The sequence below is a fragment of the Rhodococcus sp. P4_F3_2 genome (genome assembly GCF_056401335.1).
Window position 1 is genome coordinate 171837 of record NZ_JBFUJN010000004.1, and the last position, 55999, is coordinate 227835.

Genomic DNA, 55999 nt, shown 5'->3' on the forward strand with positions numbered 1-55999 from the left:
ACTGCACAAGAAGACCTCGCTCTGGCAACAGAGCCTCGGCGACGGCATTGCAGACCTTGCCGCCGACATCGATCACGACCTCCGGGACCGGTTGCGCCGGGTCACCCGCCAGGCCGAGGAGACGGTCGACGAAGGCGATCCAGGTAAGGACTGGGACGTAGTGGGGGAGTGGCTCGAACAGGAGATCGCCACCGCTATCGGTGACAACTTCGTGTGGGCTCACGATCGAGCTCAATGGTTGGCAGAAGTTGTGGCGCAGCACTTCGCGGAGACCGGCGACGTCGCGCTCCCGCATCTCGACGTCGCCGACACCGACGGTTTCCTGGAACCGGTTGGCGCGTTGTCGGACCTCGAATCCGGCCGTATCGGCATCACTCAGAAGGTCCTGGTCGGCATGCGCGGCTCGTACGGCGGCGTCTTGATGTTCGGCTTGATCACCACGATGATGGGCATGGCGCTGGTCAACCCGATCTCCATCGGAGCCGGGGTTCTGCTGGGCACCAAGGCTTATCGCGAAGACAAACAAGCACAGGTGCTCAAGCGTCGGGCCGAGGCGAAAGCGGCTATCCGACGGTTTGCCGACGACGTCAGCTTCCAGGTGGGCAAGGAGTCGAAGGACCGCCTCCGCCTGGTACAGCGGCTTCTGCGGGATCATTTCACCGACATCGCCGAGCAGGCGCTGCGCTCGATCAACGAATCCCTCCGCGCCACGCAGGAAGCTGCGCAGTTGGAGTCGAGCGAACATGCCGCTCGTATCAAGCGTCTGGAGACCGACATGCGCGTCGTCGCAGAGCTTGACGCCGTTGCCGGAACGCTGATCGGCGAAACTCCCGCTCCTGCTCCGGCAAAGGTGACCAACGCATGAGTGCCACGACCGCCGTGACCGCTGTGGAGTCGGCACATGCTCTGATCGACCAGGCCAGACGGGTCTACGCGGACCAGCCGCAGACGCGAGCCCAGTTGGACGAATGCGCTGCCCGACTCGGCGAGCCACTCCGGGTGGCGCTCGCCGGCTCCCTCAAGGCGGGGAAGTCGACGCTGCTCAATTCGCTTGTCGGACAGGACATAGCGCCTACCGACGCGACGGAGTGCACGCGCGTCGTCACCTGGTATCGGAACGGGACAACGCCCCAGGTGACTGCGACGGCCGAGAACGGTGCCGAGTTCAACGTGCCGGTGACGCGCCGCGACGGCAGGCTCACGTTCGATCTGGGGGAGTACACCGCAGACTCGGTGGACCGCATCGACGTCGACTGGCCGTCTTCGGCATTGGCTCGTACAACGATCATCGACACCCCAGGTACGTCGTCGCTCTCGACCGAGGTTTCGGCCCGAACCTGGGACATGCTGGTTCCCGATGGTGGTGCGCCCGGCGCGGACGCGGTGGTCTACCTGCTGCGCGCCCTGAACGCCAGTGACATGCAGTTCCTCGGGAAGATCGCTGATCATGTCGGCGGAGAATCCGGCCCGCTCGGAGTGATCGGTGTTCTCTCGCGTGCCGACGAGGTCGGCGCAGGCAGGCTCGACGCGTTGTCCTCGGCGAAGGACGTCGCGGCACGATTTGCCGAGGAGTTGGAGCGAACCGGGCTGTGCCAGTCGGTGGTTCCCGTGGCAGGTCTGCTGGCACTCGCCGCACGGACGATGAGGCAGAGTGAGTTCGCTGCCTTCTCGGCGCTCGCGCAGGTTGCATCCGAGGATCTGAGCCTGGCACTGCTCTCCGCGGATCGTTTTGCCAGGCAGGACAGTCCACTCCCGGTCGATGCGGCGATGCGGGCGCAATTGGCCGATCGGTTCGGGCTCTTCGGAATTCGCCTCGCCGTGACGTCGATAAAGCTGGGTGCCACTGATTCGCCGAGTCTGGCAGCCGAATTGCTGGAGCGAAGCGGACTGGACGAACTTCGTCAGGTGATCGACGTTCAGTTCGGGCAGCGCGCGGATCAACTGAAATCGCACACCGCGCTGGTGACGTTGGGCCGAATCCTCGAAGCCGATCCGAGTGAGGAAGGCGATCTGATCGCGGCGGAGGCACAACGGTTGCTTGCCGATGTTCACGGTTTCCACGAACTTCGCCTGCTCGGGCGACTTCGTTCGGTACACACAGATCTGCCACCCGACGACCTGGCACAACTGCAAAGGCTGATCGGTGGCTACGGAATCCGGGCCAGTGACCGGTTGGGCTGCGAACCGGAAGAATCGCCGGAGGTGCAGCGTGCGCGGGCTACCGCGGCTGTCCGGCGATGGCGCGAGTTGTCCAGGCATCCGCTCTTCGACAGGTTCACCTCCCGCGCCTGCCTGGTTGCTGCCCGCAGCGCCGAGGGCGTCTTGGCTGAAATTGTGCCCGAATAGGGACCCGTTCACTGTGCGAGCGCTTGGAGAGGGTTCTATCTTGAGTTCGGGATGACCCGGACATAACTCCCAGGTTCGGGTCCCACCTCGATGGGAGCACGCGCATGGCGAGTGACATCAAGTCCGCTTCACCGGATCGAGCCACCCTCGTCCTGGGGACGCTCATCCTGGTCGCTGCGGTCGCGAATCTCAATCTCTCGGTCGCGAATGTCGCGCTGCCGGACATCGGGCGGGCCTTCGACGCCAGCCAGACACAACTGAACCTGATCGCGGTCGGGTACTCGTTGGGCCTGGCCGGAACGGTGCTCTACCTTGGGGCGTTGGGAGACCGATACGGCCGCAAGATGCTGCTGGTCACCGGCATGGCGCTGTCCATTCCGGCGTCGATCGTGGCTGGATTCGCCGGGAACTTCGAAGTGCTGTTCCTCGCTCGGATAGTCGGAGGCGTCTCGGCAGGTCTTGCATTCCCGACCACGCTGGCGATCATCACGGCGCTGTGGGCCGGACCGGCACGGACCAAGGCGATTGCCATGTGGTCCGCAATCGGTGGCGCGATTTCAGCACTCGGTCCGATCGTCTCGGGGGCGCTGCTCGAGCAGTTTCACTGGGGTTCGGTCTTCTTCGTCACCCTTCCGTTGGCTCTCGTGGCACTGATCTGTTCGCTGGTGTTGGTGCCCGCGCACGTCAACGAGACGACCGAGCGAGTTGATCACCTCGGCGGCATAGTGTCGATCGTCTTCATCGGGGCGCTGGTGCTGTCCATCAACTTTGCGCCGGTGAAGGGTTCGGGCACGTTGGCTCTGGTGCTCGGGGCGATAGCGGTCGTCGCGGGTATCGGGTTCTTCCTGCAACAGCGACGCGCGGTCAATCCGCTGTTCGATCTTCACGTAGCTGCGCGCCCGACCTTCTGGGTCGCGGCGGTGGGCGGGTTGGTCGTGTTCGGTTCGCTCATGGGCGCGATGTTCATCGGCCAGCAGTTCCTGCAGAACGTCCTCGGCTACTCGACGCTGGCAGCCGGTGCGGCGATCATTCCGGCTGCGCTGGCGATGGTGATCGTTGCGCCGCGTTCGGCGACCATGATCGAAAGGTACGGCGCCCGCGTCACGCTGCTCTCCGGCTACCTGTTCGTGGTTCTCGGGTTGTTTGTCGCGCTTTTCCTGTGGAACGAAAGCACACAGTATTGGCAGGTCGCGCTGGCCTATGCGCTTGTCGGGATCGGCGTCGGCCTGGCAGGCACACCGGCATCGCGTTCGCTGACCGGATCCGTTCCCGTGCACCGCGCTGGTATGGCGTCGGGAACCTCGGACCTGCAACGCGACCTGGGCGGCGCCATCATGCAGTCGATTCTCGGCGGAATACTCACGGCCGGGTACGCAAAATCGTTGGGGAATGCGATCTCGTCCTCGCCGAACGCATCCGAGGTGACTCCCGAAACTCAGGCCGCGCTCACCAAATCTTTCTCCAGCGCCGAAGTTCTCGCGGAACGCTACCCGCAATACGCGGACCAAATCATGACCGCCGCCAAAAACGCCTTCCTGGACGGGGATACAAACGCCTACATCGCGGCGATCATCATCGTGTGTGCCGGTGCCGCGGTGGTGACGTTCTTCTATCCGCGCCGCGAGCGCGAACGTGTCCTGCTGGCGCAGTACGCGGCAGAATCCGATCTCGCCGCGGAGAAGAGTTGAGCGCGCTCTGGTACTGATGAAGGATGCCACAGCTACTTCACATCGATTCGTCTGCCGAACTCCACAACTCGACCTCTCGTGATCTCACCGCCCTGTTCGCTCAGCAGTGGTCGAACAACAGTCCGGATCACACGACGGTGACGGTGGATCTGCACCGGGATCCCTTGCCGCACCTCGCGGACGCGGCTCTGCACTATGCACCACGTTTGCGGGTCGAGGGAGAGATTCCGGATCCCGCCGCGGAAGCACTACAGGCTCGGGTCATCGAGCAACTTACCGCTGCAGACGTAGTCGTGATCGGCGCGCCGATGTACAACTGGTCGATCCCGTCGACGTTGAAGGCGTGGATAGATTACGTGCACGTCCTGGGGACTACGGTGCCTTTCGACACGCGCACTCAGCCGCTCGCAGGTAAGCCCGTGGTGATCGTGTCCAGCCGTGGGAACACCTATGCGCCGGGCTCGGGGAACGAGGCCAACGATCACACCGTCCCGCCACTCGTTCAGGTGCTCGGGGTGTCGATGGGAATGGATGTCTCCGTCATCACCGCGGAACTGACTTTGGCGCAGCGTATTCCGGCGATGGCACCGCTGATCGAGCAGGGTGACGCGAGCCTGCGTGCTGCCCGGGAGTCGTTGACCGAGCTGGCCCGTACCTTGGGGGCCTGAGTTCTCGGTCGACCGGATACTCTGTCGCGATGCCTGTAAAATTCGGATTGTGGCGTGTTGACGGAACCGATGTCCTGCGCGTGCCACCCCGAGTAATCGAGTCCGAGGCTCGGCTCGAAAAGATCATCGAAAGTCGCATCGAGATACTCGGCCTCGGTGATCTGCTGGTCATCGGCCCACAAGTGATGACGGATTTTGCCAAACGGATCGATCTCCTCGCCATCGACGCGGAAGGAGACCTATACGTAATCGAACTGAAGAAGGACCGAACTCCACGCGACGTCGTCGCTCAGGCACTGGAATACGGTTTCTGGGTGCGTGACCTGTCCTTCGAAGCCGTGAGTGACTTATTTGAGAAGAATCACCCTGGTGAAGATTTTGCTTCGGCATTCATTGATCGGTTCGAATCCGAAGTGCCTGAAGTAGTGAACAACGATCATCATCTCGTGATCGTGGCTACTGGTCTTGATTCGAGTACCGAGCAGATCGTCGAGTATGTCCGGGGCTATGGCGTCCCGATCAACGTCCTGTTTTTTGAGTACTTGTTCGACGAGGATCGCGAATACCTCGCCCGGTCTTGGATGTCTGACCCGGCTCTCGATCTCCCACAGGCAGGCGCGGGAAACAAGAAGCAGCCAACGTGGAACGGTGTGGACTTCTTCGTGGCGATTGGGGAGGGTCGGCACCGCAACTGGGACGACATGCGGGAGTACGGGTATGTGTCAGCGGGTCAGGGGGACAAATATCGAAAAGCTATGTTCAAGCTTTTTGAAGGCGCGCGCGTGTGGGCAGAGATACCCTCGACGGGATACGTCGGTGTCGGTGTTGTCGAAGAACCAGCCGTCAGAGTGGCTGATTTCAATGTGGATATAGAAGGAAAGTCGATTCCTCTACTCGAGTGTCCCGTGCGCGCGAATAGCTTGGGCGAGAACGCAGACGACGAGGAACTGAGCGAATACCTGGTTCGTGTGCGTTGGCTGGATGCTCGGCCCCGTGAGCAAGCGGTCTGGGAGAAGGGAATGTTCGCGAATCAGAAGGTGGTCGCCAAACTACGGCAACCGTTTACTCTTCAGCGGCTGTCGGAATCATTCGATTTCGAGTAATTCGCCTGTAGGCCTGCTTATCTGAGTTCGCAGTTACATCAGGTCCGAGATCATCGACGCCACGTCTGACGGTTCTACGTCGTAACCCGGGAAGTAGCAGCACACTTCGTCGGCATGCTCGCCGAACCGCCGCCGAATCTCGGCGGCACACTCTTCGGGGGTGCCGACGACGGCGAGTGTGGTCAGCATCGGATCGGTGATCAGTGATGCCATGTCGGCGTAACCACCTCGCTTCGACAGGGCATTGAGTTCCGGTTGGACCTCGCCCCACCCTTCGACGTCGAGCACCGGACGGTATGCGGGCGTCGAACCGTAGAACGAGAGCAGGGCTCGGACGCCTCGGGCGGCCGCGGCAAGTTGATCGTCGCCGCGGCCGACGCCGACGATGACCTGCGGGATGATCGTGAATTCGTCTCGGGTGCGGCCGGATTCACGGAGGCCGGCATCGACGGCCGGAAGTGTTCGTTCGAGGAAATGGCGTTGCGTGTGGAACGGCATGACCAGGAGTCCGTCGGCCACCTCCGCCGCCGTCCGGGTCATCACCGGTCCGAGCGCACCCATCAGGATGGGCGGCGGTCCATAGGGATTGGGGCCTGGATCGAACGTCGGGGGCATCAGAGTGTGGGTGAAGAACTCGCCGCGGAAGTTCAGCGTCGAGGTGTTCTCCCACGCCGTGAAGATCGCCTTGACCGCTGCGACCGTCTCCTTCATGCGGGCCGCTGGACGCGACCACGTTGCGCTGTAGCGTTTTTCGATGTGCGGTTTGATCTGCGATCCGAGACCGAGGCGAAAGTGGCCGCGACTGAGCAACTGTAGGTCGTTGGCCGAATGCGCCAGATGCATGGGACTGCGGGGGAATGCGATGGCGACGTTGGTCATCAGGTCGAGGTCGACGGCCGATGCCGCTTCGACGAGCGGGAAGAACACGTCGTGTGGTCCCTCGAAGGTGAACAGGCCACCGGCGCCGGTGTCCGCGAGTTCACGGCTGCGAGCAGCGCCCGCGCCCGGCGCGGAGTCGAGTTGTACGTGAACCTTCATCGGCGTACTCGCAGCCAGGTGCTGACACCGGGAGCAAACGGAGCGATCGCCGCCACTGCTACAAGGACGCAGTAGAGAATCGGACCCCATCTCAGAACTCCGGCGCCGATATCCGCGGCGCCGTCGACCAGAGACATGAAGCCGAGTCCGGCCGCGATGCTGAGGGCTCCGACGATCGCCGTCATCACCCGCCCGGCGTTCTTGCGGGCACGGAGGAGTTGAAGGCTCATGAGTGCGAGCAGGATCAGGACGAGAGCGCCGCCGCCACTGCCGGCCAGGACGACCGTCACGGCATCGGAGATGTCGGTGGACGAGTATCCGGGATTGTCGCGCGCAGTCGATTCTTCGAGGGCTGACCGGACGTCGTCGAGGCTGGTGACTACCACTCCGGCGATACCGGCCAGGACGACGAACGAGCCGATCCAGGCAGAGGTGGACAAGGTCACGGCCTTGGGTATCTCGTCGTTCGCTGCAGGTCGGAGCGGCCGAACCGAGACGTCGGGTCGCTCGGGTGCCGGGCGCGCCGGCGCCGGTCGAGCAGGTCGAACGGGAGAATTGTCGGGATCGGTCACCGGCCGATCGTAGCCATTCGGAGAGATTCGGACGTGATGTGGCGCACTTTTTCGGCTTTTCGGGGAAGGCGGGAACAAATCTACGTGGGCTGTAGTTGACCATTTCGACAAGCTTGAGCGCCCTCGGCTCAACTTCGAGTTGACTCCCGGCCACGGTCGGAGGCAAACTTGAGCGGAGGACGCTCACCAAGCGAAAAACTCGCGGTCATGTTCGAGATCAACCACTCGGGCAGAGAACCGCAGAACGAAAGGTAGGAACACTATGGCTCGTGCAGTCGGTATCGATCTCGGTACGACCAACTCGGTAGTTGCAGTGCTGGAGGGCGGCGAGCCCGTAGTGGTCGCCAACGCCGAAGGCTCACGTACCACCCCCTCGGTGGTCGCATTTGCCAAGAACGGCGAGGTTCTCGTCGGTCAGCCCGCGAAGAACCAGGCAGTCACGAACGTCGACCGCACCCTCCGCTCCGTCAAGCGCCACATCGGCACTGACTGGAACGTGGAAATCGACGGCAAGAAGTACACGCCGCAGGAAATCAGCGCCCGCACGCTCATGAAGCTCAAGCGTGACGCGGAGGCTTACCTCGGCGAAGACATCACCGACGCCGTCATCACCGTCCCCGCATACTTCGAGGACGCACAGCGTCAGGCAACCAAGGAAGCCGGCCAGATCGCCGGCCTCAACGTCCTTCGTATCGTCAACGAGCCCACCGCGGCTGCACTGGCATACGGACTGGACAAGGGTGACACCGAGCAGACCATTCTGGTCTTCGACCTCGGTGGCGGCACCTTCGACGTCTCCCTGCTCGAAATCGGCGACGGCGTCGTCGAGGTTCGCGCAACCTCCGGTGACAACCACCTCGGTGGCGACGACTGGGACGAGCGCGTCGTCGCTTGGCTGGTCGACAAGTTCAAGGCTCAGAACGGCATCGATCTGACCAAGGACAAGATGGCCCTGCAGCGTCTGCGTGAGGCTGCGGAGAAGGCGAAGATCGAGCTCTCCAGCTCGCAGAGCACCTCCATCAACCTCCCGTACATCACGGTCGACGCGGACAAGAACCCGCTCTTCCTGGACGAGCAGCTCTCCCGCAGCGAGTTCCAGAAGATCACCTCGGACCTGCTCGATCGCACCCGTGCGCCGTTCCAGGCAGTGATCAAGGACAGCGGAATCGCTGTCAAGGACATCGACCATGTCGTGCTCGTCGGTGGTTCCACCCGTATGCCGGCAGTCTCCGATCTGGTTCGTGAACTGACCGGTGGCCGTGAGCCCAACAAGGGTGTCAACCCGGACGAGGTCGTCGCAGTCGGCGCCGCACTCCAGGCCGGCGTGCTCAAGGGCGAGGTCAAGGACGTTCTGCTCCTCGACGTCACGCCGCTTTCCCTCGGTATCGAAACCAAGGGTGGCGTGATGACCAAGCTCATCGAGCGCAACACCACCATCCCCACGAAGCGTTCCGAGACCTTCACCACCGCTGACGACAATCAGCCTTCGGTGCAGATCCAGGTCTTCCAGGGTGAGCGCGAAATCGCTTCGCACAACAAGCTGCTCGGCTCCTTCGAGCTCACCGATCTGCCGCCCGCCCCGCGTGGCGTTCCGCAGATCGAGGTCACCTTCGACATCGACGCCAACGGCATCGTGCACGTGACGGCGAAGGACAAGGGCACCGGCAAGGAAAACACGATCAAGATCCAGGACGGCTCCGGTCTGTCCAAGGAAGAGATCGAGCGCATGGTCAAGGACGCCGAGGCTCACGCCGAGGAAGACAAGGCCCGTCGCGAAGAGGCAGAGGTCCGCAACCAGGCCGAGTCGCTGGTCCACCAGACGGAGAAGTTCGTCAAGGAGCAGCGTGAAGGTGAGAACGCGGGCAAGGTCTCCGAGGAGATCCTGACCAAGGTCGAGGCAGCGGTCAAGGACGTCAACGACGCCCTGGCAGGCACCGACATCGCTGCAGTGAAGACCGCAGTGGAGAAGCTGGGCACCGAGTCGCAGGCTCTGGGCCAGGCCATCTACGAGGCTTCCGCTGCAAACGAGGCCGGAAACACCGACGGCGCAGGCAATGACGACGACGTCGTCGACGCCGAGGTTGTCGACGAGCCCACCGACTCGGACAAGAAGTGACCTCGGACAACTCCGAGAACAACCCGGTCGACCCCGAGACCGGTGCACAGGGAGAGGCGGCGGGGGAATCCCTGCCGCCGCTCGACTCGGAAGACACAGGGGTAGTTCAGGAAGCAGAGTCGATCGTGGAGGAAGCATCCGCCACCGATCAGCTCGCCGAACGAACTGCGGATCTGCAGCGACTTCAGGCGGAGTTCACCAACTACCGTCGTCGCGTCGAGCGTGACAAGCAGGTCATCAAGGAAACCGCGCGAGCTTCGGTCATCACCGAACTCATCGGAATCCTCGACGACCTGGATCGCGCTCGGGCACACGGTGACCTCGAATCAGGTCCACTGCGTGCACTCGCGGACAAGCTCAACACGACCCTGACGGGTCTGGGTTTGACCGACTTCGGTAACGAGGGCGACGATTTCGATCCCGCACTCCACGAAGCGGTGCAGCATGAAGGCGAAGGCCACGACCCCGTACTCGGGACGGTCATGCGCAAGGGTTACAAGCTCGGCGACCGGGTCCTTCGGACCGCAATGGTGGCCGTGACGGACCGGGTAGGCGACAAGCCTGCAGACGGTTCAGAACAAGAAGCGAAGTAAGAGTGAGAGGAGGAGACGCCCAGTGAGTCAACGGGAGTGGATCGAGAAGGACTTCTACAAGGAGCTGGGCGTCTCGTCCACCGCGACGGCCGACGAAATCAAGAAGGCGTATCGCAAGCTGGCCCGGGATCTTCATCCCGACGCCAACCCTGACGATGCGAAGGCCGAAGAGCGTTTCAAGTCCGTCAGTGAAGCTCATGCCGTTCTGTCTGATCCGGACAAGCGCAAGGAGTACGACGAGGCCAGGCGTCTCTTTGCCAGCGGAGGCTTCGGTCCCCGTGCGCAAGGTGGCGGTGGATTCAACCCCGGCGCTGGTGGTTTCGACATCAACGACCTGTTCGGCGGCGGTGCCGGCGGGCAGGACTCGGGTCTCGGAGACATCTTCGGCGGATTGTTCAATCGCGGGGGAGCGGGCCAGCGCACCGCTGCGCCCAACCGCCCGCGTCGAGGCAAGGACCTCGAGACCGAGACGACGCTCGCCTTCCGCGAAGCGGCGCTCGGTGTCACCGTCCCACTTCGTCTGACCAGCCCGACGTCGTGCACCACGTGTCACGGCAGCGGCGCAAAGCCGGGCACCAGCCCGCGAGTGTGCCCGCATTGCAACGGAACCGGCGTGGTCAGCCGCAACCAGGGCGCATTCGGATTCAGTGAGCCGTGTGACGACTGCCGGGGAACCGGCTCGATCATCGACTCGCCTTGCGAGGACTGCCACGGTAGCGGCGTCACCAACCGGACACGGACCATCACGGTTCGCGTGCCGGCAGGCGTGAGCGACGGTCAGAAAATCAGACTCAAGGGCAAGGGCGAAGCGGGTCTCCGCGGAGCTCCGGCGGGTGACCTGTTCGTCAACATCCGCGTCAAGCCGGACAATGTCTTCGGCCGTAACGGCGACGATCTGACGCTGACGGTTCCGGTGAGCTACGGCGAACTGGTGCTCGGGACGACACTGTCCGTGCCGACCCTGGACGGCCGTGTCGGAGTGAAGGTTCCGGCCGGAACGGTGGACGGACGCATTCTGCGAGTTCGCGGACGCGGCATCCCCAAGCGTCCCGAGGGGGCAGGCGACCTTCTGGTCACCGTCAAGGTATCCGTCCCGCAGAAGTTGGACGACCCGGCGATCGAAGCGCTGAAGACCTATCTCGAAGCCGAGAAGGCGAGCGGGTTCGATCCACGGGCCGGGTGGGCCGGTGCATGATGACCGAACGACCGCAGAATCAATGGGATGCGACGGTCGATCCTGACGCCCAGATCTTCGTGATCTCGGTGGCAGCCGAGTTGGCCGGAATGCATGCGCAGACCTTGCGTAACTACGATCGACTCGGTTTGGTCACCCCTCACCGAACCACTGGTGGCGGACGACGCTACTCCCCGCGTGATGTTGCGCTTCTGCGTGAAGTGCAACGGCTTTCGCAGGACGAGGGGGTCAACCTCGCCGGAATCAAACGGATCATCGAACTGACCAACCAGGTCGAGGCTCTGCAGCATCGCGTCCGCGAACTGGCCGAGGAAATCGCGAAAGTCCATGCGGGCTATCGCCGGGACCTCGTTCCGATTCCACGCAACAACGCGTTGGTGGTTTGGAAGCCACGAAACCAGCGATAGTTCAGACCTTTACGCAAACGGCTCTACGCCCTGCTCGGATTCACCTCATCGAATCCCGCAGGGCGTGGGGCCGTTTTGGCGTTTCCACCCAGCGGGAATCGGTCTGTCGAGGCCGCCCGAATATGCATAGCGTCCGCTTCCATGACTCCTCTTTTGTGCGTTTGACGTTATCCAGATCACATTCTATGCTCCAACCCAAGCAACTGCTTGCTAGATCATCAAGCGGGTGCTTGGTTGGCTGGTGCTCGAAATCAGGCGTTCCCACCGGCCGATCCTTCTTTCGTCAGGTATTCGCCTGACGTTCGGTGCATACATGTGTTCTAGGAGTGCAGACATGAATCGTCGGCCCATTCTTGTTGCGGCAGTTGCCGTGACGGCTCTGGCTCTCGCGGGGTGTAGTGGTTCTTCGGAGTCCGAAGGTGGCGCGGATTCGCCGTACCGCGTCCTGCTGACCGGCGGGATCAGTGCGCAGGGTGTTCTCGCGGCGAACTCGCAGACTTCCCTGCTGGCCACGAAGGCCGGCGTTCAGGTCCAGAACGAGGCCGGGGGCATCGGCGGCCGTCAGATCGAGCTCACCACTGTCGATGACGCGGGTGATGCAACCATCGCTGTCACCAAGCTGCGCGAAGCCATCAACTCGGGGAACAAGCCTGACCTCTACCTCAACTCGGGTCCTTCGTCGATCGCGGCTGCGGTTCTCCCGATCCTCAAGCAGAACAACATCCTCTCGCTGAGCATGGCGCCTTCTCCCGATTCCACGGACCCCTCGAAGTTCCCGCTGAACTTCGACCTGGCTCCGGGCGCGACCGACACCGCTCGCGGCATCTCCGAGTATGCAAAGACCAAGGGCTACAGCAGCGTCGGAGTCCTGCACGGTAGTACCGCTTACGGTGAACTCTTCGGCGAGGAGATGACCGGTGCGCTCGAGAAGGTCGGTCTGAAGGCTGCCGGCAACGAAGAATACGACGCCGCTGCTCTGGACATGACGGCGCAGTTGCAGTCCCTCAAGAATGCCGGTGCAACGGCAATCGCGTTGGACGCGTACGGCGCCCCGCTCGGATACGTGTTGCAGAGCCTGGAGCGACTCGGCTGGGACGTGCCGTTGATCGGCAACACGTCGGTCTCTGCCACCAACCTCATCGCCAATGATCCGCCCGCCGGTGTGCTCGGCACCCCGCAGGTGAAGAACCTGGTGACGCAGGTGTTCACCAGCACGGTGTTCGATCCGAACAACGCGCTCGTCAACACGATGGTGGACACGATGGCGTCGCTGGGCTCGATCCCGTCGACGCTGATCCTCGCGGACAACTACGACGCATTCCCCCTCGTCGCGGCAGCAGCGGAGAAGGTCGGCAGTTCGACCGATCCGAAGAAGCTCGCCGAAGCACTGGAAACCGCAGAGGTTCAGGAGAATGCCAAGACCGCATTCCTCTCGCGCTACAACTTCAGCTCTGACAACCACGGCCCGAACCCGGATACCAGTGAGCTGAAGTTCATCAGCCCGACGAAGATCCTCAACGGTCAGTTCGGAAACCCGGCTGCGTCATGACCATTCTGTGGTCCGGATTGGCGCTCGGCGCGGTCTACGTGCTGGTTGCCATCGGGTACAACATCGTTTTCGTTTCCTCCAACACGTTCAACTTCGCTCAAGCTCAGCTGATGATGGTGGGCACTTTCGTCGCCTACACGGGTCTCGTGACCCTGAAACTTCCCGTTCTCGTGGTGGCCGTCATGGCAACCGTGACCGTGATGCTCCTCGCCTCGGTCGAGGAGATCGTCGCGATCAGACCGGTGGCCGATCACCAGAACCAGCTGGTCACCACGCTTGGCGTTGCCACGCTGCTCAATGGTGCAACTCAATTGATTTGGGGTAGTGAACCTCTCACGGTTCCGTTCTTCGGATCGAACGAACCGATCACCCTACTCGGCGGCCGTACCTACCCGGTGGAGATCGCTCTGCTTGTTGCGGCGATCGCACTGGTCATCGGGTTGAGTTACGTCTCGAAGAAGACCATGACGGGTCTGGCTCTGATCGGCATCTCCGAGGATCGTGAAGCGGCGATGCTGCGAGGAGTCAATGTACGACGGTTGGCGCTGGGTGCGTTTGCCTTCTCGGGTGCATTGTCCGGTGTCCTCGGACTCCTTGTCGGCCCCAAGACGTTTGCAGTTGCGACGTTGGGTGCCGCGCTGGCCCTCAAGGGATTCGTGGCGTTGGCGATCGGCGGGTTCGGCTCTCTGCCAGGCGCTTTGATCGGCGGCCTGACCGTCGGCCTGGTGGAATCGTTCACCGCCCTGTGGGCGGGAAGTCAGTACAGCAATATCGCCGTCTTCACGGTGCTGATCGTCATCTTGATGGTCAAACCTGCCGGCTTGTTCGGCAACGTCCGAGAACGGGTGGTGTGAAATGGTAAGCGCGTGGCGGACTTTCCGTTCCCTTCCGAGTTGGATCATCCCGCTGGTCCTGGCGGTAGTGATCTTGCTGCTGCCCGTGATGGGGCTCGACCTGTCGACATCACGGCAGATTCAATTGGCCTGCATCCTGGCACTTGTGGTCAGTGGCCTGAACCTGAGCCTCGGCTTTGCCGGTGAACTGGCGCTCGGCCAGGCCGCGATGTACGCGGCGGGTGCATACACCGCGGGTCTGATGTCCCAGGCCGGTCACACTGACATCCTGGTCCAGCTCGCTGCGGCCGGTGCCGTGGCATTGGGCGTCGGCATCTTGACCGGCGTTCCCGGTCTGCGACTGGGCAACTGGTCCCTGGCGATGACGTCGTTCTTCCTGGTCCTGCTGGTACCGGACGTACTGGCGATCTTCGGCGGCAAGACCGGCGGCCGAAACGGCCTCACCGGTATGGAGCCGCCGACGCTCTTCGGCTCCGAACTCGACACCCAGCAGTACTACATGGTGGTTGTCGTGGTGACCGTCCTCTGGTTCGCGGTGATGCGCAACCTGGTGGTCTCGCGCCACGGCATCGCGTTCCGCACGCTCAAGCAGTCGCCGGTGCTGGCGTCGTCGCAGGGTGTGTCGGTGTTCCGGATGAAACTGCTCGGCTATGCGATCGGTGCGTTCCCGGCCGGCCTGGCGGGCGCGTTGTTCGCCAATACCGACCTGTTCATCTCGCCGGAAGCCTTCGGGTTCACCTTTGCCACAGCAGTTCTGGCGGCGTCGATCCTGGGCGGGGCGGCAAGTGTGTACGGCGCCGTTGTCGGTGCCGCGATCATGCAGCTCGGTCCCAACCAGTCGACGGCATTTCAGGAATACTCGCTGATCTTCTACGGAGGCTTCCTGATCATCGGCGGTGTGCTGCTCTCCGGTGGGCTGACCAAGGTCGGGCGAGCGATCGTCTCGAAACTCGATCGCAGGGCCGGCCTGGGCGTAGTCGTCGCAAAGGAAAACAGCGGCGGAACACCGGAACTGGCGCCGATCAACGGCGCACGGTTGGTGGTCGACGGAGTGTCCAAGGCATTCGGTGGCAACCAGGCTCTCAATGCGGCAACCCTGACCGCAGAGGCAGGTAAGGTCACCGCGTTGATTGGGCCCAACGGTTCGGGTAAGACGACCATGCTCAACATGATCTGCGGCTTCTACACCGCGGACGCCGGTGTGATCACAATCGGTGACACGGTGGTCTCGCAGTCGTCGCCGCACAAGGTGGCGCGCGTGGGTGTGGCGCGGACGTTCCAAACTCCGACGATTCCGGAGAACATCACGGTTCTGGAAGCTGTTGCATCCGGACGTTATTCGGTGCACCGCGCGTCGATGGCGTCGGCTGTGCTTCGCCTGCCCAGCTTCCGCAGGATCGCGAAGGCCGACATCGTCGAGGCCGAGCGTGTTCTCGAGCTCGTGGGGATGTCGCACCTGCGCAACGAGATCGCGACGTCGCTGCCCCTGGGGATGCGTCGCATGCTCGAAGTTGCTCGCGCCGTCATCGCCGAGCCGAGGGTCGTCCTCTTCGACGAGGTTGCGTCCGGACTCGACGAGGACGAACTCGAACGCCTGGCAGACCTGATCCGGGTACTGCGAGATGCTGGGGCCACAGTGGTGTTGGTGGAGCACAACTTCCGCCTCGTGCTCTCGCTGGCCGACGAGATCGTGGTACTGGCGCAGGGGCAGGTGATCGCCACCGGCGATGCGGCGACGATCGAACATCACCCGCGCGTGTTGAGCGAATACCTCGGAGTCAAGTCCGGTGATGAGGATGCGCTGCTCGAAGAAATCGGCGCGGTAGACCATCAGACCAGCGAGGTGAAGTGATGGAACCGATTCTGAAGGTCCGTAACCTGCAGACCGGGTACGGCGATCTGCGCGTCGTCTGGGATGTCTCGTTCGACGTCTATCCCGGTCAGGTGACAGCCCTGCTCGGACGCAACGGTGCAGGCAAGACGAGCACGCTCCGTGCTCTGTCCGGCCTCAACAAGGTGGCCTCTGGAACCGTCGAAATGGACGGTGCCGACATCACCGGAGTTCCCGCGCACAAGCGGGTGCGGCAGGGTATGGCGTACGTGCAGGAGGGTAAGCGGGTCTTTCACAAGCAGACCGTCGAGCAGAACCTTCTGCTGGGCGGGTACACCCGCAAGGCAAAGCGCGGCGAGCTGATGGAATCCGTCGAGTCCATGTACGAGATGTTCCCGATCCTGGGGGAGAAGCGTGCGCTTCCCGCCGGTTCCATGTCGGGCGGTCAGCAGCAGATGCTCGCGATCGGCGCAGCGCTGATGGCGCAGCCGCGGTTGCTCCTTCTCGACGAACCGTCGGGCGGGCTGGCTCCGGTGATCGTCGGTGAGGTGATGGACCGCGTCCAGCAGCTCAAGGAAACCGGCCTGGCTGTTCTGCTGGTGGAGCAGGCAGTGGAGGCCGCGATGAGCGTCGCCGATCACGTGACGGTCCTCGACATCGGCAAGGTGGTCCTCGACGCCGACGCCAAGGACATCGACGACCTGGCAGTGCTCAAGGACGCGTACTTCGGACGCATCTGATCTGCAGCGATGTCACTTCAGCCCGGCCACCTCGGCCGGGCTGAAGTTGTTTTCCCGCTCCGTGGCACGGGGGCTGGCCAGCTCTGGACCATCGATCTACCGTCCAGCAAACAACCCCTGCGAGAGGCAAACTTGATGACTGCTCCCGACGTGCTCGCCCCGGCAAAGCTGGGCCCGGTGACCTTGCGAAATCGAATCATCAAGTCCGCGACATTCGAAGGCAAAACTCCCGACGCCCTGGTCACCGACGAGCTGATCGAGTTCCATCGCCGCCCGGCAGCCGGCGGAGTCGGGATGTCCACCGTCGCGTATTGCGCCGTCGCACCGGAAGGGCGCACCGAATACGGCCAGCTGTGGATGCGGCCCGATGCCCTCCCTGGACTGCGACGACTCACCGATGCCATTCACGCCGAAGGGGCAGCAGCATCGGCGCAGCTCGGGCACGCCGGCCCCGTCGCGAATCAGAAGTCGACCGGACTGCCCGCGCTGGCACCGTCGAGTTCGTTCAATCCGTTGAGCATGAGGATGATTCGCACTGCCACCACAGCGGACATCACCAGAATTGCGGCGGCGCACGGGAGCGCTGCGCGACTTGCCGTCGAAGCAGGATTCGACGCCGTCGAGATCCACTTCGGCCACAACTATTTCGCGAGCTCGTTCCTGAGCCCGAAACTGAACCGTCGTAAGGATTCTTACGGCGGATCGCTCGAGAATCGGGCTCGCGTCGTACTCGAAACTGCGCGCAGTGTGCGCGACGCCGTCGGTGACAAGATCGCGATCTTGGCCAAGCTGAACATGGACGACGGTGTGCCAGGCGGATTCTGGGTGGACGAAGCAATCCAGGTGGCGCAGTGGCTCGAGGCATCCGGAAGTGTCGATGCGCTCGAGTTGACGATGGGTAGCTCACTGCTCAACCCGATGTACCTGTTCAAGGGTGATGCGCCGATCCGCGAGTTTGCCGCCGCGATGCCGCAGCCTGTTCGGCTCGGTGTGCAGTTGGTGGGCAAGAGCATGTTGCATGCCTATCCGTACAAGCCGCTGTTCATGCTGGAAGAGGCTCGGCAGATCCGTGCTGCGGTGAAGCTGCCGCTCGTGCTGCTCGGCGGTGTCACGGACAAGGCGGGCATGGATACCGCAATGGCGGAAGGGTTCGAGTTCGTCGCCATGGCACGGGCACTGCTCAGAGAACCGGATCTGATCAATCGGATCGCAGTCGAATCCGATACCCAATCACTGTGCATCCACTGCAACAAGTGCATGCCTACGATCTTCAGTGGTGCCCGCTGCGTGTTGGTCGAACGCGTCTGAGCTGGTCAGCGCACACCACGTCCCGACATCCATGCGGATACCGGGTCGTGGGCCGTAGCGGATCAAGTTCGTGGTTGCTTCAACGCTCGTTTCAGTTCTGCGTGAAGACGTCGTAGGAGGCGTTCATCGTGGGGTAGCCGGTGGCCATGTAGTCGGTGAGGATGACGTGCGTCGGGTCACCGATGATGCGGGTCCCGTCGAGGGTGGGGTTGCCGGCGTAGTTGTTGGCCGCCATGACGGTCTGGACTCCGTCGGCCACGTTGTAGGTGACGTCGACACCGATGCCGCGCGGATCGCTGCTGTAGGCGGTGACGATTTCGGTCGTGTGCGGAGCCAGGTAGGAGCGGGGGCCGTTGATCCACTGTCCGTAGGGGTTGGACGCGCTGTCCAGCAGCATCGGGTTGTCGGTGTTGTTGGTGATGGTCATGGCAACCGTCGGGCCGTCCGTCGGCATGGTGCCGGCGTTGGCGACCGCCGCGGTTCCCAGTGCGGTTCCGCCGAGAGCGAGGGCGATCGCGGTGACTGCTACGAAGCGAGTGGTGTTGGTACGCATGATGTCTGCTCCTGGGCTGGTGTGTGGTTGCCGTTCTCGGCGATGAATCAATCTTGTCGCGAATCAGGGCTGCTGTATGTCCGCCGACGGGGCCGTGGCGGGGTTGAATCGCGTGTCCCCCGATCGGGGGAGGCGCAAGTGCTCGCATTGCTGGTACGGGCGTGAGAAAGTGAGCAATGCGAGAAGGCACGAAGCCGGTGGTCGGCAAGGTTTCCGTGGTGGTCGGCGACGATCACCCGTTGTTTCGTGAGGGCGTGGTTCGGGCCCTGACCGGCAGTGACCGCATCGACGTTCTGGGCGAGGCCGACGACGGCGCAGCTGCGCTCGCAATGATTCGGGAATTACGCCCGAAGGTGGCGCTGATCGATTTCCGGATGCCGCACCTGGACGGGACCCAGGTGGCAGCAGCAGTGGTTCGAGACGAGTTGCCGACCAGGGTGCTCCTGCTCAGTGCTCACGACGAATCGTCCGTCGTGTATCAGGCTCTGCAGGCGGGTGCTGCCGGATTCCTGCCGAAGGAATCCACCCGGGCCGAGATCGTGAGCGCCGTGCTCGACTGCGCCGCGGGCCGAGATGTGTTGCCGCCCAGCATCGCTGCCGGACTGGTGGGGGAGGTGCGTCGCCGTAGCGAGCCGTCCGGCCCGACTCTCAGCGCCCGTGAGCGTGAAGTTCTCGGATTGATCGCACAGGGCGCCAGTATCCCCACCATCGCCTCCCAGCTCTTTCTTGCGCCTTCGACCGTCAAAACCCACGTGCAGCGCCTCTACGAGAAACTCGGAGTCAACGATCGAGGCGCCGCCGTCGCCGCCGCGATGCGGCAGGGTCTGTTGGAGTGAACGGGAGTCACCGCAGTACGTACGTGACGTTCATGGCCGGGTAACCCGAGGTCATCGTCACCGTGACGTCGTGGCCGTCGGGGGCGTACGTTCCGCCGGCATCTGCCCTGGTCTTCGAGTTGGTGGCGCTGAAGACAAACACTCCACCGTCGTCGGAGCGGTACGTCAGCACGACGGGAAAGTCGTTCTGATTCTTGCTCGTGGCGACCACGTTGACGTTCATGTTCGGCAGGATGTAGTCGGCCGGCGGGACGATCCAGTCACCGTTCGGATTGGATGCGTCGACCAGATACAGGGCCCCGAAGCCCGAATTGCTGATCATCGCCGTCGTGACGGAAGTGTCGGTTATCGACTTCACCGCGTTCGCCCCGGCGGCGCGGGCGACCAGAGCTGCCATGCTGAGGCCGGAGAAGGAAATTGCTTCGGGTCGAATTGTGTTGGTAGCCATGATGTTTCTCCTCGATTTGTCGGTCTCGGTGACCGTGTGTTTCGGTGATGAGACAACTATGGCCCCGAAATCCCTTCGGGTCTGTCCACCTACGGGTCCGAGTGCTGGATGACATCGGTGTCCCCCGATCGGTGGACACCAACGCTCTCCACTGCCGTAGCCCACCCAGTGTCATGGGGTGGAGGCTCCGCCCACCCAGCGGGAGAACCCGTTCCTCTACCAACCAGTCCACTCGTAGCGTGACCACCATGACCGATCCTGACTTCTCCACCGCACCACTCGACGTCGTAGTCATCGGCGCCGGCGTCGCTGGCATGTACGCCATGCACCGACTTCGCGAGCAGGGGCTGCGTGTCCACGGCTTCGAGGCGGGCTCCGGAGTGGGCGGCACGTGGTATTTCAACCGCTACCCCGGCGCACGCTGTGACGTCGAGAGTTTCGACTACTCCTACTCGTTCTCCGAAGAGCTGCAACAGGATTGGGACTGGAGCGAGAAGTACGCCGCGCAACCGGAGATCCTCTCGTACCTCGATCACGTGGCTGATCGCTTCGACCTACGCACTGGCTTCACCTTCGACACACGCGTTCTGAGCGCACAGTTCGACGAGGGTACTGCCACGTGGCGAGTACAGACCGACGGCGGTCACGACGTCACCTCACGCTTCGTCGTGTGCGCCACGGGCAGCCTCTCGACCGCAAACGTTCCGAACATTGCGGGCCGTGAGACCTTCGGTGGCGATGTGTTCCACACCGGTTTCTGGCCGCACGAGGGCGTCGACTTCACCGGCAAACGAGTCGGCGTGATCGGTACCGGATCTTCGGGCATCCAGTCCATTCCGCTGATCGCCGAGCAGGCCGATCATCTCTACGTGTTCCAGCGGTCCGCGAATTACAGTGTGCCGGCAGGAAACACGCCTCTCGATGACAAGCGCCGCGCCGAGATCAAGGCCGGCTACGCAAAGCGTCGAGCGCTGTCCAAGCGCAGTGGCGGCGGATCGCCGTTCGTTTCGGATCCTCGCAGCGCCCTCGAGGTCTCGGAGGCCGAGAGAAACGCGGCATACGAGGAGCGGTGGAAGCTCGGCGGTGTCCTGTTCGCCAAGACCTTCGCAGACCAGACGAGCAACATCGAGGCCAACGGGACAGCGGCAGCGTTTGCCGAACGCAAGATCCGCTCGGAAGTCCAGGATCAGGCGATCGCCGACCTGCTCATTCCGAACGACCACCCCATCGGAACCAAGCGGATAGTCACGGATACGAACTACTACCAGAGCTACAACCGTGACAACGTCAGCCTGGTGAATCTCAAGTCCGCACCGATCGAGGCGATCGACGAGACTGGAATCAAGACGGCCGATGCGCACTACGAACTGGATGCGCTGGTGTTTGCCACCGGGTTCGACGCGATGACGGGAGCGCTCGATCGCATCGAGATCCGCGGCCGCAATGGCGAGACGTTGCGCGAGAACTGGACTGCGGGTCCAAGGACGTATCTAGGCCTCGGAGTACACGGGTTCCCCAACCTGTTCATCGTCACCGGGCCGGGTAGCCCGAGTGTGCTGTCCAACATGATTCTCGCTGCCGAGCAGCACGTGGACTGGATCGCGGGCGCGATCAACCACCTCGATTCGGCGGGCATCGACACCATCGAACCGAGTGCCGAAGCCGTGGACAACTGGCTCGACGAATGCTCACGCCGGGCGTCGGCGACGCTGTTTCCATCCGCGAACTCCTGGTACATGGGAGCCAACATTCCGGGAAAGCCGAGGATATTCATGCCATTCATCGGAGGATTCGGTGTCTACTCCGACATCTGTGCAGACGTGGCAGCCGCGGGATACCGAGGCTTCGAACTGAACAGTGCGGTGCACGCATGAGTCGCCTCGAGGGTCTTCGTGTACTCGTGACAGGTGCGGCCGGCGGGATGGGCCGCTCACACTGCGAGCGTCTCGCCGACGAAGGCGCGTCCGTGATCGCGTTGGATGTCGTGCAGGCAAAGTCCGAGCTGGAGGAGACCGCCCAGGCGGTACGCGAGCGTGGAGGCGTGGCGGTCACCGGCGTCGCGGACATTCGTGACTTCGAAGATCTCGCCGCGGTAGTCGCCGATTGTGTCGCCGAGCTCGGCGGGTTGGACGTCGTCGTCGCGAATGCGGGCGTGTACGACACGCCGGGACCGTCGTGGACCGTCGATCCTGCGGTGTGGAACCGCTCGCTCGACGTCAATCTGACCGGGGCGTGGCACACCGTCAAGGCCTGTGTTCCGCACTTCGGCGACGGTGGATCGGTCGTTCTGGTCAGCTCGACAGCGGGAATCAAAGGTATTGCCGGAGCGAGTCATTACAGCGCCGCCAAGCACGCCGTGGTGGGCCTGGCCAGAACGCTGGCCAACGAGTTGGGCGCGGAGGGTATTCGCGTCAACTCCGTGCATCCGGGTTCGGTACGTACCCCGATGATCATCAACGAGCGAGTGTTCGCGAACCTGTGCCCGGACATCGAGAATCCCACGGAAGCAGACGCCGCTGCAGTACTGAGCGCACGCAACCTGTTACCTGTTCCCTGGGTCGATCCGGTGGATGTCAGCAATGCCGTCCTGTTTCTCGCATCCGCGGAGTCCCGCTTCATGACCGGCTGTCAGTTGGTGGTCGACGCTGGCCTGACCCAGAAAGTGTGAATTGATGACTTCTCGATTGGAAGGCAAGGTCGCGCTGATCACGGGTGCGGCACGAGGAATCGGCCGGGCTCAGGCCGTGCGATTCGCCGAAGAAGGTGCGGACATCATCGCGATCGACGTGTGCGCGTCGGTGGAAACGACAGTCACCCCGCCCGCGTCGGAATCCGATCTCGCCGAGACGGTAGCCCAGATCGAGGCACTGGGGCGAAAGGTCGAATCTGCGGTAGTGGACGTTCGGGATCTCGAGGCGCTACGCAGCGCGGTGGACTCGGGGGTCGAAGCGCTCGGTGGACTCGACATCGTGTGCGCTACAGCTGGTATCACGTCCTCCGACGGGGCTCTGACGATGTCGGAAACGATGTGGCAGACCATGTTGGACGTGAACCTGACCGGGGTGTGGCACACCACGACGGTTGCGGCGCCGCACTTGATCGCGCGAGGTGGGGGATCGATGACACTCACCAGCTCCATCGCCGGATTGCGGGGGCTGGTCGGAGTTGCGCACTACACCGCAGCCAAGCATGGAGTCGTTGGTCTGATGCGTTCGCTGGCAAAGGAATTGGCTCCGGGCAACGTGCGGGTCAACACTGTCCATCCCACCAACGTCGACACCCCGATGATTCAGAACCCGTTGGTGCGCGGCAAGTTCCGCCCCGATCTCGAGAACCCGACGCGCGAGGAATTCGCTGCGGCGGCGATGACGATGAACATGCTTGCCATTCCGTGGATCGAACCGGTGGACGTAGCGAATGCGGCACTGTTCCTGGCCTCCGACGAGGCCCGCTACATCACGTCGGTCGCCCTGCCGGTGGATGCGGGGAGTTCGTCCCGCTGAAGTTTTGAATAGCTGAGGTTTGTCGCGCTGGGTTCCGCCACGGTGTGTAGCGTCGGTTTCACCTAACCGAAAGGCGCACACCGTGGCGGAACGACGCTATCTGGAAGTCACCGTCGGGACCAACATCGTCATGGTCCTCGACCACCGCACGGTGGAGGTCTTCGACCGCACCGCCGCGAGCACGAGCGAAGTGGCTCGCTGGCATGTCGAACACATTGCAGTGAAGGCGAAACCGTCGAAATCGGGATTGAAGCTCACCATTGGAAACCGGCTCGCCGACGACTCCATCGCGGTAGCGGGTCCACGGGCATCGCTCACCGTTCCGCCGGAGAACGAAGCCGCCGTCGTCGCGTTCTTCGACGAGGTCAAGGCCGCTCGGGTGTGAAGCGACAGACAACCTTCGGGGCAGATGATTCGGGTTCTCTCGTCGAACACGTCGTACGCTGCCACGAAGATCGCCTCGGACGCACTATCGTCGGGATTTCAGGAATCGAGGCATCCGGAAAATCGACGATCGCAGACGAGTTGGCTGACGGGATCTCGACGTCGGGCCATGACGTGATCATGATCCGTGGCGACGAGTTCTCGACTGCGAAAGCGATCCGGAACAAAAATCCTGACACGGTGCGTGGGTATCTCGAGGATGCGTACGACTATTCGAACCTGAGTAGCCGTGTGATGGTGCCGCTGCGGTCGGCCGAAGTTACCGAAATTTCCTACGTCTCGACTGATCCGGAGACAGACGTATCGGTGGTATCGAAGCCCCGAGTCCCGGATCGCGCCATTGTAATCGTCGAGGGAGTGCTGCTTTTTCGCGGACTGATGCGAGATCAGTTCGACCTACGCATCTGGGTTGAAGCCAGCTTCGACGAGTCCTTGCGGCGTGCGAAGGTACGCCCGCGAGATGTGAGCTATTACGGTTCCGCCGAGGCGATAGCGTCCCGCTACGAATCTCGGTTTCATCCGGCGCAGAGGGTCCATCTGAGTGACGATCGACCACAACTGACCAGCCACGTAATTGTGCGTGGCTAGTCAGTCGAAAGGCCGGCGATATCAAGCTTTACGCGCGGCAGCATGGGCGCCGGCAACACGACCGAACGCGAAGGCGTCGGCAATATGGAATCCACCGTCCTTCGCCGCGCTGTAGGTGGAACTCACTGCGCCCGCCGCATACAGCCCCGGAATCGGGCTACCGGCGGTGTCGAGGACGCGGGAATGACCGTCGCGGCGCGGCCCACCGCTACTCCATCCCAGCAGTGGCGGCCCGGAGACGGCGTAGAACGGAGCGGTTGCCACCGGGGCCAAAGTTTCCGGGTTGCGGCCGAAGGAATGGTCTACGCCGTCCGCGCACGCCTCGTTGTAGCGGTGCACACTTGTTTCCACGACGGTGGGGTCCAAGCCGAGCTTCCCGGCGAGTTCGGCAAGCGTGTCCGCTTTGACGATCCAACCCTTGTCGATCTCGGCTTGATTGTCCGAACTCCACTCGTATCCTTCGTCGAGGACCATGTGTCCGACGGGCAGTGCGTCGCGACCGGGGCTCAGCTGCCCGGCCAACCTCATCGTCTCGTCGAACACAATGTTCATCGGTTGCACCGGAAAGTGTTGGTAGGAACCCTCTCTGAACACATGACCGTGCCGCATTTCGGCTGACTCGTCGGTGAAGCGTCGACCTTCCCGGGTGAGGAACACATAGTTGTGCGCGTTCCACAGTGCGAGGAAGAATCCAGTCGGATTTTCGAGGTCGCCGGGGATTCCCGTAATGGTCATCATGTTGTTCATGTGCCACAGATCCGCGCCCACTGCCTGTGCCATCAGGTGGCCGTCGCCTGTTGCCGAAGGTGAGCCCCAGATCTTCGGATTCTCCAGGCGTAGGTAATCGCGCACCATGGCCGGATTTGCTTCGAAACCTCCGGTGGCAAGGATGACACCTCGGCGCGCATGGATCTGCGAAGTTTGTTCACCCGAACGGATCTCGACTCCGGTCACCGATCCGGATTCATCCGTCAAGAGTCTGGTGGCTTCGGTGTCGAAAAGAGTTGTGATGCCGCGTTCAGCGAGAGCGGAAACGAGGAAGCGGTAGAGAAGTTCATTGCCCATCTTCCCTTCGATGGTATCCATCCCTGCGTAACAAGAACTTCCGTCGAGTTCGCCGTACTCCGCCGTGGAATGGAAATCGCCGGTCATCGCTACAGTTGCACCCAGACTGCGGAGCCAGTCGGACAGTCCTTGCGTATTCTCTGCCCAGGCGTCGATGACGTCGTCGGCAACGGTGAACGTTCCGTTCAACGAACGCAGGAAGGTGCGGGCGGCGGCAGGGTCCTGGTTGACGAACCATCCACTGCCGGACAGTCGAGTGTTGCCGCCCGCGGTATCGCGTCCACTCTTCTCCAGAATCACCACCGACGCGCCGTCAGCGTGTGCTTGGAGTGCTGCGGCGGATCCGGCAGCGCCCGATCCGATGACAATGACATCGACGTTGTTGTCCATGTCACAAAGCTATGGTCGGATGGTGGCGCCTCATACGTGCCTTCCCGGTGAGCGAGAGAAGGCCTGTTCCGGACATTCCCTGAGGATCAGTGGGTGCCCATCAGGTACTCAGCTGTTGGGTCTCGACTTGAATAGCTGGACCGCACTGAGTGTTGCGACAATCGGCCAACACACAACGGCGATCCATACACTGGTTGAACGCTCGCCTTGAACGAGATCGTAAATTGCGAGGGCAGTCAGCAGAATCCCGATCCCGAATGCGATCCAGTTCAGAGTTCTGATGCGGGAGGCAGTTGGTGACGTCATTGAGAAACCCTACGCGACTTCTCGCGACCGTTCGGGAGAATTCCCAGGCAGGGAGGGATGGCGGAATACGAGTATCGCTCGCGATCTCGACGCGATATCAGGAGTGGATGCGCGGCATGCCCGGGTCGGAGTTGTCGATGACGCAGTCGGCTCGGGTCCAGGGTTTTGCAGCGGCGAAGTAAAGCCGTTGCCCGCCCACATATCTGTTCATCGAAGGATGATCCGGATCCGCGTTCGTTCCGTCGCGAAGGTTCATTCGCCGCGCGGTCTCCTCGAAGGGCACGTCGAGAAAGATCGAATAGTCCCATCGTTCGGCGAGTTCGTCTCGATGCAGGAAGAGTCCTTCGACAAGGACTATCGCTCCATCGGCTGCATGCAGGTACGCGTCGCTGTCCCGCCGTTGTCGGTACCTTCTGCTCCCGCCCGGCCCCAACGGATCGAGAACATGTCGTTCGAGCGCGTCGTAGTCGTAGCTGTCGAGCCAGAAGCCTTCCGGTGATTGCCGACCTCTACGATGACGAATCTCCGGCGGATTCAGAAAGTCGTCGACGTGAATCACGATGGCTTTGCGTGCATTCAGCTGCGCTGTAAGGCTTTTCGCGAATGTCGTCTTGCCGCTCCCATCGACACCGTCGATCGCGACGAGAGGCGAGCCGCGCAACGCGGATATTTCGGCGGCTAAGGTTTCGAAGACCGACGCGGTGCTCATCGATCAATTCCTACAGCACTCGCAGCGACACGAAGAGGCCCCGTGTCGTACAGGATTCGGTGACCGTCTTCGAGAACACGTCGAGTGCCCGCGTCGAGCGGAACGTCCGCCCAGCTCTCGCTCGCGAAATTCAGCTCGACGAGGAGGCCGGACCGTAGGCGGAAGCGTCGTTCTCGAACTGGCCCCCAGTTTGCGGCTCTGATGAATCGCGCGTCGGGGCGGAGCCGCACGAACCAGTCTTCATTTGCGAGCGCGTTCGCGTCGTCGGCCAGGATCATCAGGTCAAGATCACTCGCCATACGCTCCGCTCCGCGCGCGTAGGACCCGACCAGCGCTAGAGCCTTGACTCCGTCGTATTCATCGGCCCATCGTTCGACGTCGACGAGCAAAGCGTTGACCGCGCGCCTACGTCCTTTCAATCGTGCTGACATACGGGCATCATTCCCCACCGTCACGGCTGTCCGTAGCTTCGCTGGTACCTCTATCCTGGAATTGTCAGTGATGAACCAGGGGAGGGATGCGAATGTCCAAGGAAGTATCGGCAGGTCTGGCTGTTGGTGCGATGGTCCTTGTTGCAGGCTTGATCTGGACTGGGTTTCCGCTCGACGCATATTCGGTTGTCGCCGTGATTTTTGCAATCTGCGGGGGATTCATCACCTGGATCTACCTGCGCGAGAACGTAGATGGCGTCCCACACACAGCGACGAAAGAAGGCAGTCGATGAAGGCAATCATCGTGTGTACCTCTGTCTCCCATGGCAATACGAAGCGTATCGCCGACGTCATCGGAGAAGTTCTCGATGCTCGCGTGGTCGAGCCCGGTGACATCGACGCCGCGCAGCTCGCTGACTACGACCTCGTGGGCTTCGGCTCCGGCATCTACCTACGCTCGTACCACGAAGATCTACGCTCGTTCGTCGAGGCACTCCCCGAAGAACGGCGATCCAAGGCTTTTGTCTTCGCCACCAGTGGTTTTCCCGACAAGGGGATTCATCGCTTCTCGCGTCCACTGGTTCAGCTGCTCGAGCAGAAGGGCTTCGATGTGGTCGCAGCCTTCTCGTCCCGCGCGTGGGATACGTATTTTCCGTTCAAGCCGTTCGGAGGTATCCGCAAGGGGCGGCCGAACGCCGACGACTTGGAATCGGCGCGCACGTTCGCCGAAGTCCTACGCGAAAGCGTTCAGGACAGCTTGCCCGGCACCGGGTAGCTGCGCAGGCTCATCTCCAGCTCACCGGCGTCGGCAAGGTCGTTGATCGTCTGACGCAGAGCGCCACACGTCCGCTGAGCGTTGGCTCGACCGTTCTCACGCCCCAGTTCCGGGCACACCACTTGCGACTCTTCGAGCCATTGAACGCTGGTGTGCGCTTCGCTGTATTTCTCGACCAGAACGCGGTTTCCGCAGTTCCGACAGCTGACCTGACGCATCAGCGTGCAATCAGATCGGCCGGTGACCAGAACGCGCGCATGCTCGTGATCTTGGCGTCCGCGTCGAAAGTCATGACGTCGATCGGTTCGACCTCGTAGACCTGATCGCCCACCGGTGTGACGACGCGGAAGTGGAAGGCCGCGCTGGATCCGCTCACCCGCAAGGTGAGAAGCTCCGTCTCTTGCGAACCGCCCTCGAGAGCGCCGTAGAACTCGGTGATCGCCGCTTTGCCGACACGGGGTTCGCTGCCGACCGGGTCTTCGAGTGTCGCGTTCTCGGCGTAGAGGGCGGCGATGTCCGCTGACGATCCGCGAGCCACGGCGTCGAGGTAGGTGGTAACCGTCGCCGTGATCGCGGCCGTGGTGTCTGGTTCGAGAGTGGTCATCGAGTTAGTCCGATCAGTCGAGAAGTTCAGGGTCTGACAACTACTTCGGACGCTATCGGTGCCGTCTCGATTCGGCGTCGCAATCTCCCACGCAGCGGGACGGCCCGCAAGAAATTCAGGCGTCGAAGCGTCCGAAGCCGCCGCGGTAGAACAGAAGCGGACCATCGTGGCGCAGCACGTTCAGATCGGTGATTCGTGCGACGACGATGGTGTGATCACCGGCGTCGTGCTCCTGCTCGACGGTGGCCTCGATGCGAGCGAGTGCGCCGCTGAGCGCCGGAGCACCGTTGCCGGCCGCGTCCCACTCGACGCCGAGGAACTTGTCGGTCCCGCCGCGAGCGAACGCCGAACACATGTCCTGCTGATCGTGGGCGAGAACATTGATGCAGAGAGTTCCGGATTCGCGAAGCTTCGGCCAACTTGTCGACGTCTTCGCCGGGCAGAACGAAAGCAACGGGGGATCGAGCGATACCGAGACCAGAGACTGGCAGGTGAAGCCGAGGGGTGAGTCTCCATCGTGAGCGGTGATGACGGTGACGCCAGTGCAGAAATTGCTCATCACGTTGCGAAGTGTGCGTCCGTCCAGAACTGGCGGCTCGGCGTTTTCCACGGTCATGTCGTCTCCTTGTTCAAATCTCTGTTCAAAACTCTGCAAACAGCTTCAGAAGCAACGATGTGTGGCGCCGCGGTCGTAATCCAGCGGCAGTCCCACTCAATGGCAGCAATGGCTTCTCGCCACGGGTTCGGACCGACCGAGTGTCAGGTGGAGGGGTCTCGGGCAAATTTGATCCCGCTCAGCGGTCCGTTCGGATTCTACGAAACCAGCAAATCACCAGTGATTGTTAGACTTCGGGCATGTCCGAACCTGATGACGTGTCCCGAGGACTTCCCGCTACCAGCTGGGCAGTGCTCGGGATGCTGACGTTCGGGGAGGAACTGACCGGAAACGATTTGAAGAAGTGGGCCGACTGGAGTGTCGGCTTCTTCTACTGGAGCCCGTCCATCAGCCAGGTCTACGCAGAGCTGAAGAAGCTCGAAAGCATCGGATTCGTGGAGTCCCGGGTCGTTTCCGAGCCCGGGGTGCGGGGCAAGCGCCTCTACTCGATCACCCAATCAGGAACCGACGCCGTCCGGACGTGGTCACGGGAGGCGCCGGTGGAAGTCCCGGTGCTCAAGCACGGCGTCATGTTGCGTCTGTGGATGGGACACCTCAACGAACCCGAGCGACTGAAGGCACTGGTCGAAGCCCATATCGCCAACGTCGAAGAGCAGATTCGACGCGCGAAACTCCACGCAGATCATGCCGAGAACGAGCCGGCCTGGTCGTTCCCGGTCATGACGTTGCGATGGTCGGAACGGTACTTCCGAGCCGAGATCGAACTTGCTCGCGAACTACTCGAAGACATCGATCGTGCGTCCGCCGAGTTCGCGAACGTCGCCGAGCACGACCGACTGGGATCGCCGTTGCCCTCGACGCCTGGCAGATGGAAGAACGTCGAGGAGTACGTGTTGGCGCTCGAGCAAGCCGGTCTCACCGGCAACGGCTCGAATATCTGAGTCAGGCCCCGGCTGCGGTCGGCATGTTGCGCAGCAGGTGACGACGCTGCAACGTCGGAGTGACGCTCAGCGATCCGCCGTCGATGCCACGCCAAATGGCAGCGGCCGCCATCCGAACCGGCGCTGCGCTGACGTGGTCGAGTCGGAGAGCCTTCGACGGCGCGCAGATGGATACCGCGGCAACAGCGCGGCCGATGGGGCCGATCGGTGCCGCAAGACAGCTGAATCCCGGTAGGCCGTTTCCGGTTTCGAATGCCACCCCTGATTCGCGAATCCTGGCGAGGTGGGGCAGTGCGTAGCCCGAGGACTTCGGCGAACCGAATGCAAGCAGTGCCTGACCGATCGCAGTGGTCTCGGCCCGGCGTCGACCACCGACACGCGTCGGCACCGCGGCAGCGAGGCGTCCGCCGATCTTCTCCATGTAGACCACATCGGGCCCGTCGAGGATGCCGAGGTGAACCACGAAGCCGGTAACGCGGTAGAGCTCGTGGAGGAGCGGCATGGCTGCAGCGTGGAGGCGGTCTTGATGAACCGCGAGCGATCCCAGTTCGACGAGGCGCATACCGAGTTCGTAGTCGCGGCCGTCGCGGCGCAGCCAACGCATCGAGACGAGACGTTCGAGCATGCGGTGGGCAGACGAGCGCGGCAAGCCCGTGCTCCGAACGACCTGAGCGAGCGTCAACCTGCCGGGACCGTCGAAGGCGTCGAGAACCAGCGAGACGCGATCGAGAATTGCTGTCGGGGCCGAATCGGCGCCTAAAGCATCCACAGCCTGCAGTGTCATCGTGTACCTCACTTCTCTTAGAGCTCCACAACCAGTGAACTGGCTATTTCAATTAGAAATAGTGTCATAGAGTTGTGGATTTGTGAAGTGGATCACCGGTCTGTTTTCGGGCGCGTCACGGTGGAAACGACGACGGGGCTTGCGCGAATGCTCGCGCAAGCCCCTTCGTCTGTTTGCTACCGGCGGGTACTACATCGTCACCGGCAGGTACTACATAGCTGCCAGCGGTTCGCTTCCGGACCAGTCGTGGCCCCAGTAGCTGTCAGCGGTGATCTCCTCGGAGGAGTACGAGTCCTGATCCACCTTCGCGCCCTCGGTGCCGAACTCGATGTCCCAGCCGCCGGGTGCGCGGACGTAGAAGGAGATCATCTTGTCGTTGGTGTGGCGACCCAGGGTCGACGACACGGAGAATCCGTCCTTCATCACTCGGTCGAGAGCCTGGCCGACGGCGTCGAGGGTGTCGACCTCGACCATGATGTGAATCAGGCCGGGTGCGCCGCCGTGCGGTGCCGGGCACAGGGCCAAGCTGTGGTGACGCTCGTTGACGCCCATGAAACGGATTCGCAGCGGCCCGAATTCGGGCGGGGCCGGCAGGCGGAAGGCGCCGCGCGGGTAGAAGCCGAGCACCTCGGTGTAGAAGTCGAAGCTCGCAGCACTGTCCATCACCGGGAGCACGACGTGGCCGAGACCCTGTGCGCCGGTGACGAATCGAGCGCCGAAGGGCGTCACCACGGGGCTGTGGTCGAGGATCGCGCCGTGGAAGACCTCGATGGCTGCTCCACCGGGATCGGTGAAGGCGATGACCTCTTCGACCCGTCGAGCATCCGCTTCGGCGAGCGAAAGCTGCTCCACCTCGGTGCCGTTCTTTTCGAGGGCCTCCTGAACGCGGCGCAGTGCGGCGTGATCGGCGACCTCCCAACCGATGTTGACGATCTCGTCGCGCTCACCCTCGACGACGACGATGCGAGCAGCACGCTCGTCGAGTCGTAGGTAGAGAGCGTTCTCGTCCGGCCCACTGCCCTTGGCGAATCCGAGAACATCGAAAGCGAAAGTGCGCCAACGTGCCATGTCGTTGGTCGAGATCTTGACGTAGCCAAGTCCCTTGATGTCAGTGTGTGTCATCGTGTTCTGTTCCTGTCGATTTCTTGTGTCGAAGTCTGATCAGATCATCGCCCGCAGCGGACCCTGCGGATCTGCGCCGAGACGGCTCAGCGAGGCGGCGTGGAATACAGTGCCCGGCACGTGAATTGCGTGGTGCTGTCCCGCGTGGGCGTCGCGCCAGAATCGCTGAAGCGGCTTGTCCATCCGCAGTGCGTTGCCGCCGCAGCGCGGGTAGACCTGATCGATCGCGTTGATTGCGCGCCACGCTGCCTGCACCTGAGTCTGACGTCCCTCGGCGCGCTGCTCGAAGGTGACTTCCTTGCCGGCATCCACTCGATCCCACATGCGGTCGACGTTGGCCAGCAGAGTGTCGCGGGCCGCCCGGATGTCGGCAGTTGCCTGACCGATGGCGAACAAGGTGTACGGGTCGTCCTTGACTGCCGTGCCCTGTGCGTTGATGCGATCGGCCTGGTACTCGTTGGCGTGGAAGAGCATTCCCTCGCAGATGCCGATGGTGGCGGCGGTGATACCGAGGGGGAACATGTTCGACCACGGCATCAGGTACAGCGTCTCGGTGCGCCCGTACTTGCGCACCGCCGTTCCGTCGATGACCTCGTCGCAGTCCATGACGCGGTAATCGGGGACGTACGCATCCTTGACCACGAGGTCCTTGGAGCCGGTGCCGCGAAGTCCCATGACATCCCACGAGTCTTCGATGATCTCGTAGTCGGTGCGCGGAATGATCACATGGAGCATGCGCGGCGGCATCTCCATGTTGCCGTCCTTGTCGCACGCCATCGCGCCGAGGAAAGCCCAGTCGCAATGGTCGGTGCCGGAAGAGAACTGCCAGCGGCCGGAGAACTTGTAGCCGCCGTCGGTGGGGATACACATTCCGCCGGGCATGTACGGCGATGCCATCCAGGTGTCGGGATCCGATCCCCAGATCTCCTGCTGCACCTTGGGATCGGCGAACGCGAGCTGCCACGGGTGAACTCCGACGATCCCGTGTACCCAGCCGGCCGAGGGATTGAGCGAAGCCATGCGCATCACGGTCTCGGCGAACTCGCRAGGATGCGCCTCCATTCCGCCGTGTTCCTTGGGTTGGAGCATGCGGATGGAACCGATTGCCTTCATCTTCTTGGCGGTGTCGTCGGCCACCCGGCCGATCCGCTCGGCCTCGATGCCTTCGGCGAAGATGTCGTCGGCCATCGCGTTGATCTGTTCGAGCACTTCGTACGTCATGTTGTTCCTTGCGTTCAGTCAGGTTGTCTCAGCAGTGTTTTCGACTGCGAATCAGGAGGTTGTCTCGAGCGCCTGGGCGTCACGTGCGGCAACGTTTTCGGCGACTTCCCGCTTCCAGCTCTCCACTGCACGGGTAGTGTCGATCTCGAATTCGAAGCGCTTCGTCATGTCTTCCGTGACGTTCTCGACATCGGTGTAGAACTGGTTGTACCAGCGCCGCAACTGGTAAACCGGGCCGTCCTCCTCCGAGAGCAGCGGGTTGTCGATCGGGGCCTTGTTCTTCCAGATCTCCACGTCCTGAAGGAATCCCATCTCGACGCCCTCGGTGAACTGCGCGGCCATCGCGGCAGTGGACTCGTCGTCCATACCGGGAAGCTTCTTGACCATCGCGCCGTACTGCAACACGAAGGCATTGTTCGAGATGGGGTAGTGGCAGTTGATCAATACAGTTTCGATGATCTGCCCGTTGGCTTCGCTCTTGATCCAGTCGATCATGTACGACGGACCGAAATACGAAGCATCCGAACGAAGAACAGCGTTGGGATCGCCGTAGTTGGTGCCGCTGATGATGTCCTCGCGTCCCACCGATTCCATGTACTGGCTCGCTACGTGACCTTCGAAGATGTTCTTGAAGTACTTGGGGAACGAGTAGTGAACGTAGAAGAAGTGGGCCATGTCCACGACGTTGTCCACGATCTCGCGGCAATGAGAGCCTTCGATGGTGAGCGTGTTCCAGCTCCAGTCGCTCCACTCATCGCTTCCGAAGCCCTCGATGTCGGGAATTGTGACCTCGGCGGGCGGGGGATTTCCCTGGGGATCGTGCCAGACGAACAGCTGACCGTTCTTCTCGAGTGTGGTCCACGCCCGCGTCTTGGCCAGCGGCGGAACGCGTCGTGCGTAGGGGATCGCCGTACATTTTCCGTTACCGCCCCAACGCCAGTCGTGGAACGGGCAGGCGATCGAATCGCCCTTGACGGTTCCGTGAGCGAGGTTGCCACCCATGTGGCGGCAGTAGGCGTCGAGAATCTTGATGTCGCCCTTGCTGTCGGCGAAGACGACAAGGCTGGTGCCGAATGCCTCGATCTGGTGGGGCTGACCGTCGCGATAGGTATTGCTCAGTCCGAGGCAGTGCCATCCACGCGCGAACCGCGCCGGGGGCGCTGCCGCTTCGATTTCTCGAATTTCCTCGCCGGCGCCCGACTGCGTCGAGGCGTCCGTAGTGGTGAGTGGGCCGGTTCCGAGTGCCATGTCTTCCTCCGAGCCGCGTCTTGCGACGCTCCAGTGATGTGATCCGTCTCATACAACGACGAAGCGTCCTCTGGAGATACGGCAGTTCCCGCTGGATGGAACACCCGCTCGGTGACCTGCAGAGATTCAGCTCGCGAGTGTCGCCACATCGTCGATCGCGTAAGTCGCCCAGGCCCGAGCGGTGACGACCCCGGTGGGATCGGTGGCGACCAGAGCTACGTCGGCGACGCTCTCGTGGTCCTTCTCGTACGTAGCGAGCACCGTCACGGAGCAGTTCAGATCTGCTCCCGCGGAAGTTGCGGTGCAACGTCCGCGGAACCGTCGTAGCGACGCCGAGCCGTAACGACGAGCGGCGAAATCGGCAAGGGCAGCAACGGAATCGGTTCCGGTGCCCGCTGTCGGGGCTTCCCGGACGAAGACCTCGGCAACCAGATGCCCGGTCTGGTCGTGGTATTCGGTGATCCGCTCGAGAGTCGAGCCCAGCGGCCTCACGGATCCGGTGAGCAGCGCGCCCGGATCAGGGCGCCCGAAGAACACGACGTCCTGTTCGACGACGGACCCGTCGGGTGCCGAGCGCACGGTGCCGTACAGCGAGTCGAAATCCGAGAGGAGCGTGGTGGACATACGGGGAGCAGATGCCGTGAAGTGGGCGGTACCGAGGTTGGTAGTCATGACACTCTCCGTTGGACGCGACCGAGACGCTGTCGTCTCGGTGGGTACATCGACGCTAACCACCGCTCTCGCGGGTGACGACGGGCTTCCCGCTGATCGGGAGCATTCTCGGATTCGTTCGAAGAGGTGGAACCTGTTCCAGTTTTGTGCAATTCTGGATATCGTATCCGTGACCGGGAGCACATCTCGATGACTGCACGCGCCGAGCAGAAGGAAGACCAGATGACAGACGAGTTCGCTGACCTGCACCGACCGGTATACGGTCCGGACCTGCTCATCACCGCTCTGGAACGCAATCACGACAAGCCTGCGCTGTACCTCGGAGACGTGATCCTCACCGGAGGGCAGATGCGCGATCAGATCAGCTGCTTCGCCCAGGCTCTCGCGTCGCTGGGAATCACTCAGGGCACCAGCACCGCGATGCTGTCGAAGAACCGCCCCGAGGTGCTGATCAGCATGGGCGCGACCATGATCACCGGCTGCCGGGCGAGTGCCCTGAACCCGATGGGATCGCTCGACGACCACAAGTACATCGTCGACGACGCCGAGATCGAGACCCTCATCTTCGATCCCAATGCCTTCGAAGAGCGTGCCGCCGAGTTGAAGGCGTCGTCGCCTTCGCTGACCAACGTGCTCTCGATGGGCCCGTCCGAAGTGGGGATCGACATCCTTGCTCTGGCCGCGACATTCGAGCCTGCGCCGCTGAAGGCAGCGCACGTCGATGCCGAAGACGCCAGCAGCATGGTCTACACCGGTGGAACGACCGGTAAGCCCAAAGGTGTTGTGGGATCGTTCCGTTCGGGTGCAGCGCTCAATCAGATCCAGATGTCGGAGTGGCAGTGGCCCGAGGACAACCGCTTTCTCATCTGCACGCCACTCTCACATGCAGGCGCGGCGTTCTTCATCCCGACTTTGCTGCGCGGGGGCGCTCTGATCGTCCTGCCCGCCTTCGAACCGGGGGCCGTGCTCGAGGCGATCGAGAAGCACAAGATCACGGCAACCATGTTGGTGCCCACCATGATCTACATGCTCATGGACCACCCCGATCTGCCCAAGCGTGACGTATCGAGTTTGCAGACGCTGTTCTACGGAGCGTCCGCGATGTCCCCGGCCAGATTGCAAGAGGGCATCAAGAAGTTCGGGCAGATCTTCTTCCAGTTCTACGGTCAGACCGAGTGCGGCATGACAATCTCGGTGCTGCGCAAGGAAGAACACGTCGCCGACGATCCGGCCCGCCTCGCTACCTGTGGGCGGCCCGTGCCATGGCTCGACGTCCGGTTGCTCGACGACGACCTCAACGAGGTGCCGCAGGGAGAGCTCGGTGAGATCTGCGTGCGCGGCCCGCTGATCATGAAGGGCTACTGGAAGAAGCCGGCCGAAACCGCCGAGGCGTTCCGCGGGGGTTGGCTGCACACCGGCGACATCGCACGTAAGGACAAGGACGGGTTCATGTCCATCGTCGATCGCAAGAAGGACATGATCGTGACCGGTGGTTTCAACGTGTTCCCGCGCGAGATCGAAGACGTGATCTCGGCGCACCCGTCCGTCGCATCGGTGGCGGTAGTCGGTGTACCGGACGACAAGTGGGGCGAAGCCGTCAAGGCCTGCGTGGTGCTTCGTGCCGGACTGACCGTGGACACCGAGGAACTGGTCGACAAGGTGAAGGCAGCCAAGGGTTCGGTTCACGCTCCCAAGAGCATCGACTTCGTGGATTCACTCCCGTTGACACCGCTGGGCAAGCTGGACAAGAAGGCACTGCGCGCGCGGTACTGGGAGACCAGCGCCCGCGCAGTCTAGGAACCAGCGTCGTGTAGCGAAGGGTCAGCGTTTCCAGACGTAACGACGCTCCGGGCGGCCCACCACTCCGTATTTCAGCGAGGTGGTGGACCGCCCGGACTCGTAGAGGTACTCGAGGTAGCGCCTCGCGCTCGCGCGCGAGATACCGACTCTCTCGGAAATGTCTGTTGCCGAGGCGGGTTCGGTGTCGTCTCGCAGAGCTGTCTCGACCAACAGAAGAGTCTCGGGACTGAGTCCCTTGGGCAAACCTTTGTGGGACGACGCCCCGGGCGCGCCACCTGCCACACCGAAGGCCTCGTCCACTGCTGTCTGTTCTGCTTCGCCGGAGCTGTCGAGATTCGCGTATGTCGATCGGTAACGCTCGAGACGCTCACGGAGAACCTCGAACGTGAATGGCTTCATCAGGTAATGCACGACGCCGCTGCGCAGCGCCTTCTTGACCGAGCCGGCCTCGCGCTCACTCGTGATGACAAGAACATCCAGCTCCGGTGCCAGCTCGCGAAACGGGGCGATCAGATCGAGTCCGGTGGTGCCCGGCAGGTGGACGTCGAGAAGCACCAGGTCGGGTTGGAACTCACCGACTGCGGCCAGCGCGGCCTCGGCCGAATGGGCGACGCCACACACTTCGAAACCGTCTATCCGCGAGACGAATCCGCTGTGCACCTTCGCCACCATGAAGTCGTCGTCGACCACCAGTACCCGGATCATGCGCCCTCTCCGTCGTGTAGGACTGCGGTGAAGACAGTCCATTCGATGCCCTCTGTCGAACGACTGCTCACGGTGACGTCGCCACCGCGTCGACGACACGTCAGGCGTACCAGTGCCAAGCCGAAACCGTGTCCGTCGCTCGATTGTCCCTTGGTGCTCCAGCCCTGGCCGAAAACCCTGTCGCGATTCTCCGGCGCGATACCGGGGCCGGCGTCCTCGACCCGTACTTCGACGGCGGTGCCACGGCCCCGAATCGACAATCGAACCTTGCGGCGCGACGCTTCCGGCATCTCACCGACAGCGTCGACGGCATTGTCGACGAGGTTTCCGACCACCGTCACGAGGTCTCGGCCGAGTCGGCGATCAACCGAGTCCAGGTGCGTGTCCGAGGTCAGTTCCACGGTGACCAATCCCTGTGCAGCGGCACCTATCTTGGCGATCACGAGTGCGGCAGTGCCGACGTCGGCGATCTTGTCGGTCACGGCCGCACTGACCTGTGCGCGCTCCATGGTCAGGCCCTCGACGTAGCCGACCACCTCGTCGTACTCGCCGAGCTGGATGAGGCCGGAAATGGTGTGCAACTGATTGTCGAACTCGTGGATGTGGGCGCGTAGCGCGTCCGTGCTGGTTTTGGTCACGTCGAGTTCTTCTTCCACGGAGCGCAATTCGGTGCGGTCGCGGAAGGTGGTGACCGACCCGATGGTGCGGCCTTTCGATTCGATCAAGACGGTGTTGAGGACGAGTAGTCGATCTCCGACAAGAACCAACTGATCGGATTCGGTTGTGCCGGAGGTCAGTACACTCTGGAGTCGGTCGTCGAGACCGAGGTCCCGCACAGATCTACCGGCACTCCCGCGTGGGATGTCGAGGAGTTGGTGGGCACTGTCGCTCATCAGCACCACCTTTCCCTGCGCGTCGAATGCGATGACACCTTCCTTGAGGCCACGCAGCATCGCCTCACGTTGGCGAACCAGGTCCAGGATCTCGCGGGCCTCCATGCCGAGGGTCTGCCGTTTGACCCTGCGGGCCAACAGGATCGAACCGACGCCCCCGAGAAGCGAGGCCACCGCGAGGTATACCAGGAGGTTCGGTGCAGATTGCAGCAGTCGCGTCCAGATCGAGGGGTACTCGATGCCGACGATCGCGGTTCCGGTGATCCCTCCTTCACTGCCGAGAATCGGAACGTGCGCTTCCACTGCCTTGCCGGAGGACGTGTCGACCAAACCCGTCCATGACCGATCCTGTGTCTGACGTGCGTCGACGCCGACATCGCCGGGACGCGTCGAAATGACGACACTGCCGTCGGCGTCGGCAAGCGAGACGTAGGTGACGCCCGAGATGGCGCGTACCGAGTCGACCGAACCTTGTAGTCCGGAGCGGAGACGAGTCTGTGCCTGGGGGAGTAGTTCACGTACCGCTGGATTGGCTGCTAGTGATTCCGCTGCCGAGAGTGCGCGACGTCCCTCCTCGCGTTGGAAACTCGCAGACGACTGAGCGAGGGAGAGGGCGGTGACACACACGAGAACTGCGACGACGATCAGAAGTTGCAGTTCGAGAAGTTGGGTCGCCAGAGTGTGCCGGCGCCGAAACAGGCGCTCACGCAGAGGCGACTTGCGCTCTCGCTCGGCCTGCTCGTTTCCTGAGGACACCAGCCAGACCCTAGCCTTCAGTTCGATGCCGGGAAAGCGGCTGTTCGTGAGCACAATGAGCACAAATCAATTTGCTTTCCCAATGGTGACCTCAGTCACAAAGTGCGTCAGTATGAAACCTGTTCACACAGCGGTACCAGCAGACAGCCAGCAGACAAGGACAAGGCCATGAGGACATCGAAGCGACTGAGCAGGCATATCGCCCTGCTCGGTGCTTGCGCGATGGCTCTCGTGCTCTCGACCGGATGCACTCCGGTCGAGTCCTTCTTCGCCGGTGGTCGAGCGGGTGAGAGTTCCGAAGAACTGCGTGTACTGGTGCCCTCGGTGGCCGGTGGTGGTTACGACCTGACCGCCCGGACCATGGTGCAGGCACTGGCCGACGAAGGGACCGTCGACGCCGACGTCGTTGTTCTGCCCGGATCGGGTGGCATCGTCGGACTCAACCGGTTGGCTCTCGAACGCGGAAATCCCGATCTACTCATGGTCATGGGACTCGGCGTTCTCGGTTCGCTCGAGATACTGCCGTCCGAACACACCCTTTCCGACGTGACACCGATCGCGAGACTGGTCGAAGAACCGGAAGCTGTACTGGTCCCAGCAGATTCGCCTTACAAAACTCTGGCAGATCTGACGCAGGCCTGGGTGGCGGATCCGTCGTCGATCTCGATCGGTGGTGGTTCGAGTGAAGGCGGACCGGACGGGCTGTTCCGCCTTCTGTTCGCACGGGCGGTCGGCGTCGATCCGTCGCTGTCCCCTTACCGAATCTACGACGGCGGCGGAGAGCTGCTTCCGGCGCTGCTGACCAGGCAGGTCGACGTCGCCGCCACCGGTATCGGGGAGTACCTGGATCAGATTGCGGCAGGCACGGTTCGGGTCCTTGCGGTCAGTTCGCCGGAGCGCACTCCGGCGGTGGATGCACCGACCATGGCGGAGTCGGGCGTCGACGTCACGTTCACCAACTGGCGGGGTCTCATGGCGCCCCCCGGATTGAGTGACGACCAGCGTCAGCATTTACAGAATTTAGTGCGGGATCTTGCGGCAAGTCCACGGTGGAACGAGCTGTCCGACCGAAATGGTTGGAACAGCGCAGTTCTCACCGAACCCGAGTTCTCTGTCTTCCTCGCCGAACAATCCCGGTTCGTCGACGCGACACTCGATCCGCCCGGAACCAACTGAGCACAACCGAAGTTTCGTTTCACCTCCACGAAGGTCACCGGCTCGATTTGCCGTGCCGTTTTTCTCGGCAACTCAGCACAAAAGGAGTTCATCATGCTCGTCACACTCGGCTTCCTCATGGTTGCGGTGTTCATGTTCCTGATCCTCACCAAACACGCGACCCCGGTGGTGGGACTGACCCTGGTGCCGGTGGCCTTCGGACTACTCGCCGGAGCGGGCCTCGGCATCGGCGACATGATCACCGACGGCATCAAGTCGCTCGCACCCACCGCGGCGCTGTTGTTCTTCGCGATCATCTTCTTCGGAATCATGATCGACGTCGGCCTCTTCGATCCGCTGGTCAAACTCATCTTGCGGATGGTGCGAGACGATCCGATGCGGCTCGTGGTCGGCACCGCGGTGCTCGCGATGGTGGTTTCGCTGGACGGAGACGGTTCGACGACCTTCATCATCGTGACCTCCGCGCTGCTGCCGCTCTACCTCAAACTCGGTGTCAGTCCCGTCGTACTGACGGTGATCGCCGGCTTGTCCAACGCGACGATGAACATCATTCCGTGGGGTGGCCCGACCGTGCGGGCGGCTAGCGCGCTGGGACTCTCGCCCTCCGACGTGTTCGTCCCGATGGTGCCGTCGTTGATCGTCGGCCTGATCATGGTGCTCGGATTCGCGATTCACCTCGGGATCATGGAGCGTCGCAGGATCGGGACTTTGGTCCTGACTTCTGAGCGCATCCTCGAAAAGGTCGGAAACGGTGGAAGTTCCAGCACCGGTAGCGCCGGCACCGGCGGCTCGAACGACTCCGAAGACGACGGCGGCGACACCGGACGATTCATCGACGGCCTCGACCCCAAGCGGGACACCTTGCGACCGAAGCTGCTCTGGTTCAACGCCGCGCTGACGACGATCCTTCTCGTCGTGCTCGTGATGGACATCCTGCCCATCCCGGTGCTGTTCATGATTGCGTCGTCGATCGCTCTCGCGGTCAACTTCCCGGCGGTCAAGGATCAGGGCGAAGCAATCGCACGCCATTCGTCGAGCATCGTCTCCGTTGTCGCGATGGTGCTGGCAGCAGCGGTGCTGACCGGCGTTTTCCAGGGAACCGGCATGGTCGAGGCGATGGCAGAGTGGCTGCTCCAGGTCATTCCCGACGCGATGGGCCCGCATCTGGCCGTCATCACGGGCGTCCTGAGCATTCCGCTCACGTTTTTCATGACCAACGACGCGTTCTACTTCGGTGTGCTGCCGGTGCTGTCCGAGACGGCAGCCCAGTACGGCATCGAGCCGGTGGAGATGGCGCGCGCTTCGATCACCGGGCAGGCCGTGCACATGCAGAGTCCGCTGGTCCCGGCGATCCTGCTGCTGGTCACGCTCGCCGGTGTGTCCCTGGCGGATCACCACAAGAAGGTCCTGTGGCGAGCAGGCCTGATCTCGATCACGATGCTCGTGGTCGGTGTCGGATTGGGGCAGATCCCCTTCTGAGTGCGATCAGTTGTGGAAGGGGCACCGGCCTTGGTCGGTGCCCTTCTTCTTTTTTGTCACGAAGTTGGGCCGGATGTCGAGATCGGGCTCGTCGTACAGGCGGTGGAACGTCGGCGTGAGCGAGCTGGACATGGGCGGGTTCACCCATGACCAGTCGGTCGGGCACTTGCGCCCGGCCTTGTCCTCACGCGCGATGTGATCGATGAATTGCTTTGCGACAGTGTGATGGTCGACCATGATGACGCCGGCCTTGCGGTAGCTGTGGATAACTGCGCGGTTCAGTTCGACCAGTGCACGGTCCTTCCAGAGCGTGCGGTCGTGGCTCATGTCGAGCTCCATCATCGCCCCGATGGTCGGCAACATGTTGTAGCGATCGGTGTCGCTGAAGTTGCGTGCACCGACCTCGGTGCTGACGTACCAACCGCTGAACGGTGTGCAGGGATAAACGATTCCGCCGATGTCGAGGTTCATGTCCGAGACCGCGGGAACGGCATGCCATTTAAGCCCCAGATCAGCGAACCAGCTGTATTCGGGATGCTCGATCTCGACCTCGAGAACGAGGTCGGTCGGGACGTCGAAGTACTGCAGGGGTTCGTCGGGAACCGAAATCAGCACGGGGAGAACGTCGAACGCCGTACCGGCGCCCTTCCATCCCATCGCGGTGACCTGAGCGGTGAGATCGACGTGCCACGGGTCGCCCAGGATGGTGCCGTCCGGTTGCCGGTAGCCGGCGTAGCGGATCAGTTGCGGGCTGAGGATGCGGTACTCCTGGCCGTCCTCGCGGGGAAGCGGCCCGACCGTCACGACGGACTGCAGAGCGCCGCCGTTGGTCGACAGTCGCAGGTGCTCCCAGCACGCTTCTGCGAGAGCGGAAGCCGTGACGGCATCGCGCGCGTCGATGAGTTTGAGGGTCCGCCAATGCGCGCGACCGACGCACCTGGCGTGGTTTCGCCAGGCGAGTTTGGCGCCGACGAGCAATTCCTCCGCTGTGTGCGTGTAGGTACCGGTCCGGTGGAGCTCACGCAAGGCCTCGCGCCGCCGAGACGTCGGGAGGTGGCCCAGTTCCGGAGAGTCGAAAAATTCGACGCACTCGAGTTCCCGACGTTGAAGCTCGGTCAGCGTCGGGGTGGTGGAGGCGATCTGGGACGTAAGCCCGCTATCGGTGGGCAATTCGTCCTGTCGAACAAAATCCACGGCACGACTCCTGTTTGGCTGGTTGAGATTTCGCTGAACGTTAGCTCGGCGATTGAGAGTGTCGAAGCTCTTGTTTATCTTGCACGCAAGAATAAGAAAGGGACGGTCACACCGCGAAATGGGGTCGCATTGTGACACTTGTCCAGAATGATTTACGAGTCAGACATTTGTGACATAAGCTGCAGACGAAATTCCGCGGCGGGTCTTGCCGCGTCTAGTCGGGACGAGGATGAGCGTGGATTCGCAAGCAATCTCTCTGGTCCGGTCGAGCTTCAAATCCGTCGCTGCGGTAGAAGATGGTCCGGAACGGCTCGCCCGTACCTTCTATTCGATCCTGTTCGCTCGATCGCCCGAAACCCGGGAGTTCTTTCCGGCAGCGATGGATGTGCAGCGGGACCGGCTTGTCGGCGCTATCGCTCACGTCGTCGAACGCCTCGACGAGTCCGACGCGATACTCGAGTACCTCGCGCAGCTCGGCCGCGATCACCGCAAGTACGGCGTCACCGACGAGCATTACACGGCAGTCGGCAATGCCCTGATCGAAGCACTCGAGACTTTCGGTGGCGCCGAAATGTGGACAGACGAGGTCGACAGCGCATGGCGCAACGCGCTCGCGATCATCTCGGCAGCGATGATGGACGCCGCCAACGCGGAGGACGGCCCGCCCGCCTGGAGTGCCACCGTCATCGAATGCCGCCCGGTCATCAAGGGCGTCGCCGTCGTCAGGCTGCAACTCGACCAGACTATGCAATACCGCGCCGGTCAGTACGTCAGCGTGCAGGTCGCCGCGAGGCCGCGGATGTGGCGCTACCTCTCACCGGCCACGCCGTACGACGGGACTGGAGTCCTCGAGTTCCACGTTCGTCAGGTCACCGGCGGGTGGGTCAGCCCGGTCATGGTGAACCAAACCGCTGTCGGTGACACCTGGGTGGTCGGTTCGCCCATCGGCGCCCTGGGGATTCCGGAGAACTCCAAGGACCTTTTGATGATCGCGTCGGGAACAGGTGTCGCGCCTCTTCGCGCTCAGATCCTCGAACTGATCCGACGCGGCAACACTCGCAAGGTCCAACTGTTCTACTCCGGACAGCATCCGTGCGATCTCTACGACCTTCCTCATCTGTGGAAGCTGGCCGAGAAGCACCCGTGGCTCACGATCATCCCGGTCTCGGAAGAAGACGAGAATCCGTGGTGGCACACCGAGCCGGAACCGCTGCCGCCGATCGGCATGGCAAGGCGCATCGTCGGCAAGGTCGGAAAGGTCGTGACCTCGTTCGGGGACTGGGCGGGCTACGACATCCAGGTCGTCGGCAGCGAATCCATGGTCAACAGCACCAAATTCAGGCTTCGCGCGGTGGGCATCGACGTCGACACCGTTCGCAATGATCCGACGTACTGACCGTCAGTACGGATCGAACTGAATGACCTCGGCCGGCGTTCCGGCCTCGATCAATCGATCACGCGTCGATCGAACCATGGCCGCTGATCCGCACACCAAGACCTGATGYTCGGTGAACGCACCGTACGACGCGACGACGTCGGCGAGCGTGCCTTCGATGAGATGGTCGTCGCCGAATCCGATGTCGACGTTCAAACGGTCGAACCACCCGTCGGGCGGGCCGCCGTCGGAGAGATCTTCGACGACGGGAATGGGCTGCAACCACGGAAACTGGTCGGCGAGCAGCCACAACATGTCCGCTGCGTAAAGATCGCGAAGCGTTCGGCCACCGAAGAAGAGGTACACCTGCGGCGGGTTCGGGGTCTGAGCCAGATCGAGAATGATCGACCGGAGTGGGGCCAAGCCGGTTCCGCCCGCGACCATGATGACGGTGGGGCCGTTCTCGTCGACGGACAGGTTGCCGCGCGGGTCGAGGATCTGCCAGACGTCACCAGGCTGGGTGTCCTTGACTATCGAACCGCTGACCCAACCGCCGGGAACCGTCTTGACGTGAAACTCCAACTTCCCGTCGTGTGAGGGAGGCAGTGCGGGGGAGAGTCGACGGAGCAACCGCGAATTCTGCGGGACGCTGACATCGACGTACTGGCCGGGGCGGAAGGGGACGACATCGCCGACCAAGCGGACAACCGCCAGATCCTCACGGAGACGGTGATGTTCGACGACTGTGCTCGACCAGGTTCGCTGGGCCATGAAAGTTCTCCTGTAGTCAGTAGAGCGGGTCGTGCCGGATCTGGTCGAGCGGAGTTCCGCCGGTACGCAAGGCGTAGACGGTGGTCTTGATCATCGACGGTGACCCCGAGATCTGCACCTGACGGTCGGCCCACGAGCCGAACTGCGAGACCACTTTTCCGATCGGTCCGATCAGTCGGCTGTGCATTCCGAAGGGTGGCTCCAGCACCGGTCCGTTGTGCCACCAAGGGTTTTCGGGTTCTTCGGAAACCGGTACGACGGTCAACCACGGATTACTGAGCGAGATGTGCCAGAGCGTTTCGAGGTCGTAGAGGTCGCACGGATACCGGCCGCCGACGAACAGGTGCACGCGCGGATTGTGCGCGCGTTGGGACATTTCCATCACCTGTGCCCGCAGTGGGGCGATGCCGGTGCCGGATCCGATCATGAGAACGTCACGGTCGCTGGTGAAGTCGACCTCGAGACCGCCGAGGGGAGTGGACATGACCCAGCGGTCACCGACGTTGGTCTCGCTGACGATCGCGGGGCTGACCCATCCTCCCGACACCTTGCGGATGTGGAACTCGAGCTGACCGAAAGGGTTGGTCGGAATCGCCGGTGAGTAGTACCGCCACATTTTCGGACGCTGCGGAATCTGAACGCCGACGTACTGTCCCGCCCCGTACGGAATGGGTGGGTCGGCTTCGAGGCGCACTATCGCCAGATCGTCGAGGACTCGTTCGTGGCTGACCACGGTTGCGCCCCAGAGCGCCGGGGTCGTATCGGATTCGGCGCCGTCGGCCATCGTGCTCACGACGAGGTCGGTGAACTGAGACCAGGCGTCCTCCAGTTCCGGCGTCCACTTGTAGCGACTGTGCGCGCTGGTTCCGTACATCGACCGAACTGCGCGCTCGAGTGCAACACCGGCAGCCTCGTAGTGCTCACGCTCGACGCCGTAGCGGCGATGATCGCGGCCGAGTTGGGTGAGGAACTTCCGGATCCGACGATGCTGGGGAAGGTTCTTGACGACGAACTCGATCGCTCTGAAGAAACGGTGCCCCTGCGATTCCATCCCGGCCGGGAACAATGAGCGGTACAGAGGATGTTCCGCAAAGAGGCCGGTGTAGAACACTGCCGAGAAGTGCGCACGGCTCTCTTCGTCGTCGGTCAGAGAATCGAGGCTGGATTGCAGACGGGCGATCACTGTCGGATCCAATCCATCCCCCTTTCGCACCAGCTGCAACTCTCGCCACAATTCTAGTACGGCTGAAAATGTGACCTACGAAACCAACTCGGCCTGGCGAAAACAAACTTGAGCGGAATAGACTCAAGTTTGTCCGCGTTGAGCATATTGACACAGTCGCAATACCAACCGGTCGCGGCTCTTCCCGTTCGACTTCGCCAGAAAGGTGACAAGTGGACTCGTTCACACCAACAACCAAGACCCAGGCTGCGATGACGGCTGCACTGCAGTCGGCGTCGTCGGCGGGTAATCCCGATATCCGGCCTGCCCATCTGCTGGTCGCATTGCTCGRCCAGACCGACGGCATCGCTGCCCCACTACTCAAAGCTGTAGGCGTCGACCCCACGGTCGTACACCGTGAAGCACAGGCAATCGTCGATCGCCTGCCCAAGACAACCGGCGCAAGCTCCACCCCGCAACTCGGGCGTGAGGCACTCGCGGCACTCACTGCTGCTCAGCACCTCGCCACCGAGATGGACGACGAGTACGTCTCCACCGAGCACGTCCTCTACGGACTGGCCGGCGGCGACTCCGACGTCGCGCAGTTGCTCGTACGTCATGGCGCTACCCAGGACGCATTGCGTGAAGCCTTCACCACCGTCCGCGGCAGCGCTCGCGTCACCAGCCCGGAGCCCGAAGGCACCTACCAAGCGCTGGAAAAGTACTCCACCGACCTCACCGAAGCTGCACGTAGCGGCAAGCTCGACCCGGTGATCGGTCGCGACACCGAGATTCGCCGTGTCGTGCAGGTGCTCTCGCGTCGTACCAAGAACAACCCGGTACTCATCGGTGAGCCCGGCGTCGGCAAGACCGCGATCGTGGAGGGCCTTGCCCAACGCATCGTCGCGGGTGACGTCCCGGAATCGCTTCGAGGCAAGACCGTCGTGTCCCTGGACCTCGGGTCCATGGTCGCCGGTGCCAAGTTCCGCGGTGAATTCGAGGAACGCCTCAAGGCAGTTCTCGACGACATCAAGAACAGTGCCGGACAGGTCATCACCTTCATCGACGAGTTGCACACCATCGTCGGCGCCGGCGCCACCGGTGAATCCGCGATGGACGCAGGCAACATGATCAAGCCGATGCTCGCCCGCGGTGAGCTGCGGCTGGTCGGTGCCACCACGCTCGAGGAGTACCGCAAGTACATCGAGAAGGACGCAGCACTCGAGCGTCGTTTCCAGCAGGTGCTCGTCGGTGAGCCCTCGGTCGAGGACACCATCGGCATCCTGCGCGGTCTCAAGGAGCGCTACGAGGTGCACCACGGCGTACGCATCACCGACTCCGCGTTGGTGGCTGCTGCCGCGCTGTCGGACCGGTACATCACCTCGCGGTTCCTGCCGGACAAGGCCATCGACCTCGTGGACGAAGCAGCATCGCGACTTCGTATGGAGATCGACTCGCGACCCGTCGAGATCGACGAGGTGGAACGCACTGTTCGCCGACTCGAAATCGAAGAAGTGGCACTCGAGAAGGAAACCGACGACGCGTCCAAGGCTCGGCTCGAGAAGCTGCGTCAGGAACTCGCCGACGATCGCGAAAAGCTCAATCAGCTCAGCACCCGCTGGCAGAACGAAAAGCAGGCCATCGACTCGGTGCGCGTGCTGAAGGAACAGCTCGAAACCCTGCGAGGAGAGTCCGAACGCGCTGAGCGTGACGGCGATCTGGGCAAGGCAGCCGAGTTGCGCTACGGCCGCATCCCGGCGCTGGAGAAGGAACTGGAAGAGGCAGCAGTCGCTTCCGGAGCCGCCTCCGACGGTGACGTGATGCTCAAGGAAGAGGTCGGGCCGGACGACGTCGCAGACGTGGTCGCAGCCTGGACCGGCATTCCGGCGGGCCGGATGATGGAAGGCGAGACCGAGAAACTGCTCCGCATGGAGTCCGAACTCGGCAAGCGCGTCGTCGGCCAGACCGACGCCGTCGTCGCCGTCTCGGATGCGGTTCGCCGCGCCCGAGCAGGTGTCGCCGACCCCAATCGGCCCACCGGTTCCTTCCTGTTCCTCGGCCCGACCGGCGTCGGTAAGACGGAGCTCGCCAAAGCCTTGGCGGACTTCCTCTTCGACGACGAGCGCGCGATGATCCGTATCGACATGAGCGAATACGGTGAGAAGCACTCGGTGGCCCGACTCGTCGGTGCCCCTCCGGGCTACGTCGGCTACGAAGCCGGCGGCCAGCTCACCGAAGCAGTTCGGAGACGCCCGTACTCGGTGGTCCTCTTCGACGAGGTCGAGAAGGCACACCCGGACGTGTTCGACGTCCTGCTCGCCGTGCTCGACGAAGGCCGACTCACCGACGGTCAAGGCCGCACGGTGGACTTCCGCAACACCATCCTGATCCTGACCTCCAACCTAGGATCCGGTGGCACGCGGGAGCAGGTCATGGACGCGGTACGCCACGCGTTCAAACCGGAGTTCATCAACCGTCTCGACGACGTGGTCGTCTTCGACTCGCTCTCCGAAGAGCAGTTGGAGCACATCGTGGACATCCAGCTCGAGCAGCTGCAGAAGCGTCTGGCTGCGCGTCGTCTCACCCTCGAGGTGAACGGTGCGGCCCGGATGTGGCTCGCGGTGCGCGGCTACGACCCGCTGTACGGCGCTCGGCCATTGCGTCGACTCGTTCAGCAGTCGATCGGCGACCAGCTCGCCAAGCTGCTCCTGGCCGGCAAGGTCCAGGACGGCGACACCGTGCACGTCGGTGTCAGCGAGGACGCGGATCAGTTGGTTCTGTCCTGATTCGGTAAGTGGAATGCCCCGTCGATCCAAGTGGATCGGCGGGGCATTCGCATTTTGTTCTACCCTGGATGGCTGGATGCTCGAACTGGGGATGTCTGCACCCGCGCCTCTCCGAACGACTTCGACGCTCTTTCGTCCCAACCGAAGGTGAGCCAGGCATGACCGATCAGAACGATCCGCGTAACTCGGGTGGGCCGCGCCGTGAGGATCCCGAGGCCACCGAGGTGTGGGGGCGTACGCCCGACCAGCCGACAGAGCAGTACGGGACGGTGTCCGGCCAGAATCCGAACCAGCCGACGGAGTACTTCGGTCAGCAGCCGGGGGCGGGGCAGTTTCCGGGGGCGCAGCAGTATCCCTACGGTGGCCCGGATCAGAACACGGAGTACTTGGGGCAGCAGGGACAGCAGCCGAATCCCACGCAGGCCTTCCCCGCCTACAACCCGCAGTTCGATCCGCAGGCCCCGCCGCCGGGTGCGACGCAGGCCTATCCGCCGTACACGGCCCAGCAGTACGGGAACCCGGATCAGTACGGGAATACACAGCAGTACGGAAATACACAGCAATATCCGGTTGCCGGTGGTGGCGGGGGAGTTCCGCCGGAACAGCCGTTCATCGACGACGGGTCGTCGGGCGGCGGCAAGAAGCGCAAGCTCGCGACGTGGGTGGCTGCCGGTGTGGTCGGGATCCTGGTCGCCGTGATCGCGATCGTCGCGTTCTCGGCGTTCGGTTCGAACGACAAGGGAACCCAGACCGCTTTCGTTCCGCCGACCACTACGACGCAGGCGCCGACCACCACACCGCCGAAGGCGAGCACCACGGCACCGACTCCGACGACGGATTCCCCGCTCAGCCAGCTCCCGGGCGGGCTCGGCGAAGTCATCGGCGACGCCGGGGGAGCCGTCGGCACCGTCAAGTCGAACGACGGCGGCACGTTGGTCATCGATTCGATCGGTGGATCGCAGGTGACGGTTCTGACCACAGCCGACACCACCCTCATCGCGCTCAACCGCGCCACGATCGCCGATCTGCAACCAGGAGACAACATCGTCGTCGACGGAACTCCGGTGGAGAACGGCACGATGACCGCCAACACGATTCTGAGTACGTCGTTGCCGAAGTTCGGCAACTGAGTCGTTCACGACACATCAGGCGAGTCCACCAGGGTGTCGCGGGAGGTTGAGGCCGCGAGTCGCTACCCTGGAGGGTGATGACTGGAATGTGGTTCGGACTGGCAGCAATTGCACTCGCAGGCGCGGGTGCGCTCCTGTACGTCGACAGGACGAGGCGAGATCAATCCGGGCGAGTGCGTCAGATCTGGGCCAAGGCACAGGGATACACGTACACGGCCACTGACGATCAGCTGGCGGGCGAATGGCATCGCGCGGTCATGGCGAAGCAGGACTACCTGACTGCCACCGACGTCGTCCGAGGCCGTCGTCGCGGAGAGCAGTTCGTGCTGTTCGACCTGGAAGAGACCGCAACCATCGTCGCCGTTCGCCGCGAGATCGGGTCGGACGTCGACATCGATCTTCGGTTGAAATCGACGGCTCCGCCCAAGGACGGCGACCTGAACCTGCTGGGTGCGATCGGTTCACGAGTCGTCTTCGCGACCGATCTCGAGATCGCACGTCGTGTCTGTGATCAGCGCATGGTGGCGTTCACCGAATCGGTTCCGCCGTCGATCAGCATGCTGTGGAGCGAAGGCCAGTGGACTCTCGGCTCGCTCCCCGTAACCAGCAACGGTCGGGATTGGGACGCTGCAATCGAGTCGGTTGCGCGCCTGTCCGGCATTCTGCATGTCCTGCCTCCCGTCACCGATCCCAACGAACTCGAGGTCGATCACGATCCGAGCCGCCCGCGGCCGGGCGCCGAGAAGTCTCGCCCAACTCCGGATCCGGTAGAACAGCCCCGTTCGCGTCAAGAGCAGCCGCCCCGTGAAGCTCCGCCGCGTGAATTTGCCCCGCGTGAGTCCGCACCGCGTGAGCCTGCACCGCGGGAATCTGCGCCACGTCAGGACCAATCGCTGCGCAAGCCCGAGGCGGCTGACAAGCCGGCTCAGCGTCCGGCGTCCCAGCGCTCGGGCACAATTCGCCCGGTCGACTGACCTTTAAGGTTCCCGTCCCGCCGCGATAACCACTAGCGTGGCCGGTATGTCGACTTCCCACTCGGATCGCCCTGTGCGTCCCGTTGCCCTGGTGACCGGACCTACCTCTGGTCTCGGCGCCGGTTTTGCCAAGAAATACGCCTCCCTCGGATACGACCTGGTTCTCGTCGCACGTGACGAGGTCAGATTGCACGACCTCGCGTCCGAGTTGAAGACGACGTTCGGCACCGAGTCGGAGATTCTGGTTGCCGATCTCGCATCGGAGGCTGGACGCGACACCGTCGCGCTTCGTCTGGAGAAGGGCGTCGAGGTGTTGGTGAACAACGCCGGATTCGGTACCTCCGGCGAGTTCTGGACTGCAGATCCGACGCTTCTTCAATCTCAACTCGACGTCAACGTCACCGCCGTGATGCGGCTGACCCGCGCGGCGCTGCCCAGCATGATCGCGTCGGCGCACGGAACGATTGTCAATGTGGCGAGCGTCGCGGGCCTGCTGTCCGGGCGGGGTTCGACGTATTCGGCAAGCAAGGCCTATGTCATTTCGTTCACCGAAGGGCTTTCCGGCGGGTTGGCCGGGACGGGAGTGCGCGTTCAGGCGCTGTGCCCGGGCTTCATCCGCACCGAGTTCCACGAGCGTGCGGGCATCGAGATGTCCACGATCCCCAAGCCGATGTGGTTGAGCGTCGACCAGGTGGTTGCGGCGTCGATGAAGGATCTCGGTGACGACAAGGTCATCAGCATTCCGGGAATTCAGTACAAGGTCCTCACGACGGCTGGGCGTCTGGTTCCCAAGGGGCTGGTTCGCCGGTTGACCAACATCGTTGGACGAGGCCGCGGGCGCACGTAGCCCAGAGGCAGTAGCCGAACGTAGCCCAGAGGCAGAAGCCGAGCATAAGCCGGTGGTCGGTAGGCTGAGCACTCATGAGCGATCGTGAGGATTTGGCTGCGCTGGTGCGCGAATTGGCTGTTGTACACGGAAAGGTGACGCTGTCTTCGGGCAAGGAAGCCGACTACTACGTCGACCTTCGCCGCGCGACACTTCACCACAAGGCGGCGCCGCTGATCGGCTCGCTGCTGCGTGAACTGGTCGCGGACTGGGATTTCGACGCCGTCGGAGGTTTGACGATGGGCGCCGATCCGGTTGCGATGGCGGTGATGCACGCTCCCGGACGCCCGATCGACGCGTTTGTCGTTCGCAAGGCTGCGAAGGCTCATGGGATGCAGCGTCAGATCGAGGGCCCGGACATCGTGGGCAAGCGTGTCCTGGTTGTCGAGGACACGACCACGACGGGCAATTCTCCGTTGACAGCAGTGAAGGCTCTGCGCGAGGCAGGGGCCACAGTGGTCGGAGTCGCTACCGTCGTCGATCGCGCGACGGGTGCGGACGCGATTATCGGCGCCGAGGGCGTCGAGTACCGATCGCTGCTGGGCCTGGAAGATCTGAACCTGAGCTGACACCCTGTGAGTGGTTAAGGAGTCCCTGCACTCCTCAACCACTCACAGGGGTCAGTCGCCGACGGTGACGGCGAGTGCTTCGTCGACGCTGTGCGGCGCGGGATCGTGGTCGTCGACGTGTGCGAGGACCTTGCGTCCGCTCGACAGGACGAACACGGCGGCGAGGGTGAGCACCGCGCCGACCCAGAACGGCATGTGGACGTTGGACTCGCCGAGCTTGCCGGCTACCCACGGAGCTGCGGCGCCGCCGACGAATCGAACGAAGCTGTAAGCAGCCGAGGCGGTCGACCGTTCCACGGGAGCCGAGATCATGACGGTTTCGGTGATGAGTGTGTTGTTCACGCCGAGGAACAACCCGGCGAGGACGACACCCACGATCAAGACGATCTTGTTCTCGGTGAAGAGCGCCATCATGCCGAGGTCGAGTGCGAACAGTGTCAGCGCCAGCATCATCATCGGTAGTGTGCCGAAGCGTCGTTGCAGGCGAGGGGCGAGGAAAACCGACGAGATCGCCAGCATCAGGCCCCAGCCGAAGAAGATGAATCCGATCGGGTACGCCCCCATGTCGAGGGGGAACGGTGTGTACGCGAGCAGTGTGAAGAATCCGTAGTTGTAGAGCAGCGCGGTGATGGCAACGGTGAGTAGCCCGCGGTGTCGCAGCGCCTGGAACGGTGCAGCGATGGACGTGTGGTGTTCGGGCTTGGGTGCGCTCGGAAGCATCACGACGATGAGAATGAAAGCAACCGCCATCAGGGCTGCGACGCCGAAGAACGGTGCGCGCCAGCTGATGTCACCGAGAACGCCGCCGACCAGCGGTCCGACCGCGATACCGATGCCCAGTGCAGCCTCGTAGAGGATGRTTGCCCGTGCGACGCCGCCGCTGGCCGCGCCGACGATGGCCGCCAGTGCCGTTGCGATGAAGAGTGCATTGCCCAGTCCCCAGCCGGCACGGAATCCGACGATCTGGCCGATGGTGCTGGAAGCGCCTGCCAGAGAGGCGAACACGATGATGATGGCAAGGCCTACGAGAAGTGTTTTCTTGGCGCCGATGCGGCTGGACACCACACCGGTGATGAGCATGGCCACGCCGGTGACGAGCATGTAGCTGGTGAACAGGAGCGAAACCTGCGACGGTGTGGCGTCGAGTTGTTCGCCGATCGGCTTGAGGATCGGATCGACCAATCCGATGCCCATGAAGGCGATGACGCTGGCAAAGGCTACCGCCCACACCGCTTTCGGTTGTTTCAGGAGGCTCGGCGGAGCCTCGTTCTGGTGCGTTGATGTCGCGGTCGTGTTGCTCACGGCCACCTCCTTTTTCAGTGGTGGGTATTTCAGCTGGGGTCGGAAGTCTTGATGATGGACCGCAATTCGGCCAATCCGTCGGCCAGTTTCTTGATCTGCTCGGGCCCGAGTTCGACGAAGTGGGGGACTAGAGCGTCGGCGATCTCGTTTCGGCCGTCGTTCAGGATATTTCGACCCTTCTCGGTCATGGCGACGCGCACTGCGCGGGCGTCCTCCGGGTCGGCGCGGCGTTCGACGTAACCGTTCTCGCCGAGTTTGCGCAGTAGGGCAGTGGCAGAGGGCTGYGAGCTTCTGTCGAGTCGAGCGAAATCGCTGATCCGCATTTCGCCGTATTCCTCGAGGAGTGAGAGCGCGCGCAGCCAGGCGCGTGGGTACTGATCGGACGCGAAAGAACCTGCCAGCTTCGCGAAGCGGTGCGTGTTGCTCACGAGGTTGACGAGTAGTTCGTGCAGTTGCTGCTCTTCATCTGTCACGAAAAATATTATTGCATAGGGTAACTATGTAAATCAACGAGTCCGTAAAAGGTGGTCCGTCACACTTGTGGTGACCAGTGCCGCGATGTCGAGGCCGGGTGCAACGAGCGCGAGGCTTCGATTTGCCGCCAGCACTGCGATGCCGTGGGTTCCGGTCCAGATGTTCACCGCAGAAGTGGTGGGATCGGACGCGTCGGCCTCTTCGGTCAAGGCTTGCAGGGCGGCGAAGAGCGGGAGTGACGACTCTCGGAGGTTGCTGCCGGCGGCTTCGAGGAGGTCGTGGCGAAATATCAACTCGAACATCGCCGGCCGCTCCTGGGCGAATGACACGTATTCGATTGCTGCCGAGATCAATCGGCTACGAGCGGGTTGTTTGCCGACAAGTGCCGGTTGGAGTCTTTCGGTGAGATCGCGCAGGCCGTGTGAGGCAATTGCGGCAAGCAGGCTGTTGTGGGTCGGAAAGTATCTCCGCGGGGCGCCGTGCGACACGCCCGCCCGACGCGCGATCTCCCGTAGCGTCAGTTCTGTGGCGCCGTCGGCATCGAGAATCTCGACGCCGGTGGCGACGAGTGTATCGCGAAGGCTGCTGACAGTCATGGAAGACAGTGTCTATTATTCTGGACGTAGACACTGTCTACTAGACGGAAAAGGTGATGCCCTGTGCTCTATTGGCTGTTCAAATACGTTCTGATCGGCCCGGTCCTCTGGCTGTTCGGGCGGCCGACGATCGAGGGGCAGCACCACATCCCCAAGAAAGGGCCGGTGATTCTCGCCGGAAACCATCGGGCAGTCGTCGACTCGTTTTTCCTGGTCCTCATGGTGCGCCGGCGCATCACCTTCGTCGCGAAGAGTGAATATTTCACGGGGACCGGTGTGAAGGGCGCGATGCAGCGCTGGTTCTTCGGTGGGGCGGGTCAGGTGCCGATCGACCGTAGTGGCGCCGATGCCTCCCGTGCGGCATTGGACACGGCCATCGGAATTCTCGACAAAGGCGGAGTCTGGGGGATCTATCCCGAGGGAACGCGATCGCCCGACGGATGCCTGTACAAGGGAAAGACCGGAGCGATTCGTGTCGCCTTGGAAACCGGGGCGCCGGTCATTCCCGTCGTCGTGCACGGCGGCGACGCAGTCAACCCGCCGGGTACGCGGATGTGGCGCTTCAGCAAGGTCCGGATCACGGTAGGGGAGCCGATCGACTTCTCTCGGTACCGCGAACTTCGTGGCTACCAGGCCGTCGTGCGCGCGGCGACGGACGAATTGATGTCAGTGCTCTGTGACCAGTCGGGGCAGGAATACGTCGATGT

General features: G+C 62.6%; 56 protein-coding genes (2 of these 56 only partly in view). 33 read left to right on the forward strand and 23 right to left on the reverse strand.

The window, feature by feature from the left end; genetic code table 11:
• From AC1DWA_RS05990 to AC1DWA_RS06010, 5 genes are all read left to right on the forward strand, one after another.
• A protein-coding gene (locus AC1DWA_RS05990; RefSeq protein WP_021334270.1) for a dynamin family protein crosses the window boundary here: on the forward strand, positions 1 to 865 show its end. The gene continues 1004 nt to the left of window position 1, outside the view; only the last 865 of its 1869 coding nucleotides appear in the window; its start codon lies beyond the left edge, outside the window; it ends in the stop codon at positions 863 to 865.
• The gene (locus AC1DWA_RS05995) at positions 862 to 2346 is read left to right on the forward strand and encodes a dynamin family protein (RefSeq protein ID WP_019749379.1); all 1485 of its coding nucleotides are present in this window, start codon (positions 862 to 864) and stop codon (positions 2344 to 2346) included. Before AC1DWA_RS05990 ends, AC1DWA_RS05995 begins: the two co-directional genes overlap by 4 nt.
• Positions 2347 to 2450: 104 nt before the next feature.
• Positions 2451 to 4034: an MFS transporter gene (locus AC1DWA_RS06000; RefSeq protein WP_019749380.1), complete on the forward strand. Its 1584-nt coding sequence runs from the start codon at positions 2451 to 2453 to the stop codon at positions 4032 to 4034.
• A 23-nt stretch (positions 4035 to 4057) separates the two neighbouring features.
• Positions 4058 to 4702, forward strand: a complete 645-nt coding sequence (locus AC1DWA_RS06005; RefSeq protein WP_019749381.1) for an FMN-dependent NADH-azoreductase — start codon at positions 4058 to 4060, stop codon at positions 4700 to 4702.
• A gap of 185 nt (positions 4703 to 4887) precedes the next feature.
• Positions 4888 to 5805: a hypothetical protein gene (locus AC1DWA_RS06010; RefSeq protein WP_477845755.1), complete on the forward strand. Its 918-nt coding sequence runs from the start codon at positions 4888 to 4890 to the stop codon at positions 5803 to 5805.
• 33 nt (positions 5806 to 5838) lie between these two features.
• On the opposite strand, the gene AC1DWA_RS06015 is transcribed toward AC1DWA_RS06010, so the two are convergent.
• Positions 5839 to 6843: a TIGR03617 family F420-dependent LLM class oxidoreductase gene (locus tag AC1DWA_RS06015; protein WP_283310129.1), complete on the reverse strand. Its 1005-nt coding sequence runs from the start codon at positions 6841 to 6843 to the stop codon at positions 5839 to 5841.
• Complete coding sequence (locus AC1DWA_RS06020) at positions 6840 to 7415, reverse strand: hypothetical protein (RefSeq protein ID WP_021343221.1); 576 nt, start codon at positions 7413 to 7415, stop codon at positions 6840 to 6842. The genes AC1DWA_RS06015 and AC1DWA_RS06020 overlap by 4 nt, the downstream gene beginning before the upstream one ends.
• A gap of 262 nt (positions 7416 to 7677) precedes the next feature.
• Between AC1DWA_RS06020 and dnaK the strand changes: the two genes are divergently transcribed.
• From dnaK to AC1DWA_RS06065, 9 genes are all read left to right on the forward strand, one after another.
• Complete coding sequence (gene dnaK, locus AC1DWA_RS06025) at positions 7678 to 9531, forward strand: molecular chaperone DnaK (RefSeq protein WP_019749384.1); 1854 nt, start codon at positions 7678 to 7680, stop codon at positions 9529 to 9531.
• On the forward strand, positions 9528 to 10124 hold the full coding sequence (gene grpE, locus AC1DWA_RS06030) for a nucleotide exchange factor GrpE (protein ID WP_019749385.1): 597 nt from the start codon (positions 9528 to 9530) through the stop codon (positions 10122 to 10124). The genes dnaK and grpE overlap by 4 nt, the downstream gene beginning before the upstream one ends.
• Positions 10125 to 10146: 22 nt before the next feature.
• On the forward strand, positions 10147 to 11319 hold the full coding sequence (gene dnaJ / locus AC1DWA_RS06035) for a molecular chaperone DnaJ (protein ID WP_019749386.1): 1173 nt from the start codon (positions 10147 to 10149) through the stop codon (positions 11317 to 11319).
• Positions 11316 to 11726: a heat shock protein transcriptional repressor HspR gene (locus AC1DWA_RS06040; RefSeq protein WP_003944355.1), complete on the forward strand. Its 411-nt coding sequence runs from the start codon at positions 11316 to 11318 to the stop codon at positions 11724 to 11726. The genes dnaJ and AC1DWA_RS06040 overlap by 4 nt, the downstream gene beginning before the upstream one ends.
• Before the next feature lie 334 nt (positions 11727 to 12060).
• A complete protein-coding gene (locus AC1DWA_RS06045; protein ID WP_019749387.1) occupies positions 12061 to 13275 on the forward strand; it encodes an ABC transporter substrate-binding protein in 1215 nt (404 codons plus the stop codon).
• Positions 13272 to 14129, forward strand: coding sequence for a branched-chain amino acid ABC transporter permease (locus AC1DWA_RS06050; protein WP_477845756.1), 858 nt, complete (start codon positions 13272 to 13274; stop codon positions 14127 to 14129). The genes AC1DWA_RS06045 and AC1DWA_RS06050 overlap by 4 nt, the downstream gene beginning before the upstream one ends.
• Position 14130: 1 nt before the next feature.
• Positions 14131 to 15981 (forward strand): branched-chain amino acid ABC transporter ATP-binding protein/permease, encoded by a 1851-nt coding sequence (locus AC1DWA_RS06055; RefSeq protein ID WP_097387723.1) that lies wholly within the window; start codon positions 14131 to 14133, stop codon positions 15979 to 15981.
• Positions 15981 to 16700, forward strand: coding sequence for an ABC transporter ATP-binding protein (locus AC1DWA_RS06060; protein WP_020723665.1), 720 nt, complete (start codon positions 15981 to 15983; stop codon positions 16698 to 16700). The genes AC1DWA_RS06055 and AC1DWA_RS06060 overlap by 1 nt, the downstream gene beginning before the upstream one ends.
• Positions 16701 to 16832: 132 nt before the next feature.
• The gene (locus AC1DWA_RS06065; RefSeq protein WP_283569060.1) at positions 16833 to 18008 is read left to right on the forward strand and encodes an NADH:flavin oxidoreductase; all 1176 of its coding nucleotides are present in this window, start codon (positions 16833 to 16835) and stop codon (positions 18006 to 18008) included.
• Between the two features lie 91 nt (positions 18009 to 18099).
• On the opposite strand, the gene AC1DWA_RS06070 is transcribed toward AC1DWA_RS06065, so the two are convergent.
• Positions 18100 to 18561, reverse strand: coding sequence for a hypothetical protein (locus tag AC1DWA_RS06070; RefSeq protein ID WP_019749392.1), 462 nt, complete (start codon positions 18559 to 18561; stop codon positions 18100 to 18102).
• Positions 18562 to 18737: 176 nt separating this feature from the next.
• Here AC1DWA_RS06070 and AC1DWA_RS06075 point away from each other — a divergent pair, with 176 nt between their 5' ends.
• A complete protein-coding gene (locus AC1DWA_RS06075; RefSeq protein WP_019749393.1) occupies positions 18738 to 19397 on the forward strand; it encodes a response regulator in 660 nt (219 codons plus the stop codon).
• Positions 19398 to 19404: 7 nt separating this feature from the next.
• Here the strand turns inward: AC1DWA_RS06075 and AC1DWA_RS06080 are convergent, their stop codons facing one another.
• A complete protein-coding gene (locus AC1DWA_RS06080; RefSeq protein ID WP_019749394.1) occupies positions 19405 to 19845 on the reverse strand; it encodes a hypothetical protein in 441 nt (146 codons plus the stop codon).
• 248 nt (positions 19846 to 20093) lie between these two features.
• Here AC1DWA_RS06080 and AC1DWA_RS06085 point away from each other — a divergent pair, with 248 nt between their 5' ends.
• The 5 genes from AC1DWA_RS06085 (at position 20094) to AC1DWA_RS06105 (ending at position 24380) form a co-directional block, all read left to right on the forward strand.
• Positions 20094 to 21719, forward strand: coding sequence for a flavin-containing monooxygenase (locus AC1DWA_RS06085; RefSeq protein WP_477845757.1), 1626 nt, complete (start codon positions 20094 to 20096; stop codon positions 21717 to 21719).
• A complete protein-coding gene (locus AC1DWA_RS06090) occupies positions 21716 to 22513 on the forward strand; it encodes a mycofactocin-coupled SDR family oxidoreductase (RefSeq protein WP_477845758.1) in 798 nt (265 codons plus the stop codon). Before AC1DWA_RS06085 ends, AC1DWA_RS06090 begins: the two co-directional genes overlap by 4 nt.
• A 4-nt stretch (positions 22514 to 22517) precedes the next feature.
• Positions 22518 to 23348: a mycofactocin-coupled SDR family oxidoreductase gene (locus AC1DWA_RS06095; RefSeq protein ID WP_477845759.1), complete on the forward strand. Its 831-nt coding sequence runs from the start codon at positions 22518 to 22520 to the stop codon at positions 23346 to 23348.
• Positions 23349 to 23430: 82 nt separating this feature from the next.
• Positions 23431 to 23733, forward strand: a complete 303-nt coding sequence (locus AC1DWA_RS06100) for a hypothetical protein (protein WP_113682298.1) — start codon at positions 23431 to 23433, stop codon at positions 23731 to 23733.
• Positions 23730 to 24380, forward strand: coding sequence for a nucleoside/nucleotide kinase family protein (locus AC1DWA_RS06105; protein WP_477845760.1), 651 nt, complete (start codon positions 23730 to 23732; stop codon positions 24378 to 24380). Before AC1DWA_RS06100 ends, AC1DWA_RS06105 begins: the two co-directional genes overlap by 4 nt.
• 21 nt (positions 24381 to 24401) lie before the next feature.
• Here the strand turns inward: AC1DWA_RS06105 and AC1DWA_RS06110 are convergent, their stop codons facing one another.
• The 3 genes from AC1DWA_RS06110 to AC1DWA_RS06120 all read right to left on the reverse strand — a co-directional run bounded on the left by AC1DWA_RS06110 (position 24402) and on the right by AC1DWA_RS06120 (position 27281).
• A complete protein-coding gene (locus AC1DWA_RS06110) occupies positions 24402 to 25835 on the reverse strand; it encodes an FAD-dependent oxidoreductase (RefSeq protein ID WP_477845761.1) in 1434 nt (477 codons plus the stop codon).
• A 403-nt stretch (positions 25836 to 26238) separates the two neighbouring features.
• Complete coding sequence (locus AC1DWA_RS06115; RefSeq protein ID WP_047888704.1) at positions 26239 to 26850, reverse strand: AAA family ATPase; 612 nt, start codon at positions 26848 to 26850, stop codon at positions 26239 to 26241.
• A complete protein-coding gene (locus AC1DWA_RS06120) occupies positions 26847 to 27281 on the reverse strand; it encodes a nucleotidyltransferase domain-containing protein (protein WP_037126192.1) in 435 nt (144 codons plus the stop codon). The genes AC1DWA_RS06115 and AC1DWA_RS06120 overlap by 4 nt, the downstream gene beginning before the upstream one ends.
• A gap of 92 nt (positions 27282 to 27373) precedes the next feature.
• Between AC1DWA_RS06120 and AC1DWA_RS06125 the strand changes: the two genes are divergently transcribed.
• Together AC1DWA_RS06125 and AC1DWA_RS06130 are read left to right on the forward strand one after the other, a co-directional pair.
• A complete protein-coding gene (locus tag AC1DWA_RS06125; RefSeq protein ID WP_021334256.1) occupies positions 27374 to 27574 on the forward strand; it encodes a hypothetical protein in 201 nt (66 codons plus the stop codon).
• Complete coding sequence (locus tag AC1DWA_RS06130; RefSeq protein ID WP_047888705.1) at positions 27571 to 28056, forward strand: flavodoxin family protein; 486 nt, start codon at positions 27571 to 27573, stop codon at positions 28054 to 28056. The genes AC1DWA_RS06125 and AC1DWA_RS06130 overlap by 4 nt, the downstream gene beginning before the upstream one ends.
• On the opposite strand, the gene AC1DWA_RS06135 is transcribed toward AC1DWA_RS06130, so the two are convergent.
• The 3 genes from AC1DWA_RS06135 to AC1DWA_RS06145 form a co-directional block, all read right to left on the reverse strand.
• Positions 28029 to 28274 carry a hypothetical protein gene (locus tag AC1DWA_RS06135; RefSeq protein WP_020906615.1) on the reverse strand — a complete coding sequence of 82 codons (246 nt, stop codon included), beginning with the start codon at positions 28272 to 28274 and terminating at the stop codon, positions 28029 to 28031. The genes AC1DWA_RS06130 and AC1DWA_RS06135 overlap by 28 nt on opposite strands.
• Positions 28274 to 28660, reverse strand: coding sequence for a nuclear transport factor 2 family protein (locus AC1DWA_RS06140; protein ID WP_020906616.1), 387 nt, complete (start codon positions 28658 to 28660; stop codon positions 28274 to 28276). The genes AC1DWA_RS06135 and AC1DWA_RS06140 overlap by 1 nt, the downstream gene beginning before the upstream one ends.
• A gap of 115 nt (positions 28661 to 28775) precedes the next feature.
• Entirely contained in the window at positions 28776 to 29276 is a 501-nt protein-coding gene (locus AC1DWA_RS06145) for a flavin reductase family protein (protein ID WP_020906617.1), read from the reverse strand.
• A 239-nt stretch (positions 29277 to 29515) separates the two neighbouring features.
• Between AC1DWA_RS06145 and AC1DWA_RS06150 the strand changes: the two genes are divergently transcribed.
• Positions 29516 to 30217, forward strand: coding sequence for a PadR family transcriptional regulator (locus AC1DWA_RS06150; protein WP_019749414.1), 702 nt, complete (start codon positions 29516 to 29518; stop codon positions 30215 to 30217).
• A 1-nt stretch (position 30218) separates the two neighbouring features.
• On the opposite strand, the gene AC1DWA_RS06155 is transcribed toward AC1DWA_RS06150, so the two are convergent.
• From AC1DWA_RS06155 to AC1DWA_RS06175, 5 genes are all read right to left on the reverse strand, one after another.
• On the reverse strand, positions 30219 to 31001 hold the full coding sequence (locus tag AC1DWA_RS06155) for an IclR family transcriptional regulator (RefSeq protein ID WP_020968790.1): 783 nt from the start codon (positions 30999 to 31001) through the stop codon (positions 30219 to 30221).
• Between the two features lie 210 nt (positions 31002 to 31211).
• Positions 31212 to 32123, reverse strand: coding sequence for a biphenyl-2,3-diol 1,2-dioxygenase (bphC, locus tag AC1DWA_RS06160; RefSeq protein WP_029254739.1), 912 nt, complete (start codon positions 32121 to 32123; stop codon positions 31212 to 31214).
• 39 nt (positions 32124 to 32162) lie between these two features.
• On the reverse strand, positions 32163 to 33344 hold the full coding sequence (locus AC1DWA_RS06165) for an acyl-CoA dehydrogenase family protein (RefSeq protein WP_477916521.1): 1182 nt from the start codon (positions 33342 to 33344) through the stop codon (positions 32163 to 32165).
• A gap of 51 nt (positions 33345 to 33395) precedes the next feature.
• Positions 33396 to 34592 (reverse strand): 3-ketosteroid-9-alpha-monooxygenase, oxygenase component, encoded by a 1197-nt coding sequence (locus AC1DWA_RS06170; protein WP_020906621.1) that lies wholly within the window; start codon positions 34590 to 34592, stop codon positions 33396 to 33398.
• A gap of 126 nt (positions 34593 to 34718) precedes the next feature.
• Positions 34719 to 35264: a hypothetical protein gene (locus AC1DWA_RS06175; protein WP_477845762.1), complete on the reverse strand. Its 546-nt coding sequence runs from the start codon at positions 35262 to 35264 to the stop codon at positions 34719 to 34721.
• 222 nt (positions 35265 to 35486) lie between these two features.
• Here AC1DWA_RS06175 and AC1DWA_RS06180 point away from each other — a divergent pair, with 222 nt between their 5' ends.
• Positions 35487 to 37061, forward strand: coding sequence for an AMP-binding protein (locus AC1DWA_RS06180; protein ID WP_080910223.1), 1575 nt, complete (start codon positions 35487 to 35489; stop codon positions 37059 to 37061).
• A 24-nt stretch (positions 37062 to 37085) separates the two neighbouring features.
• On the opposite strand, the gene AC1DWA_RS06185 is transcribed toward AC1DWA_RS06180, so the two are convergent.
• On the reverse strand, positions 37086 to 37769 hold the full coding sequence (locus AC1DWA_RS06185; protein ID WP_020906624.1) for a response regulator: 684 nt from the start codon (positions 37767 to 37769) through the stop codon (positions 37086 to 37088).
• Positions 37766 to 39418, reverse strand: coding sequence for a sensor histidine kinase (locus AC1DWA_RS06190; protein ID WP_230091105.1), 1653 nt, complete (start codon positions 39416 to 39418; stop codon positions 37766 to 37768). The genes AC1DWA_RS06185 and AC1DWA_RS06190 overlap by 4 nt, the downstream gene beginning before the upstream one ends.
• Before the next feature lie 168 nt (positions 39419 to 39586).
• Between AC1DWA_RS06190 and AC1DWA_RS06195 the strand changes: the two genes are divergently transcribed.
• Both AC1DWA_RS06195 and AC1DWA_RS06200 read left to right on the forward strand, forming a co-directional pair.
• Complete coding sequence (locus AC1DWA_RS06195; protein ID WP_477845763.1) at positions 39587 to 40594, forward strand: Bug family tripartite tricarboxylate transporter substrate binding protein; 1008 nt, start codon at positions 39587 to 39589, stop codon at positions 40592 to 40594.
• A gap of 93 nt (positions 40595 to 40687) precedes the next feature.
• Positions 40688 to 42073 carry a CitMHS family transporter gene (locus AC1DWA_RS06200; protein WP_477845764.1) on the forward strand — a complete coding sequence of 462 codons (1386 nt, stop codon included), beginning with the start codon at positions 40688 to 40690 and terminating at the stop codon, positions 42071 to 42073.
• A 6-nt stretch (positions 42074 to 42079) separates the two neighbouring features.
• On the opposite strand, the gene AC1DWA_RS06205 is transcribed toward AC1DWA_RS06200, so the two are convergent.
• Positions 42080 to 43267 carry a nitric oxide synthase oxygenase gene (locus tag AC1DWA_RS06205; protein WP_020906627.1) on the reverse strand — a complete coding sequence of 396 codons (1188 nt, stop codon included), beginning with the start codon at positions 43265 to 43267 and terminating at the stop codon, positions 42080 to 42082.
• 235 nt (positions 43268 to 43502) lie between these two features.
• Between AC1DWA_RS06205 and AC1DWA_RS06210 the strand changes: the two genes are divergently transcribed.
• Positions 43503 to 44663: a globin domain-containing protein gene (locus AC1DWA_RS06210; RefSeq protein ID WP_029254742.1), complete on the forward strand. Its 1161-nt coding sequence runs from the start codon at positions 43503 to 43505 to the stop codon at positions 44661 to 44663.
• 3 nt (positions 44664 to 44666) lie between these two features.
• Here the strand turns inward: AC1DWA_RS06210 and AC1DWA_RS06215 are convergent, their stop codons facing one another.
• Together AC1DWA_RS06215 and AC1DWA_RS06220 are read right to left on the reverse strand one after the other, a co-directional pair.
• Positions 44667 to 45413 (reverse strand): FAD-binding oxidoreductase, encoded by a 747-nt coding sequence (locus tag AC1DWA_RS06215; protein ID WP_003944435.1) that lies wholly within the window; start codon positions 45411 to 45413, stop codon positions 44667 to 44669.
• Between the two features lie 16 nt (positions 45414 to 45429).
• Entirely contained in the window at positions 45430 to 46626 is a 1197-nt protein-coding gene (locus AC1DWA_RS06220) for an FAD-binding oxidoreductase (protein WP_477845765.1), read from the reverse strand.
• 182 nt (positions 46627 to 46808) lie between these two features.
• Here AC1DWA_RS06220 and clpB point away from each other — a divergent pair, with 182 nt between their 5' ends.
• The 5 genes from clpB (at position 46809) to pyrE (ending at position 52920) form a co-directional block, all read left to right on the forward strand.
• Positions 46809 to 49361 carry an ATP-dependent chaperone ClpB gene (gene clpB / locus AC1DWA_RS06225; RefSeq protein ID WP_477916523.1) on the forward strand — a complete coding sequence of 851 codons (2553 nt, stop codon included), beginning with the start codon at positions 46809 to 46811 and terminating at the stop codon, positions 49359 to 49361.
• A gap of 158 nt (positions 49362 to 49519) precedes the next feature.
• Complete coding sequence (locus tag AC1DWA_RS06230; protein WP_477845766.1) at positions 49520 to 50491, forward strand: hypothetical protein; 972 nt, start codon at positions 49520 to 49522, stop codon at positions 50489 to 50491.
• An 86-nt stretch (positions 50492 to 50577) separates the two neighbouring features.
• Entirely contained in the window at positions 50578 to 51465 is an 888-nt protein-coding gene (locus AC1DWA_RS06235; RefSeq protein WP_030535971.1) for a hypothetical protein, read from the forward strand.
• Positions 51466 to 51511: 46 nt separating this feature from the next.
• On the forward strand, positions 51512 to 52312 hold the full coding sequence (locus AC1DWA_RS06240; RefSeq protein WP_477845767.1) for an SDR family NAD(P)-dependent oxidoreductase: 801 nt from the start codon (positions 51512 to 51514) through the stop codon (positions 52310 to 52312).
• A gap of 74 nt (positions 52313 to 52386) precedes the next feature.
• A complete protein-coding gene (pyrE, locus tag AC1DWA_RS06245; RefSeq protein WP_019749433.1) occupies positions 52387 to 52920 on the forward strand; it encodes an orotate phosphoribosyltransferase in 534 nt (177 codons plus the stop codon).
• Positions 52921 to 52971: 51 nt separating this feature from the next.
• Here pyrE and AC1DWA_RS06250 read toward each other — a convergent pair whose 3' ends face one another.
• From AC1DWA_RS06250 to AC1DWA_RS06260, 3 genes are read right to left on the reverse strand one after another with little or no spacing between them, the layout of a single operon-like run.
• Positions 52972 to 54228, reverse strand: coding sequence for an MFS transporter (locus AC1DWA_RS06250; protein ID WP_477916525.1), 1257 nt, complete (start codon positions 54226 to 54228; stop codon positions 52972 to 52974).
• Positions 54229 to 54251: 23 nt separating this feature from the next.
• Complete coding sequence (locus tag AC1DWA_RS06255; protein ID WP_477845768.1) at positions 54252 to 54695, reverse strand: MarR family winged helix-turn-helix transcriptional regulator; 444 nt, start codon at positions 54693 to 54695, stop codon at positions 54252 to 54254.
• 33 nt (positions 54696 to 54728) lie between these two features.
• Positions 54729 to 55292, reverse strand: a complete 564-nt coding sequence (locus AC1DWA_RS06260) for a TetR/AcrR family transcriptional regulator (protein ID WP_477845769.1) — start codon at positions 55290 to 55292, stop codon at positions 54729 to 54731.
• 63 nt (positions 55293 to 55355) lie between these two features.
• On the opposite strand from AC1DWA_RS06260, the gene AC1DWA_RS06265 reads away from it, so the two are divergent.
• Positions 55356 to 55999, forward strand: the 5' portion of a protein-coding gene (locus AC1DWA_RS06265) for a lysophospholipid acyltransferase family protein (RefSeq protein WP_019749437.1). 37 nt of this gene lie beyond the right edge of the window; 644 of the gene's 681 nt are visible here — the first part of the coding sequence; the start codon lies at positions 55356 to 55358; its stop codon lies beyond the right edge, outside the window.

Bases quoted from the DNA above. Each gene is read 5' to 3' on its own strand.
- AC1DWA_RS05995 (WP_019749379.1), top strand. From the start codon at position 862: ATGAGTGCCACGACCGCCGTGACCGCTGTGGAGTCGGCACATGCTCTG.
- AC1DWA_RS06000 (WP_019749380.1), top strand. From the start codon at position 2,451: ATGGCGAGTGACATCAAGTCCGCTTCACCGGATCGAGCCACCCTCGTC.
- AC1DWA_RS06005 (WP_019749381.1), top strand. From the start codon at position 4,058: ATGCCACAGCTACTTCACATCGATTCGTCTGCCGAACTCCACAACTCG.
- AC1DWA_RS06010 (WP_477845755.1), top strand. From the start codon at position 4,888: ATGACGGATTTTGCCAAACGGATCGATCTCCTCGCCATCGACGCGGAA.
- AC1DWA_RS06015 (WP_283310129.1), bottom strand. From the start codon at position 6,843: ATGAAGGTTCACGTACAACTCGACTCCGCGCCGGGCGCGGGCGCTGCT.
- dnaK (WP_019749384.1), top strand. From the start codon at position 7,678: ATGGCTCGTGCAGTCGGTATCGATCTCGGTACGACCAACTCGGTAGTT.
- AC1DWA_RS06040 (WP_003944355.1), top strand. From the start codon at position 11,316: ATGATGACCGAACGACCGCAGAATCAATGGGATGCGACGGTCGATCCT.
- AC1DWA_RS06045 (WP_019749387.1), top strand. From the start codon at position 12,061: ATGAATCGTCGGCCCATTCTTGTTGCGGCAGTTGCCGTGACGGCTCTG.
- AC1DWA_RS06050 (WP_477845756.1), top strand. From the start codon at position 13,272: ATGACCATTCTGTGGTCCGGATTGGCGCTCGGCGCGGTCTACGTGCTG.
- AC1DWA_RS06055 (WP_097387723.1), top strand. From the start codon at position 14,131: ATGGTAAGCGCGTGGCGGACTTTCCGTTCCCTTCCGAGTTGGATCATC.
- AC1DWA_RS06060 (WP_020723665.1), top strand. From the start codon at position 15,981: ATGGAACCGATTCTGAAGGTCCGTAACCTGCAGACCGGGTACGGCGAT.
- AC1DWA_RS06070 (WP_019749392.1), bottom strand. From the start codon at position 18,561: ATGCGTACCAACACCACTCGCTTCGTAGCAGTCACCGCGATCGCCCTC.
- AC1DWA_RS06075 (WP_019749393.1), top strand. From the start codon at position 18,738: ATGCGAGAAGGCACGAAGCCGGTGGTCGGCAAGGTTTCCGTGGTGGTC.
- AC1DWA_RS06080 (WP_019749394.1), bottom strand. From the start codon at position 19,845: ATGGCTACCAACACAATTCGACCCGAAGCAATTTCCTTCTCCGGCCTC.
- AC1DWA_RS06085 (WP_477845757.1), top strand. From the start codon at position 20,094: ATGACCGATCCTGACTTCTCCACCGCACCACTCGACGTCGTAGTCATC.
- AC1DWA_RS06090 (WP_477845758.1), top strand. From the start codon at position 21,716: ATGAGTCGCCTCGAGGGTCTTCGTGTACTCGTGACAGGTGCGGCCGGC.
- AC1DWA_RS06095 (WP_477845759.1), top strand. From the start codon at position 22,518: ATGACTTCTCGATTGGAAGGCAAGGTCGCGCTGATCACGGGTGCGGCA.
- AC1DWA_RS06110 (WP_477845761.1), bottom strand. From the start codon at position 25,835: ATGGACAACAACGTCGATGTCATTGTCATCGGATCGGGCGCTGCCGGA.
- AC1DWA_RS06115 (WP_047888704.1), bottom strand. From the start codon at position 26,850: ATGAGCACCGCGTCGGTCTTCGAAACCTTAGCCGCCGAAATATCCGCG.
- AC1DWA_RS06120 (WP_037126192.1), bottom strand. From the start codon at position 27,281: ATGTCAGCACGATTGAAAGGACGTAGGCGCGCGGTCAACGCTTTGCTC.
- AC1DWA_RS06125 (WP_021334256.1), top strand. From the start codon at position 27,374: ATGTCCAAGGAAGTATCGGCAGGTCTGGCTGTTGGTGCGATGGTCCTT.
- AC1DWA_RS06130 (WP_047888705.1), top strand. From the start codon at position 27,571: ATGAAGGCAATCATCGTGTGTACCTCTGTCTCCCATGGCAATACGAAG.
- AC1DWA_RS06135 (WP_020906615.1), bottom strand. From the start codon at position 28,274: ATGCGTCAGGTCAGCTGTCGGAACTGCGGAAACCGCGTTCTGGTCGAG.
- AC1DWA_RS06140 (WP_020906616.1), bottom strand. From the start codon at position 28,660: ATGACCACTCTCGAACCAGACACCACGGCCGCGATCACGGCGACGGTT.
- AC1DWA_RS06145 (WP_020906617.1), bottom strand. From the start codon at position 29,276: ATGACCGTGGAAAACGCCGAGCCGCCAGTTCTGGACGGACGCACACTT.
- AC1DWA_RS06150 (WP_019749414.1), top strand. From the start codon at position 29,516: ATGTCCGAACCTGATGACGTGTCCCGAGGACTTCCCGCTACCAGCTGG.
- AC1DWA_RS06155 (WP_020968790.1), bottom strand. From the start codon at position 31,001: ATGACACTGCAGGCTGTGGATGCTTTAGGCGCCGATTCGGCCCCGACA.
- bphC (WP_029254739.1), bottom strand. From the start codon at position 32,123: ATGACACACACTGACATCAAGGGACTTGGCTACGTCAAGATCTCGACC.
- AC1DWA_RS06170 (WP_020906621.1), bottom strand. From the start codon at position 34,592: ATGGCACTCGGAACCGGCCCACTCACCACTACGGACGCCTCGACGCAG.
- AC1DWA_RS06175 (WP_477845762.1), bottom strand. From the start codon at position 35,264: ATGACTACCAACCTCGGTACCGCCCACTTCACGGCATCTGCTCCCCGT.
- AC1DWA_RS06180 (WP_080910223.1), top strand. From the start codon at position 35,487: ATGACAGACGAGTTCGCTGACCTGCACCGACCGGTATACGGTCCGGAC.
- AC1DWA_RS06185 (WP_020906624.1), bottom strand. From the start codon at position 37,769: ATGATCCGGGTACTGGTGGTCGACGACGACTTCATGGTGGCGAAGGTG.
- AC1DWA_RS06195 (WP_477845763.1), top strand. From the start codon at position 39,587: ATGAGGACATCGAAGCGACTGAGCAGGCATATCGCCCTGCTCGGTGCT.
- AC1DWA_RS06200 (WP_477845764.1), top strand. From the start codon at position 40,688: ATGCTCGTCACACTCGGCTTCCTCATGGTTGCGGTGTTCATGTTCCTG.
- AC1DWA_RS06230 (WP_477845766.1), top strand. From the start codon at position 49,520: ATGACCGATCAGAACGATCCGCGTAACTCGGGTGGGCCGCGCCGTGAG.
- AC1DWA_RS06235 (WP_030535971.1), top strand. From the start codon at position 50,578: ATGTGGTTCGGACTGGCAGCAATTGCACTCGCAGGCGCGGGTGCGCTC.
- AC1DWA_RS06240 (WP_477845767.1), top strand. From the start codon at position 51,512: ATGTCGACTTCCCACTCGGATCGCCCTGTGCGTCCCGTTGCCCTGGTG.
- pyrE (WP_019749433.1), top strand. From the start codon at position 52,387: ATGAGCGATCGTGAGGATTTGGCTGCGCTGGTGCGCGAATTGGCTGTT.
- AC1DWA_RS06260 (WP_477845769.1), bottom strand. From the start codon at position 55,292: ATGACTGTCAGCAGCCTTCGCGATACACTCGTCGCCACCGGCGTCGAG.